We start from the raw sequence: 56,778 nt of genomic DNA on the forward strand, positions 1-56,778 counted from the left end.
TGAGCCTCGACAAAGCCGACGCTCCCTGCAGTACCGAAGAAAACGCGAAACAAGGAACGTCCGGATGAAAGTAATGATCCGCAGGACCGATGCCGGGTTGTCAGCGTATGTCCCCAAGAAGGATCTCGAAGAGCCGATTATCAAATTCGAGAACCAAGATCTGTGGGGCGGGGTCGTAACGCTCAGGAACGGCTGGCGGCTCCTCTTACCCGATCTTCCGCCACATACGCGTCTGCCGATCACCGTCGAGGCAAGGAAGCTTTCCGACGAGGACTAATGCTGCCCCTTATGAGAGGCATCGAGAGGAAACGAGCATGAACACGACCCCGACCTCGGGCCACCTCGTCGTCGTCCGGGACAGTTTTGCCAGAAAGCTGCTTGAGCTGGCAAGACAAGCGCTCGTCTCCGATCAGGTGATCCCTTATCTCGGTCCGGGTCTCCTCCGGCTCGGCTCTGCGGAGCCGCCTGTACCGTGTACCCCCGAAGCAGTTGCCGCGGCACTCAACACGCGCGCGCCAGCCCCCTCGAAGATCCGCACCAATATGTGGTCAGTCGCGCAGTTCATCGAACAGCGCCGGCACCGCCGCACGCTTCAAGCTTGGATGACTGATATATTCGCGGAGCCGGCCGCGCCGAACCTCCTCCACGCCTGGCTCGCAAGACTCCCCCTCTCCCTCATCATCGACAGCTGGTACGAAGGCGCCATGCGCGCGTCGCTAGCAGAGGCCGGCCGAACCGACGTCATCGAGATACAAGGCGTCACGCGGGCGAATGAAGTCGGTAACATTTGGACCAGAACTTACGACTTGTCCGGAAGGGAACTCGACGCCGCAGCAGCGACAACGACGGTTCTCTATACCCCTCATGGCAGTATCAGGCCGGCTGCCAATTTTCTCATCGCCGATTCCGACTATGTCGAAGCCCTGACTGAAATCGATATCCAGACACCTATCCCTGATCTGGTGAAGCAACGGCGCACCAATCGGGGCTTTTTCTTCGTCGGCTGCCGCTTCAACGATCAGATGCTGCGTACTTACGCCAGGCAGATCATGAAGCGCTCAGAAGGCCCACGTTACGCGATCATGGATGGGCAAGCGCTGACCAGAAACGAAGCCCGTTTCCTTGCGGCAAGCGGAATCACGGTGGTCGACATGCCAGCGAGCGAAGCCGTGGCGCAGCTCGCCGGGTCAGCGTCTTGAGCCGATAGTGGTCAGGATCAACTTGGAGGGCGCCTTTGATGTAAGTCGACCGGCTTGCTTCCGAAGGCGCAAAATTCAGTCGGGAACACACCGTGAGCAGAGATGCTGTTGGCATGACCTCTCTCAAATCGTCCGGGCATGTGAAAGCGGCGGGGTGGGGCCGAGGCTTGAGCACTCTGCTGCGCATTACGCGCATGAATTTGAGGCACCCGTGGCAGGTCGCGCTTGCTATCAGTGCGACGATCATAGCCGTGATCCTGCAGTTGCTAATACCCCGGCTTCTCGGCAGGGCTGTCGACCAGACCCAGGCGGCAATCGGGAGTAGTGTCACTGGGACGGATGCAGCACAAGCGCTATTGACTCTGGCTCTCCTGCTTCTCGCCGCGAGTACGCTGCGCGGCATCTTCACGATGGCGCAAAACTATTTTGCCGAAGCCGTCGGGCATCACGTCGCGTATGAACTGCGGCTGGCTTGTTACGACAAGGTCCAGCGCCTCAACTTTTCCTTTCACGACCGGGTGCATTCAGGCGACCTGATTACTCTCGGCATCCTCGATCTCGACGGCGTGCGGATGTATTTTTCCACCGCCCTGGTTCGCTTGCTTCTACTCAGCATGCTGATCGGGATCGGCGCCTACATGATGATCTCAACCGACCCGGTGCTCGGTCTCATCGCGCTAAGCTTCGTGCCTTTCGTGGCCTGGAGATCGTCGGTCACGCAGCTTAAGCTACGCGTCATCTGGCTTGACCTGCAGGAGCGGCTTTCCGTCCTAGGCCGGGTGATGGAGGAAAATCTCGCGGGGATCCGCGTTGTCCGGGCGTTTTCGGCACAAGCTTATGAAATGGTAAAGTTCGACCGCGCCTCGAAAAACGCGCTCGAACTCGCCCACGAGCAGGTTGATGTCCACGTGCCCAATACGTCGGCAATGACCCTGGCCTTCTTTTTCGCCATGGGGTTGGTCCTCTGGATCGGTTGCAACAAGGTCATCGCCGGCCAGTTCAGCGTTGGGACGCTCACGACGTTCCTGGCCTTCATGACGATCCTTCAAATGCCCGTCCGCCAGATCGGTCTTATGGTTAACGGCTTCGCCCGCGCCTACACTTGCGGTTCGCGCCTCTTCGGTCTGCTCGACCAGGACATTACGATCAGGGATGCTTCCACCGCCAGACCGCTTGAGATCGGTGAAGGCACTCTGCGCTTCGACAATGTCTCGTTTGCATATCCCGGCACCGGAAACCGCGCCATTTTGAAGAATATCACCTTTAGCGCCCGTAGGGGCGAGACGATCGCGATCGTGGGTCCGCCGGGTTCGGGAAAATCCACAATGGCTCACCTGATCCCCCGCTTTTACGATGTCACTGGTGGCGCCATCATGCTTGACGGGCAGGACATCCGCGAGGTTACCCTCGCCACGCTTCGCGAGGCGGTCGCCGTCGTACAACAGGATGCATTCCTGTTCACTACCACGATCGAGAACAACATCGCCTATGGCGATCCCTGGGCGAAGGACCCGCGGATTGCGCGCGCTAGCGAATCCGCCCAGTTACACAATTACATTCTTGGCCTCCCCGCGGGCTACAAGACGGTCGTCGGCGAACGTGGCGCCTCTCTCTCTGGCGGCCAGCGCCAGCGTCTCACCATAGCTCGCACAATGATGTTGCGCCCATCAATCGTCATTTTCGACGACTCAACGGCCTCGATCGACGCCGCCACCGAGCAGCGCATCCGCGCGGCGATACGACGTTTCGCCCAGGATAGGGTGACGATCATCATCGCCCACCGGCTCAGTTCGCTCAAGCACGCCGACCGTATCCTGTTTGTCGACAATGGCGAGATCGTGGAATGCGGCACCCATCAGGAGCTTTTGGCCAAGCGGGGGCGCTATAAGGCCCTTCATGATCTTCAGTTGCGCCCGGAAGATCACATTGCGACCACGTCCAGAGGCGCGCCCTGATGGCCAAGGTGCACGCCAGCGAAATCGAAACCGAACCCAATGACAGCGGCAGGCGCCCCCCGCGCGCGGTCGTCGGCTCCCACCGCGTCGAGGAGGAGATGTTCGGCCGGGCTTTCGACAAGAAAATCATCCGGCGCATCTGGGCCTTCGTTCGTCCCTACCGAGCCATGGCAGTCGTCTCGGTTGCCGCATTGCTGGTTTTCACCGGCACGCAGCTTCTCATCCCGCTGATCATCCGCCACGCGATCGATCACGCCACAACTCCGGGAGGTGTTGATCGCTCGGCCGTTCTCGCGGCCGCCGGCGCGTTTGCGCTCACCATTCTGGTTAACTTCGGCGCCGCCTACGCGCAGGAAACCGTGGTGGGGAAAATGGCCGAGAACGTCCTCTTCGACATCCGGCGCGCCATGTTTGCCCATCTGCAGAAGGTGTCGCTCTCCTTCATGGACAAGACCGAGGTCGGACGACTGATGTCCCGCCTTCAAGGCGACGTCAACTCTATACACGAATTCCTCGAAAGCTCGATCTACTCCGTAGGCGATATCGCGCTTCTCTTCGGCATCGTTTTCGTAATGCTGTACGTCAACTTCAGCCTGGGCTTTCTCACGCTCTCGATCTTGCCGGCCCTGTTGATGATCCGCATCGTCTGGCTGCCGCGTGCCCGCGAGGCCTTCATGGCTGCACACGAGACCAACTCAGTCGTCAACGGCGCGTTGGCCGAAGCCATTCACGGCGTGCGCACCGTCCAGTCCATGGACCGCCAGCAGGTAAACTTCCTGCTGTATGACGACAAGGCACATGCCGACCTCAGGACACACCTGGTCGCTGCCAGGTATGCACAGGTCATGGTGCCGATCGTTGATGGCCTCACGGGTCTCGCAATGGCCGTCGTCATTGTGGTCGGCGGCTCCATGATCGTGAATGGCCGTGTCGATGTGGGGGTATTGGTTGCCTACATACTCTATATCCAACGCTTCTTTGACCCAATTCGCTCACTTACTCTGCAATATTCCGTCATGCAGCGCGCCATGGCCTCCGGCAAGCGCCTGACCGATGTGCTCGACGTCAGGATCGAGATCCAGGACAAACCGGATGCCAAGGTCCTTGCGCCCGAAATGGACGGCTCGGTCGAGTTCAGGAACGTCACGTTCGGCTACGATCCCAAAAATCCGGTGCTGAAAAACGTCTCCTTCGGCGTCAATCCCGGCGAGACGGTCGCCCTGGTCGGGCCGACCGGCTCTGGCAAATCGAGCGCGATGGCCCTCGTCCACCGCTTTTATGATGTTCAGCAAGGCCAAGTGCTGGTCGGCGGACATGATGTGCGCGATCTCACCCAGGAATCGCTCGGGCTCCAGATCGCCATGGTGCTGCAGGAGCCGTTTCTGTTCACCGGGACGGTCTTCGAGAACATCCGCTACCACAAGAGGGAAGCCACGCGGGACAAAGTGATCGAGGCCGCCAAGGTGGTGGGCGCCCACGACTTCATCATGAGCCTTGCCGACGGGTATGATACCCAGCTCGGCGAACGCGGCGGCAACCTTTCTCTCGGCCAGCGTCAGCTTGTCAGTTTCGCCCGCGCTCTCGTTGCCGATGCCAAGATCCTAGTTCTTGACGAGGCCACCGCCAACATCGACAGCTACACGGAAATGCTGATCCAGAAGGCTCTGACAAAACTCCTGGAAGGCCGCACTGGGCTTGTCATCGCTCACCGGCTCGCCACAATCCGCGGTGCCGATCGAATCATCGTACTTCAGAATGGCCAAATTAGTGAAACCGGTAACCACGACAAACTGATGGCTATGGGTGGGCTCTATTCCAAACTCTACAATCTGAACTACTCGTCCTTCGACGACGTTCTCGAAGAGGAAGCCGACCCGACCGTACAAGCCGCCTCTCAGACCTGATGCCTCGCCGACGTATCTGTGGTACCGTCCACCACTTTCAGGCGTACCGGCGGACGCCGCGGATGAAGCGGCACCCTTCATGGAGAAGCACCCATTTGCAGGCTTACCTAGTACTCAAAAAAAGTTGCCGGATGTATCAAGAGCTTTGATTTCATTGTCTTGGCGGGCCAAAATCAGAAGTCTTCCCGTATCGCTCCGTATGGTTCCGCGCCTAAGCAAAGGACGCTGCATAAGATGGGGCTTCATGCAGTCCCAGGATGTGGGCTTTGTGTGGTGTGATCTAGCGGTTGGTAGCGATCAGCCGCCGCTGTCCAATTCCGTTCCGGTTCGCAGGCACTCCAGATATCGAAAATGATATTTAGGATGTAGAGTGCCTTTTTCTCGCCCGTGCTGAGCGTAGCCAACAAATCGGCGTGCTCTACCGACGCAGTGTCCGCCCCATCCTCAAATGTGAAACCGACGCTGAGGATTGGTTCCTGGCCGAGTACCACCTCCGTGAAATTCTTAGGCACCAGCTTGAACGGCACGAAGAAGCGGTCGTTGAATATCTCGATCACGTCCGCCCACTGCGTCCGTTCTTTTGCAGCCTCTGCTTCAATCTCGCCGCGACGCTTCTCCGCAGCCTGGTACCTTTCGATGACGTCCTTGTAGAGATCCAGGAACGCGAACAGGTAACTCTTCCAGACCTCTTCCTTGAACGCCGGCATGTTTGCCAAGTGGGGTAGCAGGTCCTCGTTGTCGGTCAGGTAGGTCTCAAACTGCCGGACGTTGACGTTTTTGGTGATCAGCTTTTCAACGGCGGCGAACTTCTTGCGCAGGTCTGGATCGTTGCTGATCGCCTCCTTTTCCTTTTCCACCAGCTCCTTCCAGCAAGGCTAAAACGTTGTCATCAAAAATGACGTCATATCTGACCGTAGTAAACGGCGCGGTCTTCTGCTTCAAGAGTTCGTCCTGAACGCGCAAAAGAGCCTTGTAGAATTGGTCCTCGCCCTGCGTGAAGGTCGAAGATATCTCGCGTCCCAAGTCTTTCTTCGAGCCTGTGTGCTGTTTCAGGGCGGCGAGTAGCCGCTGCCTAGCGTCTTCAAAGCCGAGGTTGAGTTTTTTGTACTCCTCGCGAAGCTTGCTGTTCACCAGCAAAGTGGACGTCTTCTCGCTGTGACCGAACGCTTCCTCGTAAGGAAGCACGACCATGACGCTTTCCGGCGGTAACGCTGTCCCCTTTTCGTCGGTGACTACTCGCTTGTTGATGCGGTCTTTGAAGATCCGGTCGCCACTATTCTCCTCATCAGCGATGTCTTGGAACGTTTTTGCTAGTGACGACTTCATTGCACCATCGGCGCATCGCAATCGCGCTCTTCTTGCTGAAATCCAGATCGGCTTTCAGCTTCTTGATCCCGTAGCAATGCTCGAGATCCAGCAACAACTTTTCCAAACGTGCCCCCCCAAGTATTTGACATACTATCACTGGGCAAGTTGGCATAAAACCCTCCCGGTGGGAATGCGGGTGTACATTACTTTTCGCCTCAAGCTCTGGAGCGCCCGGTCGGTCTTGAGCAACAGGTCGATCGCCTGAAGTGAGAGTGTGCGACCCGCGCTCGGGAGTGAACGATGGATCGCGACACCGTACCAATGAGGGACAGCTACTGTAAGAGGTTGCTGAACTGCAGGCCTTTGAAGGCCGAAGATCCCTCACCCCGCGAACCGACGCTGCTTCCTTACGCCAAGCCGATCCGGAAATCCTCCAGAACCTGAGCTAGCCCTGGCGCTCCGAGAAGCGCCAAAATGCGCTTCGGCTGAAGCTTTGCAATGGAATGATCGTAGATGGCGAGATTGGTCGCGCCGTTGAGGCGAGAGGGGTAAATGATGCCGTCGGGCCGAGACGAGTGCTCGTGAAACGCCACCGACCATCGGCGAGCCAAGTTCTGGCGCTGCGCCCGAACTACGTCCGTGGGAACACCCATCCTGACCGCATTGTCGCCCCTGAGATCGATCAGGCGAAGCTCCGCCGTAGTCGTGATCTCCGCATAGCGCCGTTGGGTCAGTTCCACCTCCGCTATCGGGAGGTCGTCGAATAGTCCTTCGCGCCGATCTCGGAGCACGGTCTCGAGGAAGCAAACCTTCAGAGAGTCGCCGAGGTAGAGAACGCCAAAACGGTTGCAGCAACACGACGCCGCGGATCGCTGAAACGGCTCGCCGACTTCCCGTATCCGAGGGGATCAGGATAGGTGCTCCAGTAGATCCGACCGAATGTCCGCCCCGGCGGTATGGTCTCGAATCGAGCTTTGCGCGCCCGAAATCGGGTGGAGGTGGAACGCCGGGCCTTCAGTCGAAATCGCCCCTGGCTATGCCTTCCGCCGCGGCCAACACCGAGCCGTCATCGCCTTGCTGAAGGGCTCGGAGTGCCGTCCGCCCATCGAGCGCGCCATGGCGCGACACCAGAAACCGATAGACCGCCCAGGCATTATTGCCCAACGTCGCATGGAGCGTCGGCAAGGCCCCGAAGGGCCGGCCATGCTTGTCGAGCTGCCAGACAGGAAAGCGGAAGCCGCGCTTGGCGCCATCGATCCCGAGCACCTGCCCGCGCTGCCGCTTAGCGTTGACGTCACCCGCGACGTGCCGAGCAGCTTGGCAAAAGCTTCGGCACTTAGCATGTCTTCGGCGGCCACAATTTCGGCAACACGCTTGCGACCGCGTTCGCACGCCTTGGCGAGCGCCGCTTCAAGCTCAGCGTCGGCCTTGCCCGTATCCTCGACGGGAAACATCTCATCTGAAGCGCTCGGCTGTTCCTCGACCGGCGTGATCGTCTGCGCGCCGGCGGCCGGATCGACCTCTACCCTGAACGATACGCGATGGCCGATCTTGCGGCTGCGTGCGATCGCCTCCTGATAGCGTTCGAGCAACACCTTTTTGAAATCGGCCTGTGCCGGCAACTTCGTGGTAAAACTCAGGGCGACTCCCGCATGGGATGCGGTCCCGCTATGATTGCTGCGTTTTGGAGCGGCCATGATGACAACCTCCTGCTGTCCCAATATGGTTACATCGTAAGTTCGTCAAGTTCGATAATTTCGTAGAGGCGGTGGAATTGTTATCGTGACCGACTGAGGCTCACACAATTCCCCACGCCCGAAAGCTTCCCCTGCCCGTCATCTCGCGCAGCCCAAGCTCACCGACCAGATTCAGCGCCCCCTGTTTTGTCACTTTTAGCCCCTTCTGAACCATGCCAGTCGAGACAAGTGGCCGCGACAGCACCAGCTCGATCAGGTCGGAAAGTTTGGAACTGACGCGCCGCTCCCGCAGCCGCCGTTCCATCTGGCTTTTCGCCATCACCAGCCGGTCATGCTCTTTCAACCCGGCGAGCGCTGCCTCGTGGATGGCATCGACAAAAGCCAACAACCGATCCGAGCGATTGCGCGCCCGCCGCCGCTCTCGTGGAATGTTCTTGGCGCCGAGCTGCAGGCTGACGAGATGGTTGGCGGTAAGACCCTCCTGCCGCAGCAGCGCGGCGACGAACAGCGGCCCCGAGCCACGTGGCATGCTGCAGCACCTCGATGTCCGACCAGGCTTCGAGCAGGACCGCGGCGCGCAGGACGACCGGCAGATCGCGGGTCTTGGCCATCACATCCCGCCATTCGGCCAGCCGTTCTTCTTCATTCCAGTCAGATCGTAGATCAGGCCGTTTTGGTCACGTCGTGACGTTTCATGCTTTCGACCAGGCACGTCGGCGCCGCTGAGAATCTTTGACGAGCGTGCCAGGACAGCATCGATCTCGGCAAATTCTTCGGCCAGAAGATCGTCGTCAGCGTCATCCCGACCATCAGCCTCAATGGGGCTGGCCCCTCCCCTTCCCGGCTTTTTTGTCCCGCCGCAGGCGTAGCGCCGTCCCGACCGGTCAGAGCCAAAACCGTCGCGACTGAGCGCCCAGTCCGGCTTCTGCACAAAAATGCGCCGACGGGTACGCAGCACCGCGTGCGCGCGGGTGAGTTCGTGGGTCAGGGTGCGAATGTCCATGTGGGCGTCGTGCAGGACAAGGTCCTCGAGGTGGACGAGCTCGCCTTCGAGCCAGAGCGCGCCGGCAGCGTCGGCGAAGTGCTGGCGCTCGACAAAACCGTCGCGGACGGGGAAACGAGCCAGCCGCTCGTCAAGGCGGGCCAAAACCTCGGTGGCTGTCGCTTTTACTTCCCGATTTCAAACAGGGAAAAGTCAGGTATTGTTTAGGTTTAGGCGCTACGACAGCCCTCGATTTTTTCGCTAACGATTTCACTGACTGCTCGATTTGCCACACCGATTGCACAACCGCAAAGCCGCACCCGGCACGTCGCATTCCGACGAAGCATGGTCGGCGGCACGTCGACTCGCTCGCGAGCTCGACAGGATTCTCGACGGTTCGGGGCCAAGACGCGCGGCAATCAACCGGGCCGCGGCCGAGCTGCGCCTCTCGACCCGCCAAGTCTGCAATCTGCTGGCGCGCTACCGCAACGATCGGACCGTGACGTCGCTGCTGCCCCAGTTGGATGGCAGCCGCCAGGTTGTGTTGCAAAGTTTTGGTAACTGGTCGCGTGGGAGAACCCTGCATCAATTTTCGCGAGGTTCGAGATGTTCAAAGGCCGTCAGTTCGACCAGTCCGTCATCTTGTTATGCGTGCGCTGGTATCTGGCCTACGATCTGAGCCTGCGCGACTTGAAAGAAATGATGGCCGAACGCGGCATCGGCGTCGATCGTTCGACGATCCATCGCTGGGTCATTCATTTCGCGCCGCGGTTGCTGGAGCGCTTCAACCGCCGCAAGCGTGCCGTCACCGGCAAATGGCATGTCGACGAAACCTACATCAAGGTTCGCTGTGAGTGGATGTATCTCTACCGCGCCATCGACAGCGTCGGCGACACGGTCGAATTCTGGTTCAGCGAGCATCGCGACCTGCTGGCGGCCAAGCGCTTCTTCAGGAAAGCCCTGGAGCGCCATGGCCGGCCCGATCGCATCGTCATCGACGGCAGCCAGACCAATCACGAAGCCATCACTTCCTGCGACGCGGCAAATCGATTGCAGGATCGTTCCCGGCGCTGGCTGAAACCGATCACGGTCAGGAAAAGTCGATACTTGAACAACAGGATCGAGCAGGACCACCGGCGCATCAAGCGCCGTGTGCGGCCGATGCTTGTCAATGACCGTGGAATCGGGACCCCGCATTTTCGCGCAAAAGGGACCCCGGTTTTGGGGCGGTGAAGGGCACGCCGATGAGCGCCCGATCAGGCGGAGCTGGTCGGGGTTGCACAGCCTGATCGGGCGCGGCTGATTGGCTTTTCGGCTTTAGCTTTGAGAGCGGCTCTTGAAGCGCCAGGAGTCGTTTCCGGTCTCGACGATCTCGCAATGATGCGTAAGGCGATCGAGCAGCGCGGTGGTCATCTTGGCATCCGCGAATGCTTCATGATGCACCTTTCCTTGATCGCCTGGTCCGCTGCAGGCGGCGTTGCAGTTGATCGATCTGGTCGCTGGAAAGGCTAATCTGCCAAGGCTGGCCTTTCGTGCTTTGCCGACCGTTGATAAGTCCCTGGGCGAGGTAATCGAAGATGGTTTGAGCCGTCACGCCGATTGCAGCGGCTGCGCCCTGTACAGAGTAGGTTCCATCAGGCCAGCGCGGCGGATTGGCTGCGACGCCGTTGATCTTGGCTGTGGGGATTCCCCAACGGTGGCGTAAGAGCCAGATGTTCTCATAGCTGAACAGCTTGCCTCGCGCCGAGCGGACACCCTCGTCATTCAATATTTTGGCGATTTGCCTGTCCATATCGCCCGCAGCATTGAGTTGCGTGATCCGCTCACGCACAAGCTCGAGTTCGCCATAGTCTCGATCGTAAGATTGAACTCGGCGTTGGATTTGATGTTCGCTGGTTGCGCCGGTCTGCCAAAGAATCCTGATGGCGACCTGGCCGCGTATCTTCTTCTGGTCGAGAACGACCTCCTGCACGATGAAGCGCAACATACGTTTGCGGTCTTCTGGTTGGGTGGTTTCTGAGTGCCAGATAGCCGGCAAATTCTCGGCGAGTTGCTGAAGCGCCGCGTGATCCTGTGTCTGTAACACCAAGGGCTCTCGGTCTCTCCACCGACGATATTCCTGCTCGATCTCATCGACCAAGCGCAGCTTGTCTTCCCATGCCTTTTCCAGGGTTCTGGCGACGAGACGATTTTCCGGTTCCACGGTGTCGTATTGTCGTCGAGCCCGCTCGGCGTCATACCGCGCACGTTCCCGCCGTAGCGTCCATTGTTTCTCGAGGCTCCGCGTTTCCTCCGCAATCTCGTCGAGCGCAGCGATGGCGATGGCGATTTGGTCAGGTTCCAACGCCTTCAGGAGGGTTTGGGCGACCAACTCATCTACTGCGGGCGCCCGAACCTCCTGACAGAGAGAGCTGCCGGTCTGGTTGCGGTCCGCCAGGCAGCAGTAAACGGGGCATGCACTGTCGGGGCCGCTGTAGCGCACGGTCATCCGCCGCCCGCATTGGCCGCAAACCGCCAAGCCCTGCAGCAAAGCAATGCCCTTGCGTGGCGCGCCGCGGTGGCCGGCCTCGTATCGATTGGTGTTGTCGGCGAGGCGTCTCTGATTGGCCATGAACTCCTCCCAGTTAATATAACCAGGGTGTGCGTCTTTGATGCAAACCTCCCAGTCGTCAATGGCCACCTTCGAGGTTGCGCGGTGCGAACCTGGACCTTGGCGGACCGCATTTATTCGGCGCCGGCCGTAGACATATGCGCCGGCATAGGCCGGGTTGTGCAAAATATGGTGGACATGGGCGATAGTGGCGTCTCGCCACACCAATTCATGGGGCGCCGGCCCGCGAAGCGGCCGCACAGGTACGGGTAGGTCATGCGTGCGCAGGTAACGCATAACGCGTCGCGCGGTCTGAAGCTCTCTAAATTTGTCGAAGATCAGACGCAGCCGAGCCTGCACCTCTTCATCAGGGTTAAACACGATCTGGCCGGAGCGGTTGTAGGCCAAGCCACCTGGCAGCGGTATGCGAAGCTCGCCCCGCGCCGCCTTCTGCCGCTCCCCTTGATGCAGGCGGATGCGGATCTGGTGCAACTCCGCTTCGCTCATGATCCCCGAGAGCCCTAACAGCAGCCGGTCGTGATAAGCGCAGGGATCGTAGAGACGTTCACCATCGGCGATGACAACGCCGAACAATGAACACAACTCGAGGAGTTGATGCCAGTCCCGGTTGTTGCGCGCCAATCGAGATGCATCGAGGCTGACCACCAGACCCGCGTTGCCGAGCCCGATCTCGGCGATGAGCCGTTGGAAGCCGCCGCGCTCGACTTGGCCGTTTCCCGACTTTCCAAGATCCTGATCGATGACGACGACACGATCCGGCGGCCAGCCCAATCTGACGGCGCGGTCCACCAAGCTGTACTGAAGTTCGGTGCTTTCCTGATGGTGGCGCACTTGGTTTATCGAGGATTGGCGCACATACACGTAAGCGAACTTTGAACGCCGGACGGCCGTGAGCCGCTCGTCAGGACTGCTCGGAACAGCCAACATCAAACCCCTCCCTCGCCGCTGGCGCGTTCGGCGGCATCCGGCGGATCAGAGTCGCGAGCATCTGCGCGACTTGGTGCTGAGATACTGGTGGGAGATTGTTCCAAAGGCTGGGCGTATCTGGCTTGATCCGTACTAGTGGAACACTGGTCTCCGGTAGAGACACGGCAATCCGATGCGCCAAAGCATGAGCAACCATCGCAACTCTCTATTGAGTTACTAAAGGTGATTCGCGCATAATACACTAAAGGAAGCAAAGTCCGAACGGATATTAACTTTTCAGTCGCGCCACGATGTTCATCATCATCATCGATAGCGCGCGACAAATCCGTAGCTGATCGGCGGATATTGCGTAACCGCCCATCCGGCAGGCGGATGACAACAAAGGCAGGTCCGCGCCCCGACCGAAGTGATGCCACCTCAAACCGCTGTCCACAGAGCGCGTGTCGAGGGTCAACCACCGTGATGTGAGACACCAGCCAATCAATGACGGGGGCATCCTGCTCTGCTTGGGTCACCGAAGACGCTCGGCCATTCGCCGAAGGCGAGATTGGTGGTGATGATGACGCTGGTGCGCTCGTAGAGCTTGGAGACGAGATGGAAGAGCAACTGCCCGCCGGCCTGGGCGAAGGGAAGATAGCCGAGTTCATCGAACACGACGAAGTCGAGCCGAGTGAGATGGTCGGCGATACGTCCCTGTCGGCCGGCACGGGTCTCGCCTTACCTCGCACGTCAAAATCCCTCATGAGTTCCCTCACTTCGTTTGTGACAGGCGAAAGCCGGATGTGCCGAATGGTATTCGTCCGAGATCACCCAGCAAATGACGGGCCACTTGTTGATAGGATCCGTTTGGCGCTGACGCGCATTGCCTCACTTTGATTGTTCCCGAGTGGGCAGCATCGCTGCCAGGACGCGAGCCCAATACTCCGGGTCGGCAAGACTGTTCGCAAAAGCAGTCAGGCGCGGTGTTAGCTCGGCCGCAAGCGGCGACACGCCTCCCGTGAGGGCTCGATAGGCCCGGACGCGATCTGCACGGTGATGGATTCCCTCGGCAACTGAGAGGAGACGCTCCTGGAGCTCGGAGGCAAGCCGTCCCAGATCCGCCCCGAGGGCCTGCAGAGCCGCAGCGCGTTCGGTCTGGTCGAGCCGCTCGACGAGCGCGACGAGACGCTCCTGGACCTCAACCGCAAGCCTAGCCATGCCGGTTCCGAGGCCCTCCAAAGCCGAGGCGCGGTCTGCAGCCGATGCCAGCCGTTCGGCAATGGCCACAAGACGCTTCTGGAGGTTCGGCTCAAGCCCTGCCACGCCCGCTCCGAAATCCCTCAGGACCGAAGCGCGATTTTGCTCTCCGAGGCGCTCCGCGAGGCGGACAACTTCCTGCTGAAGGGCGGGCGCAAGCGACGCCACGCCCGCTCCGAAACCCCTGAGGACCGAAGCGCGATCTTGTTCTCCGAGGCCCTCCGCGAGGCGGACAAGTTCCTGCTGAAGGGCGGGCGCAAGCGACGCCACTTCCTGTGCGAATGCCGCAAGTCCCCAAACGCGCTGCTCGGCTTCGTTGATGCTGTTGGCGAGGACGAACAGGCGCTGCTGCAGGTCGGGGCGAAGTCCTGCTAGTGTGATGCCCCGCAGGGCGTAGACGCGATCCTCAGCTTCATGAAGTCCCTCGGCGAGGGCAACGAGACGCTCCTGAAACTCGGGCGAGAGCCGTCCCACGCCGAGTCCGAGGCCCCATACGCCCAAAGAGCGATCGTACCCGTCGAGTCCCTCGGCGACCGTGACGAGACGCTCCTGTAGCTCAGCTGCAACTGCTGGTGCGCCACCTCCGAGGGCCTGCAAGGCCAAGCCGCGATGCTCGGGGTCTTGTAACCCCTCGACCAGCGCGACTAGGCGCTCCTGGAGCTCGGGCATTAATCCTGCCAAGTTCGCTCCGATGCCGTTCAGGACCGAGTTCCGTTCCGGGCCAAGCTGCCCCTCGATGAACGCGACAAGACGCCCCTGCTGCGCCCTGGTGAGGCAATCGAAATTCGGCGCGAGTGACTCGGTCACGCCGGGATACATCAGCGCGGCAAAGGGATTATCGACGTCATATCTGATCAATCCGTTCCAGATGGCCTGAACCCGCCTAGCCGTCCGGCGCCTTATTTCAGCGAGCGGAGTTTGCTGGACGGCAGTTTGCAGCTCACGGCTCGACGACGCCAAGCTCAGCACATCCACTGGCCTGAGCCTGTCGGCAATGTTACTGAGCGCGTTCTGTGGGAGAGAAAGGAGACTGCTGGTGTGCTGCCTGCGACGAGAGGAGGAAGCGCCGCTCGCCGCTTGCGGCTCAAAGTGCGTCTGCTCCACCACAGAAGTGGATGATTGGCCCGGTCCTTCAACTTCAAGAACCGGCTCGGCTGGAGAATCGTTTGTGATGTCAGCTTCCAAGGCAATAGGCATGGGCGCCTTACCTCGCACGCCAAAATCCCTCATGATTTCTCTCACCTTTGGGTTTGTGACCGGCGCAAGCCGGATGTGCCGGATGGTCTTCATCCGAGATCACCCAGCAAATGACGGGCCACTTGAACGATCTCTTGAATGGACCGCGTTTGGCGCTGACGCGCATTGCCTCACATTGATTATTGCCGAGTGGGCAACAGCGCTGCCAGGGGCCGAGCCCGATCCTCCGGCTCGGCAAAACCGTTCGCAATGACATTCAGACGCGGTCTTAGCTCGGCCGCAAGCGGCGACTCGCCTCCCGTGAGGGCTCGAAAGGCCCGGACGCGATCTGCAGGGTCATCGATCCTCTCGGCGGCGATGTCACGTTGTCTGGCCATGAACGCGCTGAGAGCTGCGGCGCTGTTGTCAGCTGACCACGGTTACGGCTTTACATTCCGCCATGGCCTGCAGGCGGTGAATATGTGTGGCGAGAGCGGAGCGTTTTGAGCGAGGTGGAACGAAGAGGTTGCGCAGAGCCGAGAAGATCGAGACGAAACGCTGCAGGCTTCCTGGCGACCGGAAGCCCTGCATCACCCGCTCTCGTTTTCGCAGCGGCACATGGGAATTCTCGGCGCGGTTGTTCAATCCTTTGTGTGACCGGTGCTCGACGTCCGGCATCACCTGACGCTTGGCCGCTCCATACGAGCGCAGCTTGTCAGTGATCATGCGCTTCGGTGCGACGCCCTGTTTCTTCAACAGGCGCGTCAGCAATCGCTTGGCCGCCTTGGTGTTGCGGCGGTTCTGGACGTAGCCGTCCTGATCGACGGCGCGCCATAGCCAGCGTTTTCGGCCAGCAATAGTGATGACGACTTCGTCCAGGTGCCAGATGTCATCGCGGCTCGGCTGCTTGCGGCGCAAGCGGCGAGCATAATCGGGCCCGAACTTCTTGCCCCAGCGGCGGATCGTTTCGTAGGAGACCACGATGGCGCGCTCCAGCAGCATTCCGCGACCAGACGCAGGCTCAAGGGGAACCGGCAGTAGAGCCAGACCGCATGGGCGATGATCTGCGGCGGGAAACGATGGCGCTTGTAGCTGATGGCAGGCATTATCATGCTATCATGCCGCCGTCCCTATGCCGCAAATGCTGACGCACGGTTTACGTGACAACACCCACCGAGACGCTCGAGTCGCTGCTCGATCAGGATCGTGCACTTGGCGAAGAGGCCCAGTTCGCGGCCGGCCAGGCCATCCTAAACTTCAGGCAAGTCTATGCTTCTAAAGCGCACTGGGGAAATGCCGAGAAGGTCGTGATGAAAACCCTCGCCGAACATGGTTTTCTGTCACTGGCGGAAACCGAGAAGCTGGACGCGTCTCTGATGTTCGAGGATCCGCATAAAAACAAGCTGAAGCGCAACACCAGCTTGGTGGGGCCGTGGCTGCATAAACTCGACACCCGGCGTCAGGAGAGGCTATCAGGTTACCATCCCGCGGTCATCGAGGACCTGAATCGCAGGGAAATCGAAGACATGAAAAACCTGCCCATCGCTCACTTCAAGTTGAATGAGAAAGGCAACGGATTCGAGGATTGCTCAGGCCTCGGTGACTCGTTCACATGCGCCAACGCCGTCGCCTGCATCAACCATGCGCGCTTAATGAGCGGACAGCAATGTCTCTCAAAGGAAGAGGTCATTGTCATTATAGCGTGCCTCAACGCAGTCTACGACGACACGAGCTCGATCCGGCATACGCTCCATGAGATAGCGCGTGGAAAGTCCTCTAGCGGATCGGCGCAGGCGTAGCCGGTCTAGCACAAGACGATCCGCGTAAACCAACCTGAGAACGCATGGAAGTACTGCTGCAAGCCAGGCCAGAAAAGTGGCAAGATCGTGTAATCTGACCAAATGTTCAGCCGATTTTCTGGGACACTCCCTTCAGGGCGTCGTAAAGCAATTTGATAATTCCGGATTCCAAATTCAGGCTCAGGCTCCATTGCTGAGCGAGGGATTGAATTCTAATAAGATCGGTCGGTTTGTCCGGTTCCATGGATGCCATGAAGCTGTTAAGATTTCTTTCTGCTTCAACAGTGGCATTGCCGAGGCTGCTACTGATACTGCTGACGGTAAGGTTGTCGCCAGAAATAGGTGACATAGTTATCTCCAAGGTTGCGGTATTTCTTTATCACGATAAGCCATCGATATTGTATTGATCACCTCTGTCGCAGCGCGTATCGCGTCCGCTATGGCCGCCAAAACTTCGAATTCCTGCCTCGAAACGCCAGCATCCATTTCACGTTTCAACGATTGCCGGCAGGTATCGAATTCCCTCTCTAGGGCGGATCTCTTTGCACCGTCGAAATCCCCTAGCAGCTGTCTCTGCAACTCAAACATGACTATGACTTCGCTCACCCTTTTTCCTCCTCCACCATCCATTTCGGCTTGCTCGGATAAGGAAGATGCATCGCATCCGCGCCGATGCGCACAGAAATTCCGCTTCGGTCTATGTCAACAATCTGGCCCAAGCTCTCGAGACTGTCGCCGATCTTCAGGCGCGTTCCATTCTCAACAACGATGAACGGCGTTTGGCCAAGGTGTACACCTCTGGGCACCGGCAATATGACCGGCGTGAACTGCGTCTCAAGCCGGATGTAGGGTGCGAACTTCTCCCGAAAGCGAGCAGCGACCTTCTGCCACGCTTCAAAAGCAATCGGAGCCAGGGCTCCCGAAACGAGCACGCCATCTGCCTTCTTCAAGATGTGAATGGAGCGCCGCAGTTGGGCCGTCATCGCGGTCTCTAGAAAAACGCGAGCGCCGTCGGGTGTCACGATCGCGTTTTCAACTTCGGTTAGCCCCGGAATGTCCTGCCGCAGGTGATGAAGCGCTGCTTCGACCTCCGCATCGCTTGGCCCATATCCTGTTATCGCGATCTCCCCGGCGCCGATCACGCGGACGCTGCCCTCGATTCCGAAGCCGCTTATGACCGTCGTCACGAGATCGATGAGCTGCGAATCCGATAGAGTGGTCGGTGGTTTGGATATCACTTCCACCTCAACGCCGGCGTTGTTCAAGGCGACTTGTAGTTCAGCATCGTCTCCAGGTCGGAAGTCTCCTTCGATGACCAGCTTGTCATCGACCCGGGCAATCTCGACGTTTCGAGCGACATTTAATTCGCGAATGATTTGTCGCACGATCCTCATCGGGTCAGTGGCCGGAGACACTTCTGAGGCGGAGGGGGGAACTCGCCCTATGGCGGCCCAAAACACGACGACGGGCATAATCAGGAGAGTGCAAGCTACCGCCCCGAGCCGTAATCGCCGCGGTATCGAACCTGCCATGAGCTGTATCCGTCGGCCGACCAAGGTCGACGCCAGTTCGGGAGGGGCGAGCGGCGCGGAAGTGTCCGGCTCCCCGTTTCCCATGGAGGCCGCCTCGGGAAAGCTGCTCCCGGCCGGCCCGATCCCAAAAATCGTCCGCCCGACCTGTACCGGTGTTGGCGGATCGAGCACCGTCAAGTTACCTACCGGGAGGTCTTTGGTCCCGATGCGCACCCCCGGTGCGAAGGCAATAATATGGATGCGTCCCGCCTCGACTTTAATGCGAAGATGTGTGGCAGCCAGTTCCGGATCAGCGAAGGTGAGGTCATCGGTATCACTGGCACCGATCAGCCAGACTCCTTCCTCAAGCGGGGTCTCTGCACCCCGGTTGGGACCGGACAGCACGCGTAGGCTCAGCTTGGCGTCATCGCTAGCGAGACTAACGTATTCCATGTTCGTACCTGTCACGACAGCGATATCCTTGCCAGCGGCAGTACGGAGATATCGGGGGCAAGTTCCTGATAGGATAGCACGGGTAGCCCGTAGAGATCGACTTCGATGATCTTGCGCAAGTATCGGCGGATGTCGATAGAGGTCAGTAGCACAGGCTTGTGCGGTTGCTGGCCGACATCACCTATCGCATCCCTCACCTTATCAATGATTTGCCGCGTGGTGCCAGGGTCGAGGGCGAGATAACTGCCCACAGAAGTCTGCCGAATGGCATTACGCACCGTGTCTTCCACTTCCGGCGTAAGAATGTAGGCTGGCAATAGGGTCCTGCCGACAGTATGCTGGAAACAGATTTGTCTTTTCAATGCACAGCGCACATGCTCAGTAAGCAGAACTGTGTCTTTTTCCTTCGGCCCCCATTCGACCAGCGCGGTGAGGATAGCGCGCATGTTGCGCAGCGAGATCTCCTCGGAAACCAGTCGCTTCAAGATCTCAGAAATCGTCTGCAGAGGAACGGTCCGCAGCACCTCTTTTACCAGTTCCGGGAAAGATCCTTCCACTTGATTCAGTAGAATTTTTGTTTCCTGGATTCCGATAAATTCACCTGCTTGCCGACGCAGGACATGACCAATGTGGTAGCTGAGGATCTGAACCGGTTCAAAAAATGGGATACTGGCGGCTTGCAACGACTCGCGATGTGTGATGTCCACCCACGTGGTCTCGATCTGAGGCAGGAATGGCTTATCGAGAACATACGGAATGCCCACGAGGTCGAGGTTCTCGGGGATATCACGAGCCAGAAGGTGCTGCGCCCGTAACGATCCTTCACCACATGGAATTTCATTTACATTGATCGTGTACGCGCCATCCTTGTTGCTGTCGCTGACACGCAGATTAACGCCTGGAAAGGGAACGCCGAGATCGAGAAGCAGCGCCTGCCGCACAGCAGCCAACTCCTTGTTCAGCCGGTCTGGCCGAACGATGCTCTGAACGTCTCGACCAATGTCGAGCATCAGAGGAACCGTGAGCGTGATGGTGATGGCATCGCAGCCTTCGCCGCTCCGTTCAGCCGGCCCGTCCGACGCCGTCACGGGCGCCCTGACGCCGGCGACCGAGTAGGAACTCGAAGGCGCTGAAAGCGGCCGCCTGCGCTGCAACAACCAGCCACCGCCTCCAGCCAATACTGCCAATATCACGAAAATTGCCGTAGGAAAGCCAGGTACCAAAGAGAACAGAATTAGGATGAAGGATCCTGCGATCAGGGCACGTGGTTGGGCTTTGACTTCGTCTCCAATCTCACTGCCGAGATCTGAGCCCTTATCCCTGTCGCTTATCCTCGTGACGATGAAGCCTGCCGTGATTGAGGTGAAGAGAGCCGGGATCTGACCGACGAGCCCGTCGCCGATGGTCAGGATGGTGTAAATCTCGAGCGCTTCGTTCAAGCTCATGCTCTTTTGCAGGGCACCAATCGCAATGCCGCCTATGATGTTCACGAAGATGCTGATTAAGCCTGCGATTGCGTCACCTTTGATGAACTTCATCGCACCGTCCATCGCGGCGTATAATTGGCTCTCGCGCTCGATGGCGATGCGGCGCCGACGGGCTTCTTGAATATCGATGCCGCCGGCACGCAGGTCGCCGTCGATGCTCATTTGCTTGCCCGGCATCGCATCCAGCGAGAAGCGTGCGGCGACTTCAGCCACGCGCTCGGACCCCTTGGTGATGACCACGAACTGCACGATGGTGATGATCAAGAAAGTAACCCCGCCCACAATGAGATTCCCAGCTACCACGAAATCGCCGAAAGTCTTGATGATCTGGCCGGCGTCTGAGTGCAGTAAGATCATGCGTGTCGCAGCGATACCGAGGGACAACCGAAACAGCGTCGTCAGCAAAAGCACCGCCGGGAAGGTGACGAAAGCGAGGGGTGACTTAATATAGACTGCCACCATCAGCAGGAGAGCGGAAATCCCAAGATTGATAGCTTGCAGCACATCCATCAGGACGGGCGGCAGCGGAATGATCATCACAAAGACGATGGCAACCAATAGCCCCGCCAGAATAATGTCGTTCCGGCCAGTCGCAACTGCCAGGACCTTGTTGGGAAAATTCACGCTGTCCGTCCCCGCGACGCACCCGGCACGGCCGTCTGTGTCAGCAGTATTGTGGCCATTCGCTGAGAGGCTCTCGCCTCGGATCTGAGACCCAGTTTCGAATAAGCCTTGACCCGCACCTGCAATATCCGGAATCGCTCCTCATCGCTCAGCGCGTGCAAAAGAAGCCGACTCGCCTCGGCAGCGGCCCCCTCGCAGTCTCCCGCTCGAAGCAATACCAGACAGCGTGCATGCCGTGCCCAACCCCATGCGGAGTCGAGATGCTCGAGTGCGAGCAGAAGCTTGGTTGCATCGTGAAGAAGGCCAAATTTAATGTAGAGATACGCTAGCACCGATAGCGCATCGCGCTTGTCGGGACTGATAAACGGTTCCGTCATCAGATCTATCCTCGCATCAAAGCACGGCAGGCGTTTTCAAAAAAAAACGGTCGCATTGCGCCCGATCGAGTACCGAGAGCGCGTCGCACAGCACGGCACGATCTGGGTCTCCCGTTTGCGCAGCCAGATCGGCCAGCGATGTGTGTGCGGCCTTGAGCGTGGCGGCGAATGTCGGAGACTCGAGGATTGCGGGATTCGCGATCGGAGGCGCGAAGGCGGCCATCATCAGGTCATCGACGGTGGGGGCGTCGTATAGCAGATCGAATTGCAAAGCCGACCGAGCATCGGCAACGAGGCCTGTTCGCCGCAGTTCCGTCGATCCGGAGATCGTTGGAGCAGAATAATTCAAGCTGCCGGAATTGATGCGAATCATAGGTCACCGCGCTGCGGCATCAATTTCGTCGACGAGCCGTACGAGAACCTGCGCCGCGGTTTCTAGCGTTGGAAGATCAACCCTGTTCTCAGCTATGCTGATGAGCAGGACCAGCAGCGCCTCGCCATAAAAGGCGACGTTCACCATGTGCGGCACCGTACGATCCGGGTGTACCGCTGAGAGAGCTGCCGCGGCGATCCCCTTGCGGTGAAGCGGCATGGCGCGCGTTAAGTACATTGCGACAAAGCCATCGCGACACTCCATGTGGAGATCACCCGATCGTTCAAAACGCAGCGTCAATGGGGGCGCCTGCGGTGGAAGTCCCATCGCCGAGCAAAAAGCCCGAATAGAAGCATGGGCGCTCATGCACTCTCTTCCTGTTCAATGCGGATGTCCATCGCTTCCTGTATCGCCCGCAACGTCGATTCTCTTGCGTCCAAGTCGCGGTAGACTCCGACCGGAATCATCGCGAGAAGATCTCGAGAGTCACGCAGTACGGCAATCTGCATATCAAGGTGAACGAGAGGGATTCCTAGCCGTTCGGGAATGGGAATGATCTTCGACGGACCGGGAACGGTATCCTCCAACAGCGGCAATAATTGCCACATCACGCCAGTAGCGGTGATGTCGATGATATTTCGCCGCCGTATCCGTTCGACCATTTTTTGGCAGCACTCGTGCACGGTATCCAGCACTCGCAGCGCCGATAATCCGCTGAGGATCTCCCATAGCCGAGCCGGCTCGACCGACGGGCCAGCCGAGGCGATGTCCTCGCCGAGCGCACGCGTAAGAAAGGCGACATGCCGAGCAAAGCCCTCGACTCCAAACTTACTGAGAATGTCCCTATAAAGCCGGAGCGGTCCTGGATCGCTAGAGACTGTGGCCCGATAGAAATTACGCAGCTCTGCAGCGAGCCTCTGATCACCCGCCGCTACTTCAGTCGCTACCACTGAAATATTGAGGCCAGCACGAACAGCCACCCCCTGCTTAGCCATGAGTTGGGCCTTGGCACCATCCGTCCGTATGGCAAGCTGGTCGAGGCCCTCGCGTCGCAACTCTCGCGCCGCCAGATCGAGTGCCGCATAGGCATAAGAGGGGTCAGCGAACCGCCGACGAACCTTTCGGAGTATGTCCTGCAAGGCAGAATCGTCTCTGCGGATATCGCGCAACAGCCCCGGCAACTCGGTACGGTCGAAATAAGGGAGACGTTCGAAATAGGCATCAATCTCATGGACCGCGCTGAGCGACGGCGCTAAGCGCTCCTCCGAGATTTTGCGCTCAACTAGCGCCCTTGACTCGATCGCCTCGGAAAAACCAAAAGTGCGCTCTTCCCTTGCCTGTTCCAAGAGGGTCGCGTGTGTAGGCCCCGCCAGGCGAACAGCTTCACCGCGCCATGAGCCCACCTGCACCGGGACCGGCTCGATCGCCATCCGATCAGAGCAAAGGCGCGAAGGGGTCGTTTCGAATACTGTCCCATCAGACATTACTTCGGCTCCGTGCGATCTTACGGCGGATCGCCTGGGGCGTCCCGTCAACGTCCATGGGCAGTGCACTGCAGATTGCCGGCGCACGGGCTTCCTCGCGGGCCGACTTGCCGTTCCGCGGCTTGGTGGATCCGCATGTGTCCCACCATTTAAGGCTTCGTGCTCGCTCATGTCCAAGCAACTTCTGGGCAGCACCCATGGAGGCAAACTGTGTCAGTGGGCTACGCCCTTTCGGGCGCCAAAGGGATATCGGTCCATATCTATTATAACGTCGCGACATGCATAAGAAATATCAAACCGATATGAGTACATACAAAATGCATATAGGACTCAGCAAACAAATCAGTCCGCAAGAAATCTTGTGCCGGAGGCCAGCTGACACAGTGAATGGCACGACCGATCGCCGGGCCGGGTCTCCAGCTTACCGGGAAGCCGAAGAATTTTGGCGAGAGGTTCGAGTAGATACGACTGCATATATTCGTCTACTGGACTCGTCCTTCAGCAGCGCGTGCGCAGCGGATTGTTTCGCCTCACTGGCATAGTGGTAGCCAACATCATCGATCATATGCTGCGCCAGATCGATACCGATGGTACTGATCACGGGGAAGGCCGTACGCTTCCGATCGTAATAAATCGCCACGCAACATACATCGTTGGTGATCACGACGGTCCCCTGCGCGACCGGTTGGTCATGCCTTTGGCGAACAACTCCATATGGAGTTGTTTGCGTTTTGCCCTGACTAGGGGGTTACCGTTGCTTTCCTTGTATTCTCGCTTCGCCTCATCCTTCGACATCATGTTTTTCTTCGTGAATTGCCGACGCTGGAACGCAAAGTCCGCAATTGCCACCGTGAGAAAACCCAAACCAGCATAAAGGGCGATGCCGAGCAGCAGGTTACCTGTCACCGCCCTTAGGCATGATATCCCGCAACTCGGCGTCCAGACGAGCGCATGCATCCCTTCGCGCAGCACGAGCAGCAGAACCGAGGCGAGTATCAAAATCTTCCCGATCGATTTGCCCAATTCAATGAAATTCCTCAGCGAGACGATCCTCTTGACGTTCTCACTGGGACTGAGCTTCTTCAGCGCTGGCGAGGCCGTCTCGGGCGTGAACATCGGGCCATTTTGTAAGATGTTGCCGCCCACGCCGATTACCAGAACGATGCCGATGAAGGGCGCGAGCATGCGTTGTAGTTCGGCAACATAGGACTGCAGGAGCTTTTCAGTGACGCTCAGGAGATCACCTTGGAGAAGCGGTACAGGTAGCAGGATCATCGCCTCGAGCCGGTCTATCATGCCGGATAAGGAGGCGTAGAACAGAGAAAAGAATGCGATGGTCAGTGCCGCGGAAACGACTTCACTGCTGTGCGCCACCTGCCCCTTCCTGCGCAGGTCGCTCAGCCTTTTGGGTGTAGGCTTTTCGGTCTTTTCGGCGCTCATGACAACCACGTGGCGATGAGGTTGAATATCGCGACCGGGGATGGCACGCGTTTATCGGCCTCAGCCAGAATGATCGTGAGCGAGAGGACTAAAACCAGGAGAGCCACCGCACTCTTGACAGACATGGCGATAAAAAAGACCTGCAGTTGCGGTGCAATGCGGCCGATCAGCGCCAGACCCATTTCGCTAAGGAACATAACAACAATAGCTGGACCGGCGAGGAGTAAAGTCAGTAGCATGATGACGTCTGCGAGATGCAGAACTCCCGTGACGAATGCCGGACCGAATGCAGGATGCAAGCTCCACAAAGGCCAGACCTCATGGGAGCGATAGAGCGCTTCGATCAATGCGGAAAAGCCGCCGGTGGCAAATAGCCATGTGACGAAGAGCTCGGCGAACAGCGTTCCAAGCGGCGAGACATGATTGCCGCTCGCCGGATTCAAGAGGCTCACCATCGCGGCACCCCTCTGGTTGTCAATGAAGGTGCCCGCCGCCTCAACACCCCAGATGGTCGCGGCAATAGGCATGCCGAGTACGAGGCCGAGCAAGAGTTCCTTCAGCCCCAGGCCCAGGATCAGCTCCAGATCCCAGCTATCGAGGTTCACAGGCCTAGTTGCCCAAGCATGCGCCATTACCGGGAGACTCAATGCCGTGATCGCGCCGTTCCGCGCCAGTCCGGTCACAATGCCGCGCCCCAGAATGGGTATAATCAGCATCATGCCCGTCGTACGCGTCGTCGCGAGGGCAAAGACGATAAGGGCAGTATGCAAGAGAGACGGATCAAGTAGCGACACGAGACGGACCTTACATCGCTCCGAAATTGTTGAAGACGTTTAGCGTATACTGGTACAGCTCCCGACCGATCCAGTTCCCAGTTGTCATCAAAACCAGGCTCACGCATATCAGTTTCACCGCGAACGGAAGTGTCTGCTCTTGAACTTGGGTCAGGGCCTGCACCAAGCTGACGACCAGCCCGACCCCCGTCGCGACGAGGATCGTGGGCATCGACAGAACCAGAGTCAGTTTCAGGGCTTCGACGGCGATGTTGGCCAGAGTGGCGGTACTCATTATGATGGTCCCGCATAGGACAAGACCAGACCGTGGATCAGGCGCTGCCATCCGTTCACAGCGACGAACAAGAACAGCTTGAAGGGCAGTGAGATCGTCATCGGCGAAACCATCATCATACCCATCGCCAGCAGGATATTCGAAATGACGAGGTCGATGACGATGAAGGGCAGGAACAGCAGAAAACCTATCTTGAACGCGTCCGCCAACTCGGATGTCATGAATGCCGGGATCAAAATCATGACATCGCCATCGGTTACCGCATCGGCGTCCCGTTCGTTCCATAATTCACGGGTCGCATTGGCGAAGAATTGTCGTTCCTGTTGCGACGTGTTCTTTAGGAGAAAATCGCGAAAGGGCTCTATAGCTAGCGGTATCGTTTCGACGAGCCCACGGAGATCTTCAAACGCGATCTCCTTGTGGCGCACTGCTTCAAATGCCTTGTTGGCCGCGGGCTGCATGATATATACGGAGAGCAGGATGGCGACCGCATTCATTGCCATGTTCGGCGGAATGTTCTGAACGCCGAGGGCATTTCGGATCAGCCCGAACACGACAACGAGCTTGACGTACGACGTGACGGTGATCGCAAGGAAGGGGATGACCGCTATCGCGCCGATCAAGGCGATCATCGCAGCGGGATCGGGCAACCCGGTGTTCATGACGAGGCGCGTGGTAGGCGCATGTCTAGGACACGCACACCTGTCCGATCGGCGATGCGCACCAACTCGCCCGCAGCGACCACCCGGCCATTAACTCGCAAACTGACATTGGTCGTAGCGTCGAAACCAAGATCTAGTACCTGGCCCACCGCGAGTTCACGAAGCTGCTTGAGCGACATGGTCAAGTGTCCGACATCCACATCGACCGGGAGGTCAATGCTGTCGAAGGTTTCGGGAGGGAGAGAGTCAGGATTGTCCATCATGTGGTCCACTGCTGAAAGGACTGAAAGGCGGCCATCCATGATCGAGGCGCGAAATCGCGAATTGCCAAAGAGGCACAGTAGAACGGTCATCGCTCCGTCACGAGCGACCGGTGAGGCGTCGAGCAAAATGACGTCGCCCGGCGCGATTGACTGTAGTTCCGCCAAAGTAAGGTTCAAACGAGCGACTCTTAGATCGAGAGAGAGGGCCAGATCGTCGAGGATTGCGGACACGACCGGCAGCGCATCGCAGCAGCAGCAAGTGATCCATTCGAGTCCGCCGGCATCGAATTCTACTAGGCCGAGGAATTTTTCTGGACCGTCCAAGCGAACAAGCCCAATGGCGTAGGGCAGCACTTCGGTGATCTCGGAAGAAGACCAGATGGGCCGCTGACCGCACCATCGTTCCACCTGAATCGCCACATTGCGTAGGACGATGTCGAACAGAATTTCCCGCAAGCCGTGGTCCAATGGCAGGGCCGTGATGTCTGGCCAGTGTGTCACCGCCATGGACGGAAGGAGAATCGGGTCGATCGCGATGCGGAGATCGTGGCCGTGTAGGCGTACCATCACGCGGCGGCAATCCGCCGGAACACGCGGTGGTGTCGAATCGGGAATGACGGCTGCCACGTTGATGCTAGCGAGGCTGAAAGCGGCCGGCAAGCGGGCTGCAAGACGCGAAATGGTGGCGGCCTCTCGTGAACTATAGCAAGGCAGATCGATCACGTGCCCCTCCATGGTGAAGAGTTCGCTCGAGCCCGCGAGACGGTCGGTTGTGCCGCCCAGGAAATGGAGCTTTGTTGACGGGTCGGGCGCCTGGCTGCTGCGTTTGTGCGACTCAAGCTCGTTACTGCCGAGACCCTTGCGGGGTGCGTCGTCGAGTGACTCACACTGTTTGAAATTCCGCTCGTTGAACGTTTGCGAGAACCGCTCATCGTCCCCAAGGTGAGGGCCCGCGGCGAGGTAGCCCGCCCCGCAGGTGGGGTGGAACAGACACTGTTTGTGACGGCCGCCAACGCAGCATCCCTACTAGCGAGTATCCGCGCATCGGATCGGCGACCAACGATGCGGACGACAGTCGCAATGGAACAGCTCAGCCCAAAACACATGCGTCGAAGATCTCTGAAATAGACAAGCTGCCTAGTGACTCGATCTTTTCGGACAAGCTGTTGATGCAAGCCGTTCGGGTTCCCCATGAAATCGCTCCAGTCATGGCGACGGATATCCCGAGATCACTCCACTCGCCGGGGAAGGGGCATCCGCTCAATGGTCGAGCTGTCGTTTACATCCAATCTACTCAACGTGGGCCAGAAGCAAATATCATGTCGATATTGGATCATCTCCAATTCTTATGATGAGATCTGACATACATCCACCCTGAGTGGCCTTGTCGGCAGTAGCGCCCCAAAAATCGTGCCGAAGTGTTCAAAGCGACGGCAGAAGCGTTGGCCAGCATGGACCGGCACCGTTTTTCCGCGACCGCGTCGCCTAGGAGTCCACCAGATGCGCCTATTAGTCCACTCGGTGGGACCTCTGGGGCGTGGTGAACCAGACCGCTTGCGCCTTGCGTTTCTTGAGGTGACGCTGGGTCGATCTGATCTGCCTGAGCGGATCGATACGCCCGGACGCCGTGCAAGTTGCTGGTCGTGCTGAGCGCCTCTGAGGTGGTCGGCGCAGTGAACGCGACGAGGAACCCGGTCGCTCTGATGCCACAGACGCGGTGGGCTTACGCGCCACGGGGGCGCGTATGCAGGTAACAGAAATCGATAGCAGCCGGATGTCCATTCGCATCGAGCCGGGCAAGCGCGGCGAGGACCGCCATGAGTTGGCGTCGCCGCAGCTGCTGGCTGCTGGCGACTTTACGCGTCTCCTGTGCTTGACCAAGGCGGAGCAATGGCTGTTTGCCCGGAGCAATGCGCGCGTCATAGGCCTGACACAGAAGACGCACACATAACGCTCCACAAGAGGACAGCGCTCACAGGCCATAGCTGTAACCAGCTCGTGGGTTCGTGGCTAAAATCGCTCGGTCGCCTTGAAAACGGTGCCCAAAGACATAGCGCTTGGATTACTTGCCTCTCGACAACTTCTAAATCGGGACGCGCTCCCATTCGGCGGGCAGCGCTTCACTAAAGCGCTTTTCTACCCGCGCGGCGAGCAGTGCACTTGCCGCCTCGGCGGCGGAGGTGAGCGGCATGTGTGCGGATGACATGAGGCATGCTGTCAGATGAATTGGCGGATCGATGACGACAGGCCTCAGACCGTCGTAGCCTGGAATGTCCGAGAAATCCCCCTTGGGAACGATCCCACTTGCTACGCCGGCTTTGACCAAGGAGAGCACGCTGCAGAACGTGTCGACCTCTGCCACGCAGTTCGGTATCACTCCGGCCGCTCCAAACGCCCGGTCCAGCGCCTCGCGGATCGTATGCGGCTGCGCTGGCAGTACAAGCGGAATTGCCGCCAGCGTCTCGAGGGACACGGATGTTGCGGAATTTTCTGCGTTGGCAGGCCGGATCAGATAGAGGCGCTGGCGGAACAGCGGTTTGCGGGAAACACCGAGTGTGGGTGTGTCCTCGAAGACCATGCAAACGTCAAGCGCCTGCGATTCCATGAGCGGCCTGATGCGGAGAAAGTCACCGGTAACCAAGCTCAGCGTCACTTTGGGGAGTGCCGTCCTGCAGGCGGCCACCAAGGGGCCGGCGAGGGAGACGGCGAGCGTCGAAGACATGCCTAGCCGCACCGAACCTTCTGGCTCTCCCTCCGTGGAGCGAACGATGCCGGGCAGTCGCTCTACCCGCTGCAAAATGGAGATGGCCTCCCGATAGAAAGCCTTGCCCACTTGAGTGGGGCGAACGCCGCGTGCGCTGCGGTGCAACAGGGTGGCGCCGAGCATGGTTTCAAGGCCAGCGATCTGCTGGCTGAGGGCCGGCTGGGCCACATGAATGGTGGCCGCTGCCCGGCAGAAGCTCCCAGCATCGACGATGCTCACGAAATAGCGGAGGTGGCGTAGTTGCATGGGATAGCCTTGACAAGTTTGAAGAGACGTAGATTGCGCCTGATGCCGCTTGTGGCCGTGGCGGCATCATCTGTGTTTTCAAAGAGGCCGAAAGTGACGCCATTTTGTCTCTGATGTTGATAGGCTCCAATCGACAGCGAGCGAGCTGCTGCTTTGCGATCCGCGGCAACGTACTTCGCGAGAAGATTTGATCGGCGCACTCCAGGCGCGCGAATAAAGGGGTGAAATTCTCGTTGAATGCGCCTTCCTGCCCGGCTCGTCTCGCCGCGGGGTCCTAGAACTGCTCAAAGGAAATGCCTGGCATTCAATCCCGCAGCGACAAGGAGCGGCCGGCGCTCTTCGTCTTTTATGAGGACACCGTACTCCTACGTCCTCGACTTGCGCCAATACCCCGGCAGAGTGCATCCGGTCACGAGCACACGGTTCGAACGCCGGCGGTCCAAAGCCTGTAAACGACCCTAATTCGTCTCGCATGACTATCGCTGCGCCATCGAATGCACTTGGACATCACGATGCCATGTTGTGGACTGGGACACCTGCAACCAATCTTTTTCGTGCTGCGATAAAGCACTCCGCAAGATCCAGGCCAAGTTGCGCAGCCGAAAATAGGTGCTCGTTTTTGGCGAGCGTTGTTGCCTTCCCAACAGATTGGCGGATTGTTGACATTGGGCATTTGCTTTCGCGCAAACGAACAGATCAGATGTTCAGCGGGCAAGCAATTTGCAAGGGCCCGCCACTTACCCTTCAGATCGGTTCCAGTAAGCACCCTACGACTCGGCCCTTCTGCTTCGACTTTGGCGCCGTACCCGTCGGTAGGGCGAAATGGCCAAGATCGCGCGGTAGGGCTAGGAGCGGAACCTTTCCCTCGCGCGAAGGAAACTCTGACGCTGGTTCGTCGCGACCTTCCGCAGACCGATGACCGCTGCGATCTGGAGCGGCCTGAGCGGCGATCAACGGGTTCTATTTGGTCTTGCCGCAGGCTTGCCGCGCATGCCGGATCGAGCGGAAAATGGGCGACGGGACATGTCCGGGAAAACTCGGTCAGATTGCTGAGCGGGTTCAGCCCGAACGATATGCTGAGTATGTCGCAGACAAATCAACAGCTGCCTGGCGCCGCCAGCCACCGCCGGCGGCTCAAGAAAGGCGACAAGCGGCCATCCCGGTCCAGGTTATCTGGGAGAGGTTGACGCGATGCCAGCCCGGCGCGGATCGCTTTTGCCGCGCTGATGATTCCCGGCGTGATGCAATCACTCGCGCCCAGCTTCAATTTGCCTCACCCAGCGGACCAGGAGGGCCTGGTCGCGCTAGTCCTATGCTTGGCGACCCCGATGAGCGCAACTTAGTCCTGATGGATATCGGACCGGGCTTGGCAGGACTCGAGCCGATCTCCAGGAGCATCTCGTCCTACTTGCCGAGGGACTTGAGCAGCCCTGGGATCGCGCCTCCGCCATCCGGGCCTTCGGAACAGGTGTGGGGGGTGCGTTCCGTCTCCAGCCGCGTCTCGTCGCCCTTGCCGAGGGACTTGAGACTGGGGAGTGCGCCTCGGCCTTGGAGGCCTCGGTCTTGTCAAATTTCGCCGAGGGGCTTGATCAAGAGCATCGCGCCTCGCCCTCCAAGGCCTCGGCACAGGCGTGGGAGGGCTTGCGCTGGATCGCCAGGAACGTCTTGTCAAGCTCGCCAAGGGGCTTGAGGACCAAGAGCATCGCGCCTGGGCCCTCCGAGGCGGCCTCGGCACAGGCGTGGGAGGGGTTGCGCCGTATCTCCAGGAGCTTCTTTTCAAGCTCGCCGAGGGGTTTGCGTCAAGGCATCGCGGCACGGCTTTATCTGGCCTCGGAGCCGGCGTGGGCGGGACTTGCGCGGAAACCTCAGCGCGGTCTCATCCGCCTCGCGGAGGGACTCGACCAGCCTGCACATCGCGTCGCGGCGCTACGGGGGCTTCGGGGACGGGCTGGCAGGGCTTGAGCCGGACCTCCAGAACCGTCTCGTCCACCTCGCCGATGGCATTGAGGACGCTCATCGCGCCGATGCTCTCGTCGCCCTCGCGGGAGGCGTGGCGGAGCTTACGCTCGAGCTATAATGGCGCATCGCTGCCCTTGCCGACGGCCTCGCCCGGCCGGAGCATCGGGCTCACGGCTTGGCAGCATTGTTGCCTAGGCGGTAAGCGAGATTACGGCTTGCCGACGTCTTCAACAGTGCGTGGAATGAGTTGAAAGCCGATCGCAGCTGGATCAGACTACCGGCGACACGTGGACCCTATCGATACTTGTTGCGGGGTTTTTTCGTTGTCCTTCGTCCCGTTGGCTCAACGGCCGCCAGCATTGGTCTCGCTTGCTTCAGTCTCTGGCATGATCTCTCAACGTCATTGCGAGCGATGCCAACCGCCAGGACAGCGCAGGCGAAAATCGAGCACCGAATCGCTTTCCGGAATTTCGCGGAATCGCGATCCGCCAATCACGGACAACGAATGGCCGCTCCACATCCGATGCAGGTTCACCGAGAGATTATTATCTTGCTCCCCGCTCTTGTTCCGCACCTGGGCAAAATCCTCCAATTCCAAATCCGCTGCGCGCTTCTCCTCCAGGGTGGCGTCGGTGCGCAAGGCTCGAATGAGATCCTCGAATTTGCTTACCTCGCGCCACGCCTCACGTGCCGCACTGTATGCCTCCTCACGTGCCTGCCGAGCCAGGTCGGCTTTTGCCCTAGCCTGTTCGAGGCGCTTTTGCAGCAGCTGCTCGTGCTCACGCAGCGAGATCATCTCCGCGTTCACCTCTTCGAGGTCAATGAGAGCGGCGGCTTCCCCGATTAATGGACCATATAGCGCGGCTTCGCGACGGGTAAGATCTTCGCGCCATCCGTGAAGATCGGTCAAGGCGGTTGCGACAGCCGAGACAGCATTGTCGAGAGTGGTGTGCGTCAAGCGCAGCGCATCTTCGCCCCGGCGGCGCCGCATTGTCTTCAATTCGAGAAGGCGATCTACGGCTCCGGGAATCATGCCAGACACACGGCAAGCTCATCGAGCATTGCGTCGAAGCCGATCTGCTCCTTTGTCGACTGCCGCAAGAAGGTCCGTATGCGATCTATCCTTGCGATCGCTGCATCGGCGAGCGGTTCGGCTCCTTCCCTGTACTCGCCGACGTGTACCAACAGTTCTACCTCATGGTATTTGGCCATCAGCTCCCGTAGCCTGCCCGCCAACCGCTCATGTTCCGACGACACGATAGCGCTCATGACGCGGCTGACACTCGCCAGAACGTCGATAGCGGGATACTGGTTCGACATCGCCAGGGCGCGTGAGAGCACGATATGACCATCAAGGACGGATCGGGTTTCATCGGCCACCGGTTCGGCCATGTCATCGCCCTCCACGAGCACGGTGTAGAAGGCCGTTATGGACCCCCGATGGTTTTTCCCAGCGCGTTCCATAAGCCGCGGCAGGGAGGCGAAAACTGATGGCGGGAAGCCACGCCGGGTCGGCGGCTCACCGGCCGCGAGACCAATCTCCCTTAGCGCACGCGCGAAACGGGTCACCGAATCCATGACAAGGAGCACACGCTGTCCTTGGTCGCGGTACCATTCGGCGATCGTCGTGGCGACATAGGCCGCCTTGGCCCGCTCCGTTGCGGGGCGGTCGGAACTGGCAACGACCAAAACTACTCGTGATCGCTTTGCGCCGACACTGTGTTGGATCAACTCCTGCACCTCCCGGCCACGCTCGCCGATCATAGCTATCACGATCACGTCGACCGCTGCGCCACGCACCAGCATCGACATCAGGGTACTCTTGCCCCCGCCTGCAGCGGCAAAAATGCCCATGCGCTGTCCCTCGCCGCACGTTAGGAGACCATCGATCGCCCGTATGCCCACAGGAAGAGTCTTGTCGATGATAGGACGGGTTAAGGGATCCGGTGCGTCCCTGTAGACAGGCATGCGGGCTTCCGGAAGCAAGGGCCCCTTGGTGGATGCGTCCAAAGGTCGCCCGAAACCGTCGAGTACGCGCCCGAGCAGGTTCCAGCCGGTCGGAACCATGAGGGGCTTTCCCGTTGGGATCACTTCAGTGAGCGTGGAGAGGCCCTGCATTTCCCCGAGCGGTGTCAGAATGGCGACATCGCACTGCACGCCGACGACTTCCGCCGACAGTTCGAAGTCGTTCTCCAGATTGCGGAGAGTGCAAAGGTCGCCAATGCGGGCGCCCGGCACCATGGCACGGATTACCGTTCCGACGATGTGGAGGACACGTCCGCGGACGCGCATTGTCGACGCCTGTGCAACTGCTCTTCTTGCGCGCTGGAAGAAAGGATCGATGTTCTCGTGCTCGGGGGTAATAACGGCGTTCGTCGGCTCGGCTGGCTCGGACATCACTTAGGCTTTTGGAACGTTGCAATTGTCTGGCTTTGCAGAGACTGATAGGCCGTTACGCAGGCCACTTTCAATCGCGGCAAGCTGGCTCTCGATCGTGGCGTCGACCAGTCCGGCATCGGTCTCGAGAATGCATCCGGCATCATTTACGCGCGCGTCGCCAATCAGGTCGACGACGGTGCGCGATGTCGCCGTCGGGAGGATATCGTCCAACCGGTTGCGGACTTCCTCGAGGAGCGACGGTGCCACGCGTAGCCGGACGAGGGAGCTGTGGCCCGCGAATTTCAGACCGCGCAAAGCGATCTGCACCGCCGCCTCCACCGGCTCGACGGTGTCGATGATCCGGCGCGCGATCTGCAGACCCATTTCTATGATCTGCTCCTCATGTTGCGCCATAATCCGCAGAGACTCCGTAGCGATCGCGGTCAAGCGGGCATCGATCGCCGCTTGTGCTGCAGTCATTCCAGCCTCTTTGGCCCTCGCCTCGATCGCTCGGGCGGATGCGCGCGCGGCATCGATGAGCGCACGGGCTTCGCGCCGTGACTGCGTAAGCACTTGCTCGGCATCCACCAGTGCCTGTGCGCTCCCGGCCGACAAGATTCGCCCAGGGCCGAGGATACCGGCCGATGCAGGTGTCAGTTGAACCAGCGCGACCATGTCGGCATCCTCTTACGGACCAGGCGCCGCATCGCATGAAATGCGTCCTCGCCAGCACTGTCGTCACGACAGTTCTCAACCGCCGTCGCCCAGATTGGCGCGGGACGGCGCAAGCCTAGCCGAGTCCGCAGCATTTGCGGAATGCCACCAATCGCCAGACCGAACATCGCCGCGCCGCATTGAAGCAAAGCGCTGGGCGCGGGCGGAATGTCAGAAGCACCGAGCGCCGACATCAGTTTGGTAGTCGGTCGCGGTAGAAGTGCGGCTTGCGAAGCGAATGTGACGGCTTCTTCACCGAGGGCCGCGCGAACCGCTGCGATATCGGTCGTCCGAAGAAGTCCTGTAAGGCCGGATGCACCCACCCAGGCGCCGGCCAGGCGCATGAGGCGCACGGCGTCCGGCGCGGGGAGGAACGCGAGCCGGCTTCGTCGCGCCGCACCGGCGAAAATGATGGCGGACGGTTCATCACTTTGCCCACGAAGGAGCCAGCCTCCAAGCTTAATACGAGTGAACGGGTCCGTCTGGACCTTGTCCAGGGGCATCCATTCGGGCCAACCATGCGCCATTGTGAAATCGAGATCAGCGGCAGGATCGGCAATGCAGCACATCACGGCTCTCGCCCACGGTGCTTCAAGCCATTCATCCGATACTGCTGCTGTCCCGCGGATCACTGATGAATTGTTCAATTTCGGTTAATCTCATTGAGCCGCTATGGCGGAGGTCTGACGGAGGCGACGCCATAACAGGAACCCGAGGACGCCATTGCCGATCAGCAATACCGCTATGCCGCATACAAGCCCGATCACCAGATGGGCTGTGCCGCTGTCTTCTGTCGTGACGACGGCTGTTCTATCGACGGAACGCAATAATGGCTTATTCTGGCTCGCCTCTACGAGCACGACGGAGACTCTTTCATAGGATAGGGCTTCCAAGCTGTTTGCGACGAGCTCCTTGATTTTCGGTACCATCTGATCGACGGTAGTGCCGGGTGCGTAACGGACAAGGACGGCAGCGCTCGACGGCAAGGACTGGTGTCGACCATCACCCGTCTCTTCGGGTGACAACACCACATGGACCCGGGCATTGAGCACGCCATCGAAGACTGACAGGGTCCGCGACAGCTCCTGTGTGATGCCATAAATGTAGCGCACGCGCTCTTCTGTCGGCGATGAGATCATGCCTTCTTTCTTGAAAAGACTGCCCATATCGACGTAGAGGTCGTGAGGCAGTCCGGCGCCGTTCAACAGTTCCATTGCAGTGGGAACATCCTTAATATCTACCGACAATGAGGCGTTGCCGCTGTCGTCCGTGCTTTTTTCGGCATAGATGCCTTGCCTCATGAGCAGTGCGAGCATTTCGTTCGCTTCGTGCGCCGGAAGATTGCGGTACAGCTCGAGCTTCGATCCGCAGCTCCCCAGCGTCAACAACAAGAGAAATGTCGCCAGCCACTTCAGTACGAATGTCACACCCGTCCACCAGCGTAGATCATTGGTTTTTCAGGAAAGTATCCAGGCTTTGCGTGGCCTTGCCGACCACCTTGGCCAGTAGGTCACACTGTAGGGACAAAGCTGAGATCGCGAGCTGTGCATTCAGCCAATCGCCTGAGTGGATTCCTTCCATACCCGCTGTGCTATGAGCGGCTTCGATGGCGTGGGTAAAGCTGGCGCTTAGCTTCTCCATGCTGCTGAGGATGGCGTCTCCCGGTGTGCGGGCGACGCCAGATCCGCGCGCCACCTCGGTCGATTGGTCGATTGCACCGGTCGCTGACCTGTCGTGCTGCGGCGGCAATTCGGGCCGGTTGAATTCGGCGCGAAAGGCGTCCAGGGATTCAGTCGATGTTTCCGACACAAATGCAGTGTCCGTTGGCAAAACGGACGTCAGCGCCGCTGGGTTGATGCTGTTCACGTTCATCAGATGTCCCTCTCCACAGCATGTCCGATCGAGTTCTTGCCAATAGCGGCAACGAGTCCATCGACATCGGGATTTCCAACCGTAACCCGCCTGAGCACGGCATCGCGCTCGCTGAGCCGTCCGGAAAGATGGAGAGCCAGCGCGCTGAACGCCAACCCATATGCGTCGTTGGTTTCCGAAAGCGGACGGAGCTGCTCAAGCGCTGCCACGATATTTCCTACCGTCAGATCCGCAACGGCGTAAGCGATAACGGACTCCCTGCTGCCCGGCGCAAGAGCGTCAAGTCCTTTCGCAATCCGCCTGGCCCGCACTACGTCGTTCGAAATGCAAGCCAAGAATGCCGCTTCGGCAAGATTGCGCCGTAAGCCGACCCCAATTTCAGTGCGACTCTCAGATGGCACAGAGGTACACGAACGAGACATCGTATATCGAATTTCCCTTCTCTGGCCAAGTCGCGCGTCATCTTCGGGTGACCATGCCATCTGCTACGGACCGATTCTAACGCGCCTACAGCTTCTTCAAATCGCTCCCGCAACGACCGGCATTCCGTTTCATCCTCAATTTGCACCCGGGACGGCTAATCCACACGCCGGCAGCCACGTCAATAAAGGATTTTGCCGACCGGTTGGCACGCAAGAAGACATCATATTTCTCACTGCAATGTTATTCAATAGAGTGCCAGGAGCAAATATAAAGACGATATGCGTCCATACTTTCTGCATATGCGCACTGAACGGGAGAGCATATTCGTCGTCCACATCTCAGCTGGTCGCTTCAATGCCATCATGCCTGCCGATGTATACATATCCATACGATATTGGTCGTTCTGTTTCATTTTGGGTATTGGATCAATAATCCGTGGGCCTATGGCGGTTCAAGGGCCTGGGAACTGGGGCGCAGACGCCATCAAGCCGAATGTGGGCAAGGCTCTCGGCTTGTGGAAGAAGGGAAAGCGAGGGTGGCACCAGCGTCGGCAGACGATGTCCTGTTAGTGGCTTTGGAGTGCTTGTTGAAGAATTCGGATCGTCCTTGCGCCTCGCCCGCGGCTGTAAAGCGCATTGAGCTCACGGTCGACGGCGTCGGGATCGTCTTGGAGGCGACAGGCGTACGATCAGTGCGATTAACCAGCAGGATTGCAAAGACAGTGCCGGACAATGAACTGGAGATCCGTGAATTGCTCGGAGAGAACCTGCTCTTCCGTGTCTCTGTCCAGGTGGCGCTCTGTGCCGATCAAGGCGGTGCTCTGCTGCTTTGGGCTGACATTGATCACGTCGATGGCGATCGGGCGGTTATAAGGGAACAAATGGTGTCATTCTGCAATGCGGCGATCTATTGGAATGGAATTTGCCGCCGCAGCATCAACCAGTCGCTGCTCTCCAACGATCAAAACTTTGCGCGCGGGCCCGATGTCAGTTGCCACAACGCTTGCGATTCCACGCGTGGACGTATGGATGGCAAAGATCTCGATGGGACGATGATGAGTTCGCGGCAAACGATCGCGCAGGTGGAGAGCTTCTTGAGAAAAGGTCGGGAACAACTCGACCGGCAAGCTGAGCTCTTGGGCGACTATGCCATGACCGGCGATGCCATTTCCGCATTTGTTGAGGCTCAAGACGAGAGTTTTCAGCAAGCTTACACATGTGAGCGGCAGGCGGTTCTGAGCGATCGCATGACCCTCACGTCCAATCAGCAGCCAGTACGTGCGCCGCGCGTTAAACCAGTACGGCAGTGGGTCTAAGGCGGTTATGAAGGAGGTAGAGGAGTTAGTGAGGGGCGGTGGAGAAGTGGACACTAATGAGGCTAGACGACTGGCGCGGCTTACCGAAAAGATCATCGCAGGGCGTACGGATTTGGCAGCTGTCATTGGGATCACGGATGACGAACTCGAGGCAGTCTACGCGCTCGGCCATCGCTTCTATTCTTCTGGTAGAAATGGCGAGGCGCTGATCTTCTTTCGTTTTCTATGCATGCACCGGTACACGGACCCGAGATTTTGGTTCGGATTCGGTGCTGCGAGTCAAATGTCCGGCGATTCAGCAAATGCCCTGCGTGCGTATGGATTGGCTGCGCTGCTGAACAAGGAGGATCCGCAGATCCCGCTTTGCGCTGCGAAATGCCTCATCAAGCTCAATCAGCGGGCGGCTGCTGTGAGCGCGCTTGAGAGCGTATTGGAGCTTAGCGGTGGAAAGCCGGAGCATAAGGCTTTCGCTCAGCGCGCGTCGCTGATGCTGCGCCAGCTCAGGTCCGAAGCAGCGCGTAAAGGAGCCTGCGATGCATAAGATGAGCATAACGGAACCAATCGGTGGAATGCGACTTAAAACCAGCGTGCTAACTCAGATCGACGCACCCACCCACAATTTTTCGGTTGGTTTCAGCAAATCGGGCGCTGAACTTGCGCTGCCGCCGGTGTTTGTCGGTGCTCCGGCGTCGCATGCGGCGCCAATGCTGCCCCCACCACGGGCCTTTGATGCGATGGAAGTAGCCGCGAAGTTTCTAGCCCTCAAGATGAAGATGGCCGACGCCCAGACTGCCGCGGGTATGGAGGATGTGCGGCACCGAGGTGAACTGCAGCGGCAGCAGAACGAGAAAATCGCCCGAAAGATCACTGACGCGGCGGAGAAGCTGAGGGAAGCGAAGAAGAGTTCGACCGCCATGAGGATATTTGGATGGATTGCGGTCGCGCTGTCGGTGGTAGTGGCCGTGGTCACCGGCGGGATTTTCGCCTTGTCGGCTGCAGCAGTGGCAGTGACCGTGGGGACCCTGACCGAGACGGGGGTCATCGAAAAGATGACGCAGGCCATTGCGAAGAGCCTGATCGAAGACCTGGGGATGGCGCAGGGTCAGGCCGAGATTTGGGCCACTGTCATTACGGGTTTCATCGTCCTTGCTTCTTCGCTGGCAAGCTTGGGTGCCGGTGCCGTGTCTGGTGGGTGGAATGCGGTGACGAGCATTGCCACGAAGATCACAAGGCAGGGCGATAAGGTGGCGAAGATTGCTATGGCAAGTCAGCGCCTTGCGACAGCGGCTCGGGCGGGCGAAGGTACTGCTTCGTTAGCCGAGTTCTTCGCAGGGGCCGCGAGCGGAATCATCAAGAAGCAGGCGACGGACGTCCGGGCGGAGACGCTGGATATCAGGAAATTCCTCACCAAGCTGGCCCAACTTCAAGAGGACGAAATGGCGCGCATCCAGGAATTGGTCCTCGGCATCAAGACCATGATGCAAAGAGTTGTCGATGCCATCGAGGAGCAGAGTCGGTCCGCGTCAACCGTCATACGGCATATCGGCTGACGAGCGATCATAGCTGTCCAGGCCCTACCAAAACGCTAGGAGAGTATGCATGCTACACACTGTCGTACAAGCAAACGACATTCGCGGCCCTCGTCTGCCGGGCCGCGATTTGGATGAACATTGGCCCTTTTTGCCTATGTTCGCGACGTCTAATGGCATGGGCGTGAGGTACGGCGAACTGATACCAACACCAGCCGACCTCTTCAAGTTGGCATCGGCCGGTTCGCCAACGCTGGAAGACATCGTCGTCCAAAACAATGGTGCCGAAACCGCTCTGGGAGCACGGCTCGCCTCAGTCGATATATATGCAGTTGATGCGTTGCTGCACAGCCTCAGTCTGAAGTTCCGGGAATTTGCAAGACTGGACCGGCAGGCCGCGCGTGACTGCGATATTGCGGCACAGGAAGCTGCTGCCAAGGCGCTTCGCGCTTCTGGAATATGTGAGCTGGTCGGCACGCTCCTAACCTCCGCCTTCGCGATAGCCGGTGCGGGCGTCAGTATTATGGGCGCGAGTAAAGCACAGACTCGCTTCGATGCGAAGCTCAGCGGTTTGAACGAAACGGGTTTTCGGGCTCATACGAAGCTGGCCGCAGAGCCATCTCCGAAGGCTAGCCAGCCGCCCCCCGTTGACCAGAACAGGATCTACAGAGCGCTTCGCGCTTCTGGGATACGTGAGCTGGTCGGCACGTTCCTAACCTCCGCCTTCGCGATAGCCGGTGCGCGCGTCAGCACTAAGGGCGCGAGCAAAGCACAGACTCGCCTCGATGCGAAGCTCAGCGGTTCGAAGGAAACGAGTTTCCGGGCTGACCTGCAGCAGCCTGAAGCGAAGCTGGTCCCAGAGCGATCCCCGGAAGCTAGCCAGCCGCCCCCCGTTGACCTGACTAGGATCTACAGAGCGCAGCAAGTCGCCCACGAGACGACCATGATCTGGAGCGGCCTCGCCACGGGCATGACCGAGGTCGGTAAGATCCCAGGTGCCGCCCTCAAAATGGGGGCAACCAGTGAGCAGGAGAAAAAGGCAAAGCTGGAAGCGGAGGGTACCAAGATGCGCTCTCGCGCCGACGACGAGAGTGAATTCAAATCAGCCTATGAAAAGATGATCCAGGACGTTCTGGACAAGCTTTCCGAGATGAGACGCGCGGACGCTGACACGAGGAGCAAGATCGTCAACATGGGGTGAGAGCAGGAACAAGTTAATCTGCGCAGGAAAGGCCAGTGGCAATGTCAAACGTGATACCCCCAAATCAACTTTCTCGCGATGCGTCCAATATCCCCCGGGCCGGGGGCGACTTGAGCGCGTTGGCACTGCTAATTCAGTTAGGGCGGTATAATCTTCTTGAGGATCAAGTTAAAGATGAATTCGAAGAAATGCAGAAGCGGACCGATTGGCTAAAGACCGCGAACTCCGCTCTGGCCGCGCTACGCGCCAACCGGCCTGACGACAAGGGAGTACGGTCGTATGGCGAGTTTGTGGACGCGCACGGCGAGACCCAAAATACCCATCAGTGGATGCTCGCGAACGGCATCGCTATCGAGCAGAAAGCATCCGATACCTCCGGTGTTCAGTCGGACTTCGATGCCGCTATCTCCAACCTGAAGGCGAGCATCGATACCGCAAATAGCGATTCGCACATGGCGCTGATTCGCCTGCAGTCGCTGATGGACAAGTTAAATCAGTGTGTTGAACTCGCGACCAACCTGTTGTCCAAGGATGGCAAAACCAAGGAGAATATTATCGGAAACACCAGGTAAGTATTCGCGGCCTAGCGATCAACTCTGTTTTTGTGAATTTAATGGGTGAACGGATGGCCATCGCAGGCAGGAACACTGCATTGATTTGTTTCCCTTGGTTACTGTTGCTTCTAGAGGGGTGCTCCGGCAGTGGTGCGATTGCCGAGCGCGGGGTTTTGCTGAACGCACCGTCCTTCGTCCCGTCTGACTCCGCGGTTTTGGGAGAACGTCGCGGACCGCAGACTAACGGCTTTGAAGTGCTGGGGCAGAGGCAAGCGCGGCCAGTGGCAGCCACAGGGGAACGGAAGCTGCCGGTGGTGTCGGATAGCAGGCGGGTGAGCCTTGACTTTGCGAATGACGACATTCGCCAGGTGGTGCAGGATATCGTAGGTGATGTGATGAGAATGCCCGTTGTCATCGATCCTGGCGTTGGAGGGAAAATGACCCTTCATACAGCACGGCAGGTGCCCGTGAGTGAGGTGCCGCGGCTTCTGGACAAAGCCCTTGCGCCGCACGGCTATGGACTGGCTGCGGGTGATCAAGGAGTGCGGGTGGGGCGCTTGGCTGACCTCCCGGGCGGCATGCAGAGCAGCGTTCAAATCATTCCGGTGCGGTATGTTGATCCGGCTGAGGTCATCGGGGTAATCCGACCGAACTTGCAGAACGGTGTTCGTCTCACGCTGGCGCCCGGAGGAAGAGGCATTGTTGTCAGTGGTCCGCCAGGATCCGTGAGTTCTGTGCGGGAACTGGTCGACCTCTTTGATACCGAAGCCATGCTTCACAAATCATTCGCGCTGTATACGCTGTCTCAAGCGAGCCCCGCCGATATTGAGCGAGAACTCAATTTGTTGTTTACGCAAAATGGCCAAGAGAGAGGGCTTGTCCAATTTGCGGCGCTAGAGCGACTGAATGGTATCCTTGTTGTGGCAGAAGATCCTGCAGCTCTCAAGCAAGTCCGCCAGGCGATCGCAAGACTGGATAGTGCGTCGGAGGCGTCGGCAAACATTCACGTGCGTCCACTGCTCTACCGGCGGGCTTCGGAAGCGGCGCATGTGCTGGCGCAAACGTTCGGCGCTGAGGCGCCCAGTGCTGTCCCGCCTGCACAGCCCGCGGGAATGTTCGGCAACCTCTCGCTGGGAAGCGGCGTATCCAATCGAGCCAGCCTGCCGGTCAATGTGCCAGGTCTGACGGCCGAAACGCCAGATGCGACCGTCTCAAGGTCGCACCCAGTGGACCAAACGGAAATGTCGGCGAACCGTCTTGGCCTCTCGGCGCCGGTGCGGATCCAGGAGGACCCAGGACAGAACGCGCTCGTAGTGCTCGCAGCACCGCACGACTACAAGATCGTGGAGACCGCGATCCGTCAACTCGATGTCAAGCCTCGACAGGTTCTCATCCAAGCTATCGTCGCCGAGGTGCGGCTGAACAATGGTCTGCGCTACGGCGTGGACTATCTTCTCTCCACCAAGAGCTTGGGAGCAGTTCCAAATGGTCTGTCGTATGTGTTCCCCAACACGGACGTCAACATTGTGTTACATGGGCTGAGCGCACTTGGGGAGGTCGAGGTTGTATCCGCGCCGCGCATTCTTGCGGTCAACAATCAAACCGCCACGATCCAGGTGGGCGATCAGATCCCGATCCTCGGCCGATCATCGCAATCTATCGCAAGCGGAAACTCACCCATCATGGGCGATGTCGAGATGCGCGATACAGGGGTGATCTTGGCTGTTACGCCCAGAATTGGTGCCGGTGGTAGTATAACACTCGACACGTTTCAGGAGGTCAGCACCGGCAACAGGAACACGCTTACCAATGTTCAATCACCGGTGATTTCGTTGCGCCGCCTCCGGAGTACCGTATCGATGCGAAACGGCGACACGATCGCTATCGGCGGATTGATGCAAGATAGCACCAACCAAGCCAATTCCGGGGTCCCTGTGCTGAAGGACATTCCGCTTTTAGGGGGACTGTTCCGCAGCACGGAATACGGCAAGGAACGGACTGAGCTCTTGATATTGCTCAACGCCCGCGTGGTTGACAGTGACGCCGACGCAAGAGCGCTGACGCAGGAGCTGCGTGAAAAGTTCGAGTCGCTGGCCCCCGACCTGGGCCGCCGGCTAACGCCGTCAGCTCAGCCGCAACGGCCGGTCCCAAGGCGACGGTGAAATGGGAGCAGCAGTGCTCTGATGAGTGGACCAGCAGCAGGGACGAACTCGTCGCCAACAGACGCTATGGGAGGCAAAGCTCCGCGTCCTCTCGGCGGAAACCCGCGCGTCACTATGACGGGTATCGGTCGACTTGGCAGCGCGTACAGTTGGCAAGCCAGAGTCGTCAGCGGCGCGGAGGACACAGGTGGGTCCAGCGGTCCTGCCTCTGGAGAGGCTGGCCCACGGTCCAATTCGCTCATGGATCGGACGCGCTCGGAGCTTGAACATCCAGAGGGTGGCGCGTCCGCACCAGTGATTTCCTGCACGACGCGTCTCCGTCGACTGTGAACAATCTTGATCGCTGAGTGGCAAGCTGCTTCGGCCGGTTCAGGAGCGCGGCGATCAAGAGCCACAAAAACGCCTTCAGCCACCTGAGCAGGAGGGAGAAGTTGTAACCGGCTGCGGCAAGGATGGCGTTGATCGCATCGCCTTGGGTGTGAGCGAGGTAATTGCGGCCCATTCTGTGTTCGTTCTTGATGTGGCCGATCACCGGCTCGACGGCCGATCGCCGCCGCATCTGGCGCTTGATGGCCGGTGTCACGCGGCGCTTTTGACCAGCGGTGGAGACCCTGAACTTATGGCTTTGCGGCGCGTTGTGGCCGCGATAACCGGCGTCGGCGAGAACGCGGCTGATCTCGTTGCCGATGGTCTTTTCCATGTCAGGGATGATCGCTGCGAGCGTGTGGCCGTCATAGGGATTGCCGGGCAGCGCTTTTGCAAGCAGGGCGAACTGGCCACCCTTTGAGCGCTTCAGCGTGGTGGCCACCGACACCTCCCCCCGAACTCGTAGGGCGCCTGAGCGCCCTCGCCGATGCATTCCACCTCGTGCGCATGCAGGCTGTAGATTTTGCGGCCGCGCTGGCGCTGACGCTGCTCGAGAACGGTGGAGGCTTGGTAGAGCGACCGTTTGAAGAGCGCGCCCAGTTCCGCATCGCCGGCGATCTGGCGGGAGATGTCGCGAATGGTCCGGCCGAGATAGGTCTTGAGCCTGCGCAGCGCCTTGCTGGCCCGCTTGAACTGCTTGGCGTGCGCATAGCGCTGGTGCTTGATCAGCGCCAGCTTGCCGACCCGCACATAGGTCTGGCGCAAATCCAGCCCCGCCCGTTTGGCCAGCCGCACCAGCCGCTCGCGGGCGCGGTGGATGAGCTTGGCGTCGGTCGGGAACATCACGTTCTTCGGCTGCACGGTCGTGTCCACGATCACTTGGCGCGTGTCGGTCGGCTTCATCGCCCCGGTCTTGACTGCAATGCTGAGGCTTTCCTGCAAAACGCGACGATCCGCTCCTCGCCCATGCGGCTGCGCCAGCGCGTCAATCGACGAGCGGTCGAACGGCAGTGCGTGGCGGACGAACTCTTCGCCGCACAGATACTGGAAGTAAGGGTTTTCCACCCAGCGCTCGCACAGCACCTCGTCTGACAGGTTGAAGGTGTGCTTGAGGGTCGCCAGCCCCGCCATCAGCCGGGTCGGCAGCGGCGGCATGCCGGGACCGTCCGAATCGACCGCACCGAAGCGCAGCGCGACAGAACCCGTACGGGGAGGAAAAATCCCGGCCGGCAGGCGATCCATCGCTGGTCCCCGGCCTTCGCCGTGGCAGGCTCGAGCGACAGGCCGCCGCGCGGCATGACGCAGTGGACATGCGGATGATGGTGGAGATTTTGACCCCAAGTATGAAGCACGGCGACCACGCCGATCTCGGCGCCCAGATGCCTAGGATAGGCCGCCGCCACCCTCAAGGCCTCGGATGCGGCCTTGACAGGATCGCATAGACCGCCGCCTTGTTCTGGAAGGCGATCTCAGCGATCTGGGCCGGGACGGGGAAGACCACGTGGAAGTATGGGACCGGCAGCAGCTCAGCCTACCGCCGGCTAGCCACTGGGCGCGAGCCAGGCCCTGGCACTTAGGGCAGTGGCGGTTACGGCAGCTAATGAGCGTCGCCCATGACCTGCACTATGGGCAGATCTAGTAATGGGGAGCTGGCAGCGACTTGATCGCGCTCTTGTGTGTGCCGCCGCCAACCCGGCTCACCATTACGAAGGGCGCTTGAGGAGCGCGATGAGCTGTCGGACGGCTGGAACGCGACGCGCCGCAGATGCGGTGGAACGATCGATTCCATGGCGTCGAGCTTCTCTGTCGGATCACCACGCGTGTAGATTTCAGTGGTCGTCAGAGTGGCATGTCCCATGGCCAGGATGCGCTCGAGCGACGGTCGCTGCATGCTGTTTGAGCAGATAGGCGAAGCCCCATCGGCTCAGCGGCACTCCCCGGGCGCTGATGAACACCTCGGGCGCTGCGACCCGCCCGCGAACGGCGAGTCAGGCGCGCAGGGCTGCGGCCGTGGTCTTCCACAAGGGAAGCTGTCCGTTCCCGCCGTCCCTTGCCCAGGACACGAATGCTCATCGACGACAGGTCGATGTCCTCGAGCTTCAACCCCGTCAGCTCGGACACGCGAGACCCCACAAACCGCCAGATGCAGCATGGCCCGGTCGCGGATGCCATCGCGCGTGCCGGGATCGGGGGCATCGAGCACCGCTTGCAGCTCCTCCCGTGTTTGGACTGGGGACCAGACGCCGATCCGTCTTCTTGAATGGGATCGCCAGGACGCGGCGGATATGCTCCAGGGCTGCCGGCTGCCTGTATTCGAGGAAGCGGAAGAAGGACTTGATGGCCGCCAGCCGGACATTGCGCGTCACCGGCGCGTTTTTGCGCTTGTCCTCGAGATACTCCAGGAAAGCTCTGATGAGACCGGCGTCGAGTTGCTCCAGCGTCAGCGCCGATGGCGAGACCTTCAGCCTCTTTGCAGCGAACGTGAAGAGCAGCTGGAAGCTCAGCGCATAGGAGTCGTGCGGATTCCGACGTGAAGCCGGCCGCCATTCCGATCAGACACCGGCCACCATTCCGGTATGAAGCCGGCCACCATTCCAACCAAAGACCGGCCGGTTTTCGGCACTGAAGATTACCTCCTGGGTCAGCAACTTTGGCATCAATTACCTCGCGATGAACGAGGACATTTTGATGCCGGCAAAGAGAAGGCTGACCATGAGACAGTTGAGACAAATGCTTCGGCTTGCCGGAAGCGGGACCAGCTCCCGCGAGATTGCGGTCGTGCTGGGAATAGCACGCAGTACGGTGCAGGATAATCTGCGGCGCGCAGCGGCAATCGGGTTGAGCTGGCCCCTGCCAGGCGAACTAACCGATGACGCGCTTGAGAACAAACTCTTCGCTCGCAATGGCGTCAAACAGGGCGCGCGGCGGCGCGCAGAGCCGAACTGGGCCGATCTTGCCGTCGAGCTCAAGAAGCCGGGCGTCACGCTCCTCATCTTGTGGGAGGAGTATCGAGGAAGTCATCCCGACGGATATGGCTATAGCCGTTATGTTGCGGCCAAATTTATGTTGCGGAAGCCCTTTTCTTTCTCAGGCGTCTGGCCGTCGTTGGGTCCTTGACGCAACATAACTTAATGGCTGGCTAGCAAGCCTTTTCCAATGGAGGTTTGCTATGGATGAGACGACTTTTTCCGGCCACTCGTCGGGCCACCACAATGATGACGCGCCGTTTGCCGAAGAGCGGAATCGTTACCTTCGCCACTGCGCGGAACGCGGCGCCACTCCCTTTTCTCTCAGAACCAAGCGCAGCGAGCTGTTGTGGATTGCTACGCGTCTCGGCCCGGATGCCGCTTCGGAGGGCATCGACATCGAGGCCCTCCGACAGATCGCCATTGAGAGGCAACAAGCCCACGGAGCCGTCACCGCGGCGCGAAGACTGATCGATATCGGACGACCTTGGCTTCGATTTCTCGGTTGGTGGCGTGAACCGAGTGCCGGGTTCGAGTATCAGAGCCAACTCGATGAGTATGTGAGATGGATGCGCGATGAGCGCGGCTTCACACCATCGACGCTCGAGCAATGGACCCGTGTGATCGGTAGGTTCCTGCGCTGGTGCGACCAGACGAACCGGCAACTCGGGGATCTTCAGGCCGGGGACATCGACGCTTATTTCGTTACCCAGGCGACGGGACGATGGTCCCGGGTGTCGGTCGCCAACACCGCTTCGGCTCTGCGCGGATTTCTGCGCTACGCAGGAAAGCGGGGAATGTGCGCAGACAGCCTGGCCGGATCGATTTGCCGTCCCCGGCTCTACCGACAGGAGTCTCTGCCGTACGCCCCGGACTGGTCAGACGTGCAGCGCATGTTAGCCGATGCCGAGACCGACAAGCCGCGGGACATCCGCGATCGTGCAATCCTGCTGCTACTTGCGGTCTATGGAATGCGCAGCGGGGAAGTAGTGGCATTGCGCCTCGATCAGATCGACTGGGCCGGTCGGACGCTACGGCTTTTCCGTTTGAAGCGCCGCCAGCCGCAGATTTATCCGCTCGTCTCGTCTGTTGCTGAGGCGCTCGCCCACTACATCGACACGATACGGCCATCGTCGTCGTGCCCGGAAGTCTTCCTCTGCATGCAAGCGCCCCGTCGGCCGTTGAAGGCGGGGAGCATCTATGATGTCGCGAACCGCAGATTTGTCGCGCTTGGAATCGAAGCGGCCCATCGCGGCGGGCATGCGCTGCGCCATGCCTGCGCCTCCCGGCTTCTTGCCGAAGGTCTGTCGATAAAAGAGATCGGAGACCACCTGGGGCACCGTAGCGCGGCGACAACCAGTATCTACGCCAAGGTGAACTTGGCAGCTATTCGCGAGGTTGGTGCATTCGACCTGGGAGCGCTGCAATGATGCTGACCGATGTCGTCGACGTTTATCTGGCCAAGCAGCGGTCATTAGGCATGCGTTTCGAGTCCGCCGAGGTGCTGCTGCGCAGGTTCTGCCGTGTGTTGGGCAATCCCGAGATCAGCGAGATTACCCCAGAGACGGTAGCCGCGTTTCTCCAAGGCAGCGGCTCGCTCAGCGCCGCCTGGATGCTGCGCTACAAAGTCCTGAGCGGCTTTTACCGGTTCGCCGTCAGCCGCGGCCATGCGACGTTCTCGCCGCTGCCGACAACAATCCCGAAGCTGCCGCCGCAACAGACCCCGTACGTCTACTCGACCGAAGAGCTACGTCGACTGGTGGACGCGACCTCGATCCTGAAGGTTGGGCACAGTCCTCAGGTGCCGGCAATTTATCGTACCCTTCTCCTGCTGCTTTACGGTACCGGTATGCGCATCGGCGAGGCGCTTCGCTTGGTCCTGCACGACGTGGATCTGACCGAGCAGATCATCACTGTCCGCGACACGAAGTTCTTCAAAACGCGTCTTGTGCCGATCGGACCAAAGCTCAACTGCGAGCTGGCTGCGCATATCGAACGCCGGCGCCTTCTCCCTTTGTCGCGCGGGCAAGAATCACCGTTGTTAACCACGCGCGATGGCCGGCCGTGGCACTACGTGCGGGTCATTTCCTGGTTCCAGCATGTCCGCCATGCCGCCGGAATCAGTTGTCCTGTCGGCGAGCTTCGGCCGCCACGACTGCACGATATTCGTCACACGGCAGCCGTGCACCGGGTGATTGCCTGGTATCGCTCCGGCCAAGACGTGCAGCGATTGCTCCCGCAACTCGCAACCTACCTTGGTCACATCGATATCCGTTCAACACAGCGCTATCTGCACATGACGCCGGATCTCCTCGATGCAGCCAGCCAGCGCTTTGCGCAATACGCAATGGGGGCCAACCATGAAGGATGAGAGCCTCCTTGGTCCGTGGATCCGTCGTTTCCTGTTGGAGCACCTGGTTGCCGAACGCAATCTTTCCCGCAACACCCAAGCCAGCTACCGCGACACGCTTACACTGCTGCTGCCGTTTGCAAGCAAGCAGGGAGGTCGTGCTATCGATCGTATGACGGTGGAAGATCTGACGCCGGCAATCGTCCGCAAATTCCTGGACCATCTGCAACGTGATCGCCGATGCAGCGAAGCAACCCGTAACCAACGGCTTGCGACCATTCATTCACTGGCACGCTTCATCGGCATGCGTTCGCCCGTCAACCTGGCCTGGTGTTCCGAGATAAGGGCGATACCATTCAAGAAGACGGCAAAGGCCGCGATCGGCTATCTCGAAAAAGCTGAGATGGATGCGCTCCTCGGCCAACCCGACAGGCGTGTGAGTCTTGGAGTGCGCGACCATGCCCTGCTGCTATTCCTCTACAACACTGGTGCGCGCGCCGATGAGGCAGCAAAGTTGACGGTCGGCAATCTTCAGCTGTGCACGTCCCCGTCAGTGCGACTCCATGGCAAGGGAAACAAGGTCCGGATCTGCCCATTGTGGCCAACGACGGCGATATCGCTGGCTCGCCTCGTGACCGATCGGGATAGGAGCGATGCAGTCTTTCTGGGGCGGATGAAGGAACCTTTGACACGGTTCGGAATACACCGCGTCGTGACGCAATATGCCGCCATGGCGAGCAAAACCGTGCCGACCCTGGCGACGAAGCGCGTCAGCCCTCATACGATTCGGCACACGACAGCCGTCCACCTCCTGCGTGCCGGTGTCGATATCAACACCATCCGCGCTTGGCTCGGCCATGTGTCGTTGGACACCACGCACATCTACGCCGAGGTTGATCTGGAAATGAAGGCCAAGGCGTTGGCCAAGGTTGATATCAGCGGCTTGAAAGAGCCCCCACGGCAGCGATCTCTGCCGTCATTAATGGCATTCCTGAAAGCCCTGTAGCGAACTCCCTCGCCGTTCTTCTTATGTGGTGGCTTGGGCCAAGGAAATCACCGAGATCCTTGGCTCATCCCCCCGAGACGCAACATAAATTTGGCCGCAACATAACAGGTGATATGTTCGGCATAACACTTTAGCCGGTTCTGCGAGCTCTTTCGCAGCTTCGAACAGCGGCTTTCGCCGACGATGCGCCAGGAACACGCCGCCGGCGACAAGGTCTTCGTCGACTATTCCGGCAAGAAGATCCCGATCGTTGATCGAGACACCGGCGAGATCCGTGAGGCGGAGATCTTCGTGGCAGTGCTGGGTGCGTCCAGCTTCACCTATGCCGAAGCAACCTGGACCCAGACACTGCCTGATTGGATTGGTTCACACATCAGGATGTTTCGTTTCTTTGATGGCGTTCCCCGACTGATCGTCCCCGACAATCTGAAGTCGGGTGTCAGCGCGCCAGCTTCTACGATCCGAGATTAATCGCAGCTACGGCAAGATGGCATCCCATTATGGCGGCGGGGTTCTTCCGGCACGGCCGCGACGGAACGGCGTGCGTTTCGCCCAGTCATGCATTCTGGGGCGGCTGCGCAACCAGACCTTCTTCTCGCTGGCCGAGGCCAATGCCGCCATTCGCCAGGCACTCGATCGCATCAATGATCACGTCATGCGTCGGCTGGGGGTCAGTCGCCGGCAATTGTTTGAGAGCGTCGAGCGTGCTGCGCTCGCAAGCTTGCCGAGCAAAGACTACGAATTCGCCGAGTGGCGTTTGGCCCTCGTTTCGACGGATTACCACGTCGAGTTCAAGACCTTCTTTTATTCCGTACCGCACAGCCTCATTCGCCAGCAAGTCGATCTGAGAGCAACGGCACGCATCGAGATCTTCCACCGCGGCAAGCGCATTGCCGTCCATCAGCGCCGCTATGGCGGCCCTCGTCATGGGACGGGTCCGGATCATATGCCCAGCTCCCACCGGCGATATGCCGAGTGGACGCCGGATCGTTTCCGTCGCTGGGCCGCATCCATCGGGCCGAGACGGAAGGCTTGGTTGTCGCAATCCTCGCCAGTCGCCCACATCCTGAACAAGGCTTTCGGACATGCCTGGGTGTCCTTCGCCTGTTTCGAGGTATCCCACACGATCGCGCCGAAGCCGTGCCAGCCCGCGCTGTCGAGATCGGTGGGCTGAACTGCAAGAGCATCGCCTCGCTTATCGCCAATCACAAGGCCGCAAGGCATTCCACCATCCGGCCATCGACATGCTGCGCGAACTCGGCCTTCATGGCATGGCCACCGCCTTCCAGGAGCTCGACGCACAATCCGAAGCACGCGGCCTCGAATATGGCGAATGGCTTGCCATGCTGCTCGAGCGCGAGGCTACCATGCGCCGCCAGAAGCGTTTCGAAGCCCGCGCCAGGGCTGCCAAACTTCGCCATGACGCACAAATCGAGAATGCCGACTTTCGCGCCGCACGCGGTCTCAATCGCAATCTGTTCATGGCGCTCGCCGGCTGCGACTGTATCAGAAAGCATCACAGCCTTCTCATCATCGGGCCGGCGGGCGTCGGCAAGAGCTGGCTGGCCTGTGCCCTTGGCCACAAAGCTTGCCGAGAGGATTTCTCCGTCGCCTATCACCGCGTTCCCCGGCTGTTTGCAACGCTTGCCCTCGCGAGAGGAGACGGACGTTATGGCCGGATCCTCAAGCAACTCGCCAAAACCGACCTTCTCATTCTCGATGACTGGGGACCGGAAAAACTCAATGATGACCAGCGGCGTGATGGGCTTGAGATCATTGAAGACCGCTACGAACGCCGATCAACAATCGTCACCAGCCAGTTGCCTCTGGATCGCTGGTACGAGATCATTGCAAGCCCAACTCTGGCCGATGCCATCCTGGACGGCCTCGTTAACAACGCCTATCGCATCGATCTCACCGGTGAAAGCATGCGAAAACAGCGCTCGCCAAGAGCCTCTGAAACAGCGCAAGCTTGACCTGAAACGAAACCCAACCCAAACGAGACCCAGGATCAGTCCGAAAAATGGCCGGCTTCAAATCGGAACACCGGCCGGAATGAAATCGGAATGACTGGCCGGCTTCAAATCGGAATCGATGGCCGGCTTCGTCGGAATACGCAGGAGTCGCGCGTATGCCGACTGGCGCCCCGCTGGCACGAATGATGAGGCGGCCTGACTATTTAGCGACCACCGGATTTGCAAATACTGCAGTTACCGCAGGGAAGCCGAGCGGAACGTCGTAGGAGGAGCATTCACTTGGGGATCCCTGCAACCAAGCCTTTTTCGTGCTGCGAAGCACGCCGCAAGATCCAGGCCAGTTTGCGCAGCGAGAACATGCGCGTCCGTTTTGCTGGACGTGGTTGCCTTCGCAACAAATTGGCGGATGGTTGACATTCGGCTGTCTGCTTCGGACAAAGAAGAGCCATCAGGATTCCGCGAGCTCACCGCATGGTTTTCGGCACAAGTTCATCAGCGGCCTTGCACGCAATGACCAGGGAATATCCCTGGCGGCAAGAGCAGAGTTGCTCGGCAACAGTCCTCAGTCACCACCTGGATCCCTCCCAGACTCGCGACACGCGCCCCGCTGGCTGAGCTGGCAGGTTCCACCCTCTCGGCACGGAAGGGCTGAGATCAATGTCGGTCGTTCAAGTGGCGCATCATTTGCACATCAGGATATGCCTGCAACAAACCAGGCACCCGATGGGCCATGATTCCCGATGGGCATAATAGTCGTTGATCCGTAAGGGGTGAATCATGAGGAACATTGACGTGCGTGGCAAGGCGCCCATGCCGTTTGCTAGCGCCATGGACCGTGATACCACGGACGATCCTCCCGCCGGGCCGCTTGTTCGGCTTGAAGAAGCCGGCGGAGCATCCAGCTCTGTGGTGGAGCAGACGCGCTCTGAGTTTCAAGCCCCACGCGCGAGGGAGGAGCAACCCAGCAGTATCCTTTCTCTATTGTTTGAACAAGGTGACACAGCTGAGAGGCTTATCCCGATCGACCTTCTGAGCTTGACGCAATCAAGTCCTGAACTGCGTGCTGTCGTCCAGCTAACTCCGGCATATCAAGAAAGGTATCAAAGGGCCGTCCGAGTTCAGGCCATCTGGAACAGGTTGACGGAACAGCAATCCGGAGCAAATCCCTTGGCTGGGCTGATGTATTCCGGCGTGATCCAATCACTGGCGCACAATTTCAATTGCCTCCTAAGTGCGCAGAAGGTAGCTCTCGTCGCCCTAGTCGAGGGGCTTGACGACCCTGAGATGCGCAACTCGGCCCTGGAGGAGATCGGAGCCGATTTGGCTGGCCTCCCGCCCGAGCTGCAGCAGCGTCTCGTCGCCCTCGCCGAGGGACTTGAAGATGCAAATCGCGCCACAGCCTTATGGGGCCCCGGAGCCGGCGTAGCAAGGCTTGCGCCTGAGCTGCAGCAGCGTCTCGTCGTCCTTGCCGAGGGACTTGAAGACGCCGAAGATTGCGTCTTCGTCCTACGGGGCTTCGGAACAGGCGTGGCAGGGCTTGCACCCGAGCTGCAGCAGCGTCTCCTGGTCCTCGCCGACGGCATTGACGAACCAAACTATCGCGCCTTGGCCCTCAGCGCCCTCGGAGCAGACGTCACTGGGCTTACGCCCGAGTTGCAGCAGCGTCTCGTCGTCCTCGTCGAGAGGCTCGACAACCCGGGGCATCGCGCCTCGGTCCTCGAGGTCCTTGGAGCCGGCGTGGCGGGGCTTCGCCCGCGCTCCAGCTGCGTCTCGTCGTCCTTGCCGAGGGACTTGACCCCTTGCATCGCTCCCGAGCTCTGGAGGGCCCTGCAGCAGCGCCTCGTCGCCCTCGCCGAGGGACTCGGTGAGCCCGAAGATGGCGCCAGGGCCTTACGCGGCTTCGGAGCAGGCTTGACAGGGCTTGCGCCCGAGCCCCAGCAGCGCCTCGTGGCTCTCGCAGAGGGGCTCGACCAGCCCTGGAATCGCGCCTCGGCGTTGGTGGCCCTCGGAATAGACGTCACAGGGCTTGCGCCCGAGCTGCAGCAGCGTCTCCTGGTCCTCGCCGACGGCATTCACGAACCAAACTATCACGCCTTCGCCCTCAGCGCGCTCGGAATAGGCGTCACAGGGCAGGCGCCCGAGTTGCAGCAGCCTCTCGGCGTCCTCGCCGAGAGGCTCGACAACCCCGGGCATCGCGTTTTGGCCCTCGAGGTTCTTGGAGCCGGCGTGGCAGTTTTTGCGCCCGAGCTGCAGCAGCGTCTCGTCGTCCTCGCCGAGGGACTTGACAGCGCCAATCGCGCCTCGGCCCTACGGGGCCTCGGAGCCGGCGTACCAAGGCTTGCGCCCGAACTGCAGCAGCGTCTCGCCGTGTTGGCCGAGAGCATCGACGACCCCGAGTATCTCGTAATGGCTCTAGCAGGCCTCCGGCAAGGCTTGGCGGGCCTTGCCCCCGAGCTACAAAGGCGCATCGCTGCCCTTGCCGACGGACTTGACGAGCCGGAGTATCGGGCTCGCGCCCTGGCAGCACTATTGCCCTAAGACAGGCGGAAGAACGAGTTACGGCTTACGGATCGCCTTCAAGGCCTGTTGAACACGCGGAGGCCGATCGGAGGAGATAAGAATCTGTCGGGCTTGAAGGCGGCAACATTATCGAGGATGGCGACGTGATGATCAATGACCCCTCTGACAATCCGTTCGATGTCGTGCCCGCAACTGTTGAGGCTGCATCATGGGCTTTGCTAGAGGAGCGGTGAGATGCGAATCGGGAATAACCAACTTAACGGCTTTTCGGCGTTAGACCGGCGCCTCGTTGACGGGCTGGCAGAGGCTCCGAGCGCCGTGACTGCGTTCCACGAAGCGCATCAACTTGCTGTGTTTCATTCCCGGAGTGCGGCACCCTCACCTGCGAAGAATCCAGCACAGCAGAAAGGTGGTGAGGAAAAGGATGGTGAGGGTGCGCCAGGCGGAACGGGCGACGGATCAAACCTTTTCGCGCGGGCGGTGAAGTACGGCCTGTGCCTCGCGGGCGCGGGCTGCGCCTACGATAAGATCGCCAACGATTTTCCCCTTTCCACCACCTCGCTACATGATGGGAGAAAGGGCTTTACCAGCAACCAACGGCTTAGGACCGCCCAGGCGAAGGCGAGGGAATATTACACGCGCTATCACGGCGCCAGCCCCGATGCTAAGCGTTTGAATGGGCGTCCCCTCATTCCAATCCGCATTTTCGGGGACAACCAGTTCGTAGCTATGATCGACTACCGGGCGGCGACCCGCGTCCACGTCGCGCGCTTGGCGGATTCTGCCAATGCTCGCCGGTCAATCATTCTGAACCTAGCCTGCATGAAGGGCCATCTTGTGAAGGACGAGTGCGTGTCTAAGTACCGACCGCCTCAGGTGCCGAAAGATCCGGACCTGACGCAGAGTCCGCTATACGACAAAAAGAACAAGTACGCGCTGACCGGTGTGCTCAATGACGATACCGGCGCGTACGGCTACACCTCGAGATCGGCCACTCGGCCTTTCGTGAACAAGGGCGCGGAGCATTTCCGGAATACCTTGCAAAGCAAAAAGGGGCTAACTTTCAAGCAATGCACCGAGACGCTCGAGTCGCTGCTCGATCAGGATCGTGCACTTGGCGAAGAGGCCCAGTTCGCGGCCGGCCAGGCCATCCTAAACTTCAGGCAAGTCTATGCTTCTAAAGCGCACTGGGGAAATGCCGAGAAGGTCGTGATGAAAACCCTCGCCGAACATGGTTTTCTGTCACTGGCGGAAACCGAGAAGCTGGACGCGTCTCTGATGTTCGAGGATCCGCATAAAAACAAGCTGAAGCGCAACACCAGCTTGGTGGGGCCGTGGCTGCATAAACTCGACACCCGGCGTCAGGAGAGGCTATCAGGTTACCATCCCGCGGTCATCGAGGACCTGAATCGCAGGGAAATCGAAGACATGAAAAACCTGCCCATCGCTCACTTCAAGTTGAATGAGAAAGGCAACGGATTCGAGGATTGCTCAGGCCTCGGTGACTCGTTCACATGCGCCAACGCCGTCGCCTGCATCAACCATGCGCGCTTAATGAGCGGACAGCAATGTCTCTCAAAGGAAGAGGTCATTGTCATTATAGCGTGCCTCAACGCAGTCTACGACGACACGAGCTCGATCCGGCATACGCTCCATGAGATAGCGCGTGGCTGTTTCGCGGGTGCTGGGTGCACTATCGAGGATGCCGATAAATTCTACTCGGATGTCTGTCACAAGGCGGCAGAAGAGCATTATGGCGGCAGGAATCTCCGGAGCCTGGATACCAGACGCTACTAGCTTCGGAGACTACGAAAGTCCATCTGTTCAAAGGAGAGTGGTTTGACACTCAATTCAATCGACCAATTCAGCACGGCATCTTCGATGCAGGAGTATATTGCCGTACAAGATCAGCACCTAGGCGACTTGCAACTCATTCCGCC

General features: G+C 59.3%; 54 protein-coding genes and 9 pseudogenes (2 of these 63 running past the window's edge). 28 read left to right on the top strand and 35 right to left on the bottom strand.

Annotated elements, in window-relative coordinates; all coding sequences use genetic code 11:
- From RPG13_RS32200 to RPG13_RS32220, 5 genes are all read left to right on the top strand, one after another.
- Nucleotides 1-68, top strand: partial view of a nitrogen fixation protein NifZ gene (locus RPG13_RS32200; protein WP_337126897.1) — the end only. 253 nt of this gene lie to the left of the window's left edge; only the last 68 of its 321 coding nucleotides appear in the window; its start codon lies beyond the left edge, outside the window; the stop codon is at nucleotides 66-68.
- A complete protein-coding gene (nifT, locus tag RPG13_RS32205; RefSeq protein ID WP_123150881.1) occupies nucleotides 65-277 on the top strand; it encodes a putative nitrogen fixation protein NifT in 213 nt (70 codons plus the stop codon). The genes RPG13_RS32200 and nifT overlap by 4 nt, the downstream gene beginning before the upstream one ends.
- Before the next feature lie 37 nt (nucleotides 278-314).
- Nucleotides 315-1,199, top strand: a complete 885-nt coding sequence (locus tag RPG13_RS32210; protein ID WP_127207974.1) for an SIR2 family NAD-dependent protein deacylase — start codon at nucleotides 315-317, stop codon at nucleotides 1,197-1,199.
- A gap of 113 nt (nucleotides 1,200-1,312) precedes the next feature.
- The gene (locus RPG13_RS32215; protein WP_337126898.1) at nucleotides 1,313-3,154 is read left to right on the top strand and encodes an ABC transporter ATP-binding protein; all 1,842 of its coding nucleotides are present in this window, start codon (nucleotides 1,313-1,315) and stop codon (nucleotides 3,152-3,154) included.
- Nucleotides 3,154-5,058: an ABC transporter ATP-binding protein gene (locus RPG13_RS32220; protein WP_128248125.1), complete on the top strand. Its 1,905-nt coding sequence runs from the start codon at nucleotides 3,154-3,156 to the stop codon at nucleotides 5,056-5,058. The genes RPG13_RS32215 and RPG13_RS32220 overlap by 1 nt, the downstream gene beginning before the upstream one ends.
- Nucleotides 5,059-5,300: 242 nt before the next feature.
- Here the strand turns inward: RPG13_RS32220 and RPG13_RS32225 are convergent, their stop codons facing one another.
- The 7 genes and pseudogenes from RPG13_RS32225 to RPG13_RS32255 all read right to left on the bottom strand — a co-directional run bounded on the left by RPG13_RS32225 (nucleotide 5,301) and on the right by RPG13_RS32255 (nucleotide 9,066).
- On the bottom strand, nucleotides 5,301-5,915 hold the full coding sequence (locus RPG13_RS32225) for a hypothetical protein (RefSeq protein WP_337126899.1): 615 nt from the start codon (nucleotides 5,913-5,915) through the stop codon (nucleotides 5,301-5,303).
- The gene (locus RPG13_RS32230; protein ID WP_337126900.1) at nucleotides 5,851-6,384 is read right to left on the bottom strand and encodes a hypothetical protein; all 534 of its coding nucleotides are present in this window, start codon (nucleotides 6,382-6,384) and stop codon (nucleotides 5,851-5,853) included. Before RPG13_RS32230 ends, RPG13_RS32225 begins: the two co-directional genes overlap by 65 nt.
- 389 nt (nucleotides 6,385-6,773) lie before the next feature.
- The gene (locus RPG13_RS32235; protein WP_337126901.1) at nucleotides 6,774-7,157 is read right to left on the bottom strand and encodes an RES domain-containing protein; all 384 of its coding nucleotides are present in this window, start codon (nucleotides 7,155-7,157) and stop codon (nucleotides 6,774-6,776) included.
- A gap of 223 nt (nucleotides 7,158-7,380) precedes the next feature.
- A pseudogene (locus RPG13_RS32240) lies at nucleotides 7,381-8,063 on the bottom strand (XRE family transcriptional regulator).
- A gap of 100 nt (nucleotides 8,064-8,163) precedes the next feature.
- The gene (locus tag RPG13_RS32245; RefSeq protein WP_337126902.1) at nucleotides 8,164-8,592 is read right to left on the bottom strand and encodes a helix-turn-helix domain-containing protein; all 429 of its coding nucleotides are present in this window, start codon (nucleotides 8,590-8,592) and stop codon (nucleotides 8,164-8,166) included.
- A 37-nt stretch (nucleotides 8,593-8,629) separates the two neighbouring features.
- Nucleotides 8,630-8,674 (bottom strand): annotated as a pseudogene (locus RPG13_RS32250) (hypothetical protein); the annotation flags it as partial.
- A complete protein-coding gene (locus RPG13_RS32255; RefSeq protein ID WP_337126903.1) occupies nucleotides 8,674-9,066 on the bottom strand; it encodes a hypothetical protein in 393 nt (130 codons plus the stop codon). The gene RPG13_RS32255 and the pseudogene RPG13_RS32250, both read right to left, overlap by 1 nt.
- Here RPG13_RS32255 and RPG13_RS32260 point away from each other — a divergent pair, their 5' ends adjacent.
- The 3 genes and pseudogenes from RPG13_RS32260 to RPG13_RS32270 form a co-directional block, all read left to right on the top strand.
- A complete protein-coding gene (locus tag RPG13_RS32260) occupies nucleotides 9,067-9,273 on the top strand; it encodes a hypothetical protein (protein WP_337126904.1) in 207 nt (68 codons plus the stop codon).
- Between the two features lie 58 nt (nucleotides 9,274-9,331).
- Nucleotides 9,332-9,583, top strand: a pseudogene (locus RPG13_RS32265) (Mu transposase C-terminal domain-containing protein); the annotation flags it as partial.
- A gap of 68 nt (nucleotides 9,584-9,651) precedes the next feature.
- Nucleotides 9,652-10,212: pseudogene (locus RPG13_RS32270) on the top strand (IS6 family transposase); the annotation flags it as partial.
- A gap of 150 nt (nucleotides 10,213-10,362) precedes the next feature.
- On the opposite strand, the pseudogene RPG13_RS32275 reads toward RPG13_RS32270, so the two are convergent.
- The 5 genes and pseudogenes from RPG13_RS32275 to RPG13_RS32295 form a co-directional block, all read right to left on the bottom strand.
- A pseudogene (locus tag RPG13_RS32275) lies at nucleotides 10,363-10,473 on the bottom strand (ATP-binding protein); the annotation flags it as partial.
- A gap of 4 nt (nucleotides 10,474-10,477) precedes the next feature.
- Entirely contained in the window at nucleotides 10,478-12,583 is a 2,106-nt protein-coding gene (locus RPG13_RS32280) for a recombinase family protein (protein WP_337126853.1), read from the bottom strand.
- 449 nt (nucleotides 12,584-13,032) lie between these two features.
- Nucleotides 13,033-13,297 (bottom strand): annotated as a pseudogene (locus RPG13_RS32285) (ATP-binding protein); the annotation flags it as partial.
- 153 nt (nucleotides 13,298-13,450) lie between these two features.
- Entirely contained in the window at nucleotides 13,451-15,109 is a 1,659-nt protein-coding gene (locus RPG13_RS32290; protein WP_337126905.1) for a hypothetical protein, read from the bottom strand.
- A 312-nt stretch (nucleotides 15,110-15,421) separates the two neighbouring features.
- Nucleotides 15,422-16,101: pseudogene (locus RPG13_RS32295) on the bottom strand (IS6 family transposase).
- A 54-nt stretch (nucleotides 16,102-16,155) separates the two neighbouring features.
- Between RPG13_RS32295 and RPG13_RS32300 the strand changes: the two are divergent.
- Nucleotides 16,156-16,794: a hypothetical protein gene (locus tag RPG13_RS32300; RefSeq protein WP_337126906.1), complete on the top strand. Its 639-nt coding sequence runs from the start codon at nucleotides 16,156-16,158 to the stop codon at nucleotides 16,792-16,794.
- 106 nt (nucleotides 16,795-16,900) lie between these two features.
- On the opposite strand, the gene RPG13_RS32305 is transcribed toward RPG13_RS32300, so the two are convergent.
- The 13 genes from RPG13_RS32305 to sctQ all read right to left on the bottom strand — a co-directional run bounded on the left by RPG13_RS32305 (nucleotide 16,901) and on the right by sctQ (nucleotide 27,259).
- The gene (locus RPG13_RS32305; protein ID WP_127208134.1) at nucleotides 16,901-17,143 is read right to left on the bottom strand and encodes an EscF/YscF/HrpA family type III secretion system needle major subunit; all 243 of its coding nucleotides are present in this window, start codon (nucleotides 17,141-17,143) and stop codon (nucleotides 16,901-16,903) included.
- 2 nt (nucleotides 17,144-17,145) lie between these two features.
- Nucleotides 17,146-17,400: an EscE/YscE/SsaE family type III secretion system needle protein co-chaperone gene (locus RPG13_RS32310; RefSeq protein WP_164759444.1), complete on the bottom strand. Its 255-nt coding sequence runs from the start codon at nucleotides 17,398-17,400 to the stop codon at nucleotides 17,146-17,148.
- Nucleotides 17,397-18,773, bottom strand: a complete 1,377-nt coding sequence (sctD, locus tag RPG13_RS32315; protein ID WP_337126907.1) for a type III secretion system inner membrane ring subunit SctD — start codon at nucleotides 18,771-18,773, stop codon at nucleotides 17,397-17,399. Before sctD ends, RPG13_RS32310 begins: the two co-directional genes overlap by 4 nt.
- Entirely contained in the window at nucleotides 18,770-20,869 is a 2,100-nt protein-coding gene (sctV, locus tag RPG13_RS32320; RefSeq protein WP_127208137.1) for a type III secretion system export apparatus subunit SctV, read from the bottom strand. Before sctV ends, sctD begins: the two co-directional genes overlap by 4 nt.
- Nucleotides 20,870-21,262: 393 nt before the next feature.
- Complete coding sequence (locus RPG13_RS32325) at nucleotides 21,263-21,619, bottom strand: hypothetical protein (RefSeq protein ID WP_128248182.1); 357 nt, start codon at nucleotides 21,617-21,619, stop codon at nucleotides 21,263-21,265.
- A 3-nt stretch (nucleotides 21,620-21,622) separates the two neighbouring features.
- Nucleotides 21,623-21,985, bottom strand: coding sequence for a hypothetical protein (locus RPG13_RS32330; RefSeq protein ID WP_337126908.1), 363 nt, complete (start codon nucleotides 21,983-21,985; stop codon nucleotides 21,623-21,625).
- Nucleotides 21,982-23,103 carry a type III secretion system gatekeeper subunit SctW gene (sctW, locus tag RPG13_RS32335; RefSeq protein ID WP_337126909.1) on the bottom strand — a complete coding sequence of 374 codons (1,122 nt, stop codon included), beginning with the start codon at nucleotides 23,101-23,103 and terminating at the stop codon, nucleotides 21,982-21,984. The genes RPG13_RS32330 and sctW overlap by 4 nt, the downstream gene beginning before the upstream one ends.
- 421 nt (nucleotides 23,104-23,524) lie before the next feature.
- Nucleotides 23,525-23,767, bottom strand: coding sequence for a hypothetical protein (locus tag RPG13_RS32340; protein ID WP_127208141.1), 243 nt, complete (start codon nucleotides 23,765-23,767; stop codon nucleotides 23,525-23,527).
- Complete coding sequence (locus RPG13_RS32345; RefSeq protein ID WP_337126910.1) at nucleotides 23,764-24,543, bottom strand: EscU/YscU/HrcU family type III secretion system export apparatus switch protein; 780 nt, start codon at nucleotides 24,541-24,543, stop codon at nucleotides 23,764-23,766. The genes RPG13_RS32340 and RPG13_RS32345 overlap by 4 nt, the downstream gene beginning before the upstream one ends.
- Nucleotides 24,540-25,313 carry a type III secretion system export apparatus subunit SctT gene (gene sctT / locus RPG13_RS32350; RefSeq protein ID WP_337126911.1) on the bottom strand — a complete coding sequence of 258 codons (774 nt, stop codon included), beginning with the start codon at nucleotides 25,311-25,313 and terminating at the stop codon, nucleotides 24,540-24,542. Before sctT ends, RPG13_RS32345 begins: the two co-directional genes overlap by 4 nt.
- 34 nt (nucleotides 25,314-25,347) lie before the next feature.
- On the bottom strand, nucleotides 25,348-25,611 hold the full coding sequence (gene sctS / locus RPG13_RS32355) for a type III secretion system export apparatus subunit SctS (RefSeq protein ID WP_127208144.1): 264 nt from the start codon (nucleotides 25,609-25,611) through the stop codon (nucleotides 25,348-25,350).
- On the bottom strand, nucleotides 25,611-26,273 hold the full coding sequence (sctR, locus tag RPG13_RS32360; protein ID WP_127208145.1) for a type III secretion system export apparatus subunit SctR: 663 nt from the start codon (nucleotides 26,271-26,273) through the stop codon (nucleotides 25,611-25,613). Before sctR ends, sctS begins: the two co-directional genes overlap by 1 nt.
- Nucleotides 26,270-27,259, bottom strand: coding sequence for a type III secretion system cytoplasmic ring protein SctQ (sctQ, locus tag RPG13_RS32365; protein ID WP_164759446.1), 990 nt, complete (start codon nucleotides 27,257-27,259; stop codon nucleotides 26,270-26,272). Before sctQ ends, sctR begins: the two co-directional genes overlap by 4 nt.
- Nucleotides 27,260-28,310: 1,051 nt before the next feature.
- On the opposite strand from sctQ, the gene RPG13_RS32370 reads away from it, so the two are divergent.
- On the top strand, nucleotides 28,311-28,487 hold the full coding sequence (locus RPG13_RS32370) for a hypothetical protein (RefSeq protein ID WP_337126912.1): 177 nt from the start codon (nucleotides 28,311-28,313) through the stop codon (nucleotides 28,485-28,487).
- Nucleotides 28,488-28,619: 132 nt separating this feature from the next.
- On the opposite strand, the gene RPG13_RS32375 is transcribed toward RPG13_RS32370, so the two are convergent.
- The 7 genes from RPG13_RS32375 to sctI form a co-directional block, all read right to left on the bottom strand.
- Nucleotides 28,620-29,546: a LysR substrate-binding domain-containing protein gene (locus tag RPG13_RS32375; RefSeq protein WP_337126913.1), complete on the bottom strand. Its 927-nt coding sequence runs from the start codon at nucleotides 29,544-29,546 to the stop codon at nucleotides 28,620-28,622.
- 2,359 nt (nucleotides 29,547-31,905) lie between these two features.
- On the bottom strand, nucleotides 31,906-32,538 hold the full coding sequence (gene sctO / locus RPG13_RS32380; protein ID WP_337127092.1) for a type III secretion system stalk subunit SctO: 633 nt from the start codon (nucleotides 32,536-32,538) through the stop codon (nucleotides 31,906-31,908).
- Nucleotides 32,535-33,902, bottom strand: coding sequence for a type III secretion system ATPase SctN (gene sctN / locus RPG13_RS32385; RefSeq protein WP_337126914.1), 1,368 nt, complete (start codon nucleotides 33,900-33,902; stop codon nucleotides 32,535-32,537). Before sctN ends, sctO begins: the two co-directional genes overlap by 4 nt.
- Nucleotides 33,903-33,905: 3 nt before the next feature.
- A complete protein-coding gene (locus RPG13_RS32390) occupies nucleotides 33,906-34,559 on the bottom strand; it encodes a FliH/SctL family protein (protein ID WP_337126915.1) in 654 nt (217 codons plus the stop codon).
- Complete coding sequence (locus RPG13_RS32395; protein ID WP_128177498.1) at nucleotides 34,538-35,245, bottom strand: hypothetical protein; 708 nt, start codon at nucleotides 35,243-35,245, stop codon at nucleotides 34,538-34,540. Before RPG13_RS32395 ends, RPG13_RS32390 begins: the two co-directional genes overlap by 22 nt.
- A 12-nt stretch (nucleotides 35,246-35,257) precedes the next feature.
- Complete coding sequence (gene sctJ / locus RPG13_RS32400; RefSeq protein WP_337126916.1) at nucleotides 35,258-36,025, bottom strand: type III secretion system inner membrane ring lipoprotein SctJ; 768 nt, start codon at nucleotides 36,023-36,025, stop codon at nucleotides 35,258-35,260.
- Between the two features lie 19 nt (nucleotides 36,026-36,044).
- Entirely contained in the window at nucleotides 36,045-36,470 is a 426-nt protein-coding gene (sctI, locus tag RPG13_RS32405; RefSeq protein WP_337126917.1) for a type III secretion system inner rod subunit SctI, read from the bottom strand.
- A gap of 20 nt (nucleotides 36,471-36,490) precedes the next feature.
- Between sctI and RPG13_RS32410 the strand changes: the two genes are divergently transcribed.
- The 7 genes from RPG13_RS32410 (at nucleotide 36,491) to RPG13_RS32440 (ending at nucleotide 43,654) form a co-directional block, all read left to right on the top strand.
- Nucleotides 36,491-36,835: a hypothetical protein gene (locus RPG13_RS32410; RefSeq protein ID WP_337126918.1), complete on the top strand. Its 345-nt coding sequence runs from the start codon at nucleotides 36,491-36,493 to the stop codon at nucleotides 36,833-36,835.
- Between the two features lie 644 nt (nucleotides 36,836-37,479).
- Entirely contained in the window at nucleotides 37,480-38,208 is a 729-nt protein-coding gene (locus RPG13_RS32415) for a type III secretion system chaperone (protein WP_337126919.1), read from the top strand.
- A 46-nt stretch (nucleotides 38,209-38,254) separates the two neighbouring features.
- Nucleotides 38,255-38,749 (top strand): SycD/LcrH family type III secretion system chaperone, encoded by a 495-nt coding sequence (locus RPG13_RS32420; RefSeq protein ID WP_189522611.1) that lies wholly within the window; start codon nucleotides 38,255-38,257, stop codon nucleotides 38,747-38,749.
- On the top strand, nucleotides 38,742-39,758 hold the full coding sequence (gene sctE / locus RPG13_RS32425) for a type III secretion system translocon subunit SctE (RefSeq protein WP_337126920.1): 1,017 nt from the start codon (nucleotides 38,742-38,744) through the stop codon (nucleotides 39,756-39,758). Before RPG13_RS32420 ends, sctE begins: the two co-directional genes overlap by 8 nt.
- Before the next feature lie 49 nt (nucleotides 39,759-39,807).
- Entirely contained in the window at nucleotides 39,808-40,938 is a 1,131-nt protein-coding gene (gene sctB, locus RPG13_RS32430) for a type III secretion system translocon subunit SctB (protein WP_337126921.1), read from the top strand.
- Between the two features lie 35 nt (nucleotides 40,939-40,973).
- Nucleotides 40,974-41,510 (top strand): hypothetical protein, encoded by a 537-nt coding sequence (locus RPG13_RS32435; protein WP_127208158.1) that lies wholly within the window; start codon nucleotides 40,974-40,976, stop codon nucleotides 41,508-41,510.
- Between the two features lie 53 nt (nucleotides 41,511-41,563).
- The gene (locus RPG13_RS32440) at nucleotides 41,564-43,654 is read left to right on the top strand and encodes a secretin N-terminal domain-containing protein (protein WP_337126922.1); all 2,091 of its coding nucleotides are present in this window, start codon (nucleotides 41,564-41,566) and stop codon (nucleotides 43,652-43,654) included.
- Between the two features lie 379 nt (nucleotides 43,655-44,033).
- Here the strand turns inward: RPG13_RS32440 and RPG13_RS32445 are convergent.
- From RPG13_RS32445 to RPG13_RS32455, 3 genes and pseudogenes are all read right to left on the bottom strand, one after another.
- Nucleotides 44,034-45,208 (bottom strand): annotated as a pseudogene (locus RPG13_RS32445) (IS5 family transposase); the annotation flags it as partial.
- A 2-nt stretch (nucleotides 45,209-45,210) separates the two neighbouring features.
- A pseudogene (locus RPG13_RS32450) lies at nucleotides 45,211-45,619 on the bottom strand (IS91 family transposase); the annotation flags it as partial.
- Nucleotides 45,620-46,128: 509 nt separating this feature from the next.
- Nucleotides 46,129-46,422: a hypothetical protein gene (locus RPG13_RS32455; protein WP_287066532.1), complete on the bottom strand. Its 294-nt coding sequence runs from the start codon at nucleotides 46,420-46,422 to the stop codon at nucleotides 46,129-46,131.
- On the opposite strand from RPG13_RS32455, the gene RPG13_RS32460 reads away from it, so the two are divergent.
- From RPG13_RS32460 to RPG13_RS32510, 11 genes are all read left to right on the top strand, one after another.
- Entirely contained in the window at nucleotides 46,306-46,554 is a 249-nt protein-coding gene (locus tag RPG13_RS32460) for a hypothetical protein (RefSeq protein ID WP_287066521.1), read from the top strand. The two genes, RPG13_RS32455 and RPG13_RS32460, sit on opposite strands and share 117 nt — an antisense overlap.
- A gap of 154 nt (nucleotides 46,555-46,708) precedes the next feature.
- Nucleotides 46,709-47,137 carry a hypothetical protein gene (locus tag RPG13_RS32465; RefSeq protein ID WP_337126923.1) on the top strand — a complete coding sequence of 143 codons (429 nt, stop codon included), beginning with the start codon at nucleotides 46,709-46,711 and terminating at the stop codon, nucleotides 47,135-47,137.
- A 52-nt stretch (nucleotides 47,138-47,189) separates the two neighbouring features.
- Nucleotides 47,190-48,416, top strand: coding sequence for a tyrosine-type recombinase/integrase (locus RPG13_RS32470; protein WP_337126860.1), 1,227 nt, complete (start codon nucleotides 47,190-47,192; stop codon nucleotides 48,414-48,416).
- Complete coding sequence (locus RPG13_RS32475; RefSeq protein WP_287307412.1) at nucleotides 48,413-49,357, top strand: tyrosine-type recombinase/integrase; 945 nt, start codon at nucleotides 48,413-48,415, stop codon at nucleotides 49,355-49,357. Before RPG13_RS32470 ends, RPG13_RS32475 begins: the two co-directional genes overlap by 4 nt.
- Nucleotides 49,347-50,342 carry a tyrosine-type recombinase/integrase gene (locus RPG13_RS32480; RefSeq protein WP_287307411.1) on the top strand — a complete coding sequence of 332 codons (996 nt, stop codon included), beginning with the start codon at nucleotides 49,347-49,349 and terminating at the stop codon, nucleotides 50,340-50,342. The genes RPG13_RS32475 and RPG13_RS32480 overlap by 11 nt, the downstream gene beginning before the upstream one ends.
- A 183-nt stretch (nucleotides 50,343-50,525) precedes the next feature.
- Nucleotides 50,526-50,813, top strand: a complete 288-nt coding sequence (locus RPG13_RS32485; protein WP_337126924.1) for a hypothetical protein — start codon at nucleotides 50,526-50,528, stop codon at nucleotides 50,811-50,813.
- 16 nt (nucleotides 50,814-50,829) lie between these two features.
- Nucleotides 50,830-51,516: a Mu transposase domain-containing protein gene (locus RPG13_RS32490; protein ID WP_337126925.1), complete on the top strand. Its 687-nt coding sequence runs from the start codon at nucleotides 50,830-50,832 to the stop codon at nucleotides 51,514-51,516.
- 70 nt (nucleotides 51,517-51,586) lie between these two features.
- Nucleotides 51,587-52,318 carry an IS21-like element helper ATPase IstB gene (gene istB / locus RPG13_RS32495; protein ID WP_337126926.1) on the top strand — a complete coding sequence of 244 codons (732 nt, stop codon included), beginning with the start codon at nucleotides 51,587-51,589 and terminating at the stop codon, nucleotides 52,316-52,318.
- 1,167 nt (nucleotides 52,319-53,485) lie between these two features.
- A complete protein-coding gene (locus RPG13_RS32500; RefSeq protein WP_337126927.1) occupies nucleotides 53,486-54,856 on the top strand; it encodes a hypothetical protein in 1,371 nt (456 codons plus the stop codon).
- Between the two features lie 216 nt (nucleotides 54,857-55,072).
- A complete protein-coding gene (gene xopAG, locus RPG13_RS32505; protein WP_337126928.1) occupies nucleotides 55,073-56,635 on the top strand; it encodes a XopAG/AvrGf1 family type III secretion system effector in 1,563 nt (520 codons plus the stop codon).
- A 42-nt stretch (nucleotides 56,636-56,677) separates the two neighbouring features.
- Nucleotides 56,678-56,778, top strand: the start of a protein-coding gene (locus RPG13_RS32510) for a hypothetical protein (protein ID WP_337126929.1). The gene runs 481 nt beyond the window's last position; only the first 101 of its 582 coding nucleotides appear in the window; the start codon lies at nucleotides 56,678-56,680; its stop codon lies beyond the right edge, outside the window.

It is taken from the genome of Mesorhizobium sp. ISC15 (assembly GCF_037162615.1).
GTDB classification, from domain to species: Bacteria; Pseudomonadota; Alphaproteobacteria; order Rhizobiales; family Rhizobiaceae; genus Mesorhizobium; species Mesorhizobium mediterraneum.

What these genes read in the sequence shown, in the direction of transcription:
- nifT (WP_123150881.1), top strand. Translation starts at nt 65, where the DNA reads ATGAAAGTAATGATCCGCAGGACCGATGCCGGGTTGTCAGCGTATGTC.
- RPG13_RS32210 (WP_127207974.1), top strand. Translation starts at nt 315, where the DNA reads ATGAACACGACCCCGACCTCGGGCCACCTCGTCGTCGTCCGGGACAGT.
- RPG13_RS32215 (WP_337126898.1), top strand. Translation starts at nt 1,313, where the DNA reads ATGACCTCTCTCAAATCGTCCGGGCATGTGAAAGCGGCGGGGTGGGGC.
- RPG13_RS32220 (WP_128248125.1), top strand. Translation starts at nt 3,154, where the DNA reads ATGGCCAAGGTGCACGCCAGCGAAATCGAAACCGAACCCAATGACAGC.
- RPG13_RS32230 (WP_337126900.1), bottom strand. Translation starts at nt 6,384, where the DNA reads ATGAAGTCGTCACTAGCAAAAACGTTCCAAGACATCGCTGATGAGGAG.
- RPG13_RS32245 (WP_337126902.1), bottom strand. Translation starts at nt 8,592, where the DNA reads ATGCCACGTGGCTCGGGGCCGCTGTTCGTCGCCGCGCTGCTGCGGCAG.
- RPG13_RS32255 (WP_337126903.1), bottom strand. Translation starts at nt 9,066, where the DNA reads ATGGACATTCGCACCCTGACCCACGAACTCACCCGCGCGCACGCGGTG.
- RPG13_RS32280 (WP_337126853.1), bottom strand. Translation starts at nt 12,583, where the DNA reads ATGTTGGCTGTTCCGAGCAGTCCTGACGAGCGGCTCACGGCCGTCCGG.
- RPG13_RS32290 (WP_337126905.1), bottom strand. Translation starts at nt 15,109, where the DNA reads ATGAAGACCATCCGGCACATCCGGCTTGCGCCGGTCACAAACCCAAAG.
- RPG13_RS32305 (WP_127208134.1), bottom strand. Translation starts at nt 17,143, where the DNA reads ATGTCACCTATTTCTGGCGACAACCTTACCGTCAGCAGTATCAGTAGC.
- RPG13_RS32325 (WP_128248182.1), bottom strand. Translation starts at nt 21,619, where the DNA reads ATGATTCGCATCAATTCCGGCAGCTTGAATTATTCTGCTCCAACGATC.
- RPG13_RS32330 (WP_337126908.1), bottom strand. Translation starts at nt 21,985, where the DNA reads ATGAGCGCCCATGCTTCTATTCGGGCTTTTTGCTCGGCGATGGGACTT.
- sctW (WP_337126909.1), bottom strand. Translation starts at nt 23,103, where the DNA reads ATGTCTGATGGGACAGTATTCGAAACGACCCCTTCGCGCCTTTGCTCT.
- RPG13_RS32345 (WP_337126910.1), bottom strand. Translation starts at nt 24,543, where the DNA reads ATGAGCGCCGAAAAGACCGAAAAGCCTACACCCAAAAGGCTGAGCGAC.
- sctS (WP_127208144.1), bottom strand. Translation starts at nt 25,611, where the DNA reads ATGAGTACCGCCACTCTGGCCAACATCGCCGTCGAAGCCCTGAAACTG.
- sctR (WP_127208145.1), bottom strand. Translation starts at nt 26,273, where the DNA reads ATGAACACCGGGTTGCCCGATCCCGCTGCGATGATCGCCTTGATCGGC.
- RPG13_RS32370 (WP_337126912.1), top strand. Translation starts at nt 28,311, where the DNA reads ATGTCCATTCGCATCGAGCCGGGCAAGCGCGGCGAGGACCGCCATGAG.
- RPG13_RS32375 (WP_337126913.1), bottom strand. Translation starts at nt 29,546, where the DNA reads ATGCAACTACGCCACCTCCGCTATTTCGTGAGCATCGTCGATGCTGGG.
- sctO (WP_337127092.1), bottom strand. Translation starts at nt 32,538, where the DNA reads ATGATTCCCGGAGCCGTAGATCGCCTTCTCGAATTGAAGACAATGCGG.
- sctN (WP_337126914.1), bottom strand. Translation starts at nt 33,902, where the DNA reads ATGTCCGAGCCAGCCGAGCCGACGAACGCCGTTATTACCCCCGAGCAC.
- RPG13_RS32390 (WP_337126915.1), bottom strand. Translation starts at nt 34,559, where the DNA reads ATGGTCGCGCTGGTTCAACTGACACCTGCATCGGCCGGTATCCTCGGC.
- sctI (WP_337126917.1), bottom strand. Translation starts at nt 36,470, where the DNA reads ATGAACGTGAACAGCATCAACCCAGCGGCGCTGACGTCCGTTTTGCCA.
- RPG13_RS32410 (WP_337126918.1), top strand. Translation starts at nt 36,491, where the DNA reads ATGTCCGATCGAGTTCTTGCCAATAGCGGCAACGAGTCCATCGACATC.
- sctE (WP_337126920.1), top strand. Translation starts at nt 38,742, where the DNA reads ATGCATAAGATGAGCATAACGGAACCAATCGGTGGAATGCGACTTAAA.
- sctB (WP_337126921.1), top strand. Translation starts at nt 39,808, where the DNA reads ATGCTACACACTGTCGTACAAGCAAACGACATTCGCGGCCCTCGTCTG.
- RPG13_RS32440 (WP_337126922.1), top strand. Translation starts at nt 41,564, where the DNA reads ATGGCCATCGCAGGCAGGAACACTGCATTGATTTGTTTCCCTTGGTTA.
- RPG13_RS32460 (WP_287066521.1), top strand. Translation starts at nt 46,306, where the DNA reads ATGCTCCAGGGCTGCCGGCTGCCTGTATTCGAGGAAGCGGAAGAAGGA.
- RPG13_RS32465 (WP_337126923.1), top strand. Translation starts at nt 46,709, where the DNA reads ATGCCGGCAAAGAGAAGGCTGACCATGAGACAGTTGAGACAAATGCTT.
- RPG13_RS32470 (WP_337126860.1), top strand. Translation starts at nt 47,190, where the DNA reads ATGGATGAGACGACTTTTTCCGGCCACTCGTCGGGCCACCACAATGAT.
- RPG13_RS32475 (WP_287307412.1), top strand. Translation starts at nt 48,413, where the DNA reads ATGATGCTGACCGATGTCGTCGACGTTTATCTGGCCAAGCAGCGGTCA.
- RPG13_RS32480 (WP_287307411.1), top strand. Translation starts at nt 49,347, where the DNA reads ATGAAGGATGAGAGCCTCCTTGGTCCGTGGATCCGTCGTTTCCTGTTG.
- RPG13_RS32485 (WP_337126924.1), top strand. Translation starts at nt 50,526, where the DNA reads ATGCGCCAGGAACACGCCGCCGGCGACAAGGTCTTCGTCGACTATTCC.
- RPG13_RS32490 (WP_337126925.1), top strand. Translation starts at nt 50,830, where the DNA reads ATGGCATCCCATTATGGCGGCGGGGTTCTTCCGGCACGGCCGCGACGG.
- istB (WP_337126926.1), top strand. Translation starts at nt 51,587, where the DNA reads ATGCTGCGCGAACTCGGCCTTCATGGCATGGCCACCGCCTTCCAGGAG.
- xopAG (WP_337126928.1), top strand. Translation starts at nt 55,073, where the DNA reads ATGCGAATCGGGAATAACCAACTTAACGGCTTTTCGGCGTTAGACCGG.